The sequence below is a fragment of the Bradyrhizobium sp. BWA-3-5 genome (assembly GCF_032917985.1).
Taxonomy (GTDB): Bacteria; Pseudomonadota; Alphaproteobacteria; order Rhizobiales; family Xanthobacteraceae; genus Bradyrhizobium.
This window is the reverse complement of record NZ_CP136626.1, coordinates 1,227,145-1,282,311: the sequence shown is the minus strand read 5'-3', so window position 1 is coordinate 1,282,311 and position 55,167 is coordinate 1,227,145. Positions and strand designations below refer to the sequence as shown.

The 55,167-nt window shown below is 63.5% G+C and carries 58 protein-coding genes and 1 pseudogene (2 of these 59 cut by a window edge); 29 read left to right on the top strand and 30 right to left on the bottom strand.

Features of this window, described 5'->3' with window-relative positions:
• A protein-coding gene (locus RX331_RS06120) for a TldD/PmbA family protein (RefSeq protein WP_317255726.1) crosses the window boundary here: on the bottom strand, positions 1-18 show its 5' portion. 1,383 nt of this gene lie to the left of the window's left edge; only the first 18 of its 1,401 coding nucleotides appear in the window; its start codon is at positions 16-18; its stop codon lies beyond the left edge, outside the window.
• Positions 19-304: 286 nt separating this feature from the next.
• On the opposite strand from RX331_RS06120, the gene RX331_RS06115 reads away from it, so the two are divergent.
• The gene (locus RX331_RS06115; RefSeq protein WP_317255725.1) at positions 305-832 is read left to right on the top strand and encodes a DUF6101 family protein; all 528 of its coding nucleotides are present in this window, start codon (positions 305-307) and stop codon (positions 830-832) included.
• Positions 833-1,085: 253 nt separating this feature from the next.
• Here the strand turns inward: RX331_RS06115 and ubiA are convergent, their stop codons facing one another.
• Positions 1,086-2,015, bottom strand: a complete 930-nt coding sequence (gene ubiA, locus RX331_RS06110; protein WP_317255724.1) for a 4-hydroxybenzoate octaprenyltransferase — start codon at positions 2,013-2,015, stop codon at positions 1,086-1,088.
• Between the two features lie 10 nt (positions 2,016-2,025).
• Positions 2,026-2,670, bottom strand: coding sequence for a hypothetical protein (locus RX331_RS06105; protein WP_317255723.1), 645 nt, complete (start codon positions 2,668-2,670; stop codon positions 2,026-2,028).
• 205 nt (positions 2,671-2,875) lie between these two features.
• Here RX331_RS06105 and RX331_RS06100 point away from each other — a divergent pair, with 205 nt between their 5' ends.
• The 6 genes from RX331_RS06100 to RX331_RS06075 all read left to right on the top strand — a co-directional run bounded on the left by RX331_RS06100 (position 2,876) and on the right by RX331_RS06075 (position 8,874).
• Positions 2,876-3,619, top strand: a complete 744-nt coding sequence (locus tag RX331_RS06100) for a 16S rRNA (uracil(1498)-N(3))-methyltransferase (protein ID WP_317255722.1) — start codon at positions 2,876-2,878, stop codon at positions 3,617-3,619.
• A 180-nt stretch (positions 3,620-3,799) separates the two neighbouring features.
• Positions 3,800-4,972 (top strand): ATP phosphoribosyltransferase regulatory subunit, encoded by a 1,173-nt coding sequence (locus RX331_RS06095; RefSeq protein ID WP_317255721.1) that lies wholly within the window; start codon positions 3,800-3,802, stop codon positions 4,970-4,972.
• Positions 4,969-5,946: an ATP phosphoribosyltransferase gene (hisG, locus tag RX331_RS06090; protein WP_317255720.1), complete on the top strand. Its 978-nt coding sequence runs from the start codon at positions 4,969-4,971 to the stop codon at positions 5,944-5,946. Before RX331_RS06095 ends, hisG begins: the two co-directional genes overlap by 4 nt.
• A gap of 93 nt (positions 5,947-6,039) precedes the next feature.
• Positions 6,040-7,080: a glycosyltransferase family 2 protein gene (locus RX331_RS06085; RefSeq protein WP_317255719.1), complete on the top strand. Its 1,041-nt coding sequence runs from the start codon at positions 6,040-6,042 to the stop codon at positions 7,078-7,080.
• Positions 7,077-7,919, top strand: coding sequence for a ChbG/HpnK family deacetylase (locus RX331_RS06080; RefSeq protein ID WP_317255718.1), 843 nt, complete (start codon positions 7,077-7,079; stop codon positions 7,917-7,919). The genes RX331_RS06085 and RX331_RS06080 overlap by 4 nt, the downstream gene beginning before the upstream one ends.
• A gap of 127 nt (positions 7,920-8,046) precedes the next feature.
• Positions 8,047-8,874, top strand: coding sequence for a DUF2076 domain-containing protein (locus tag RX331_RS06075; protein WP_317255717.1), 828 nt, complete (start codon positions 8,047-8,049; stop codon positions 8,872-8,874).
• A 75-nt stretch (positions 8,875-8,949) separates the two neighbouring features.
• Here RX331_RS06075 and RX331_RS06070 read toward each other — a convergent pair whose 3' ends face one another.
• A complete protein-coding gene (locus RX331_RS06070) occupies positions 8,950-9,741 on the bottom strand; it encodes a L,D-transpeptidase (RefSeq protein ID WP_317255716.1) in 792 nt (263 codons plus the stop codon).
• Positions 9,742-10,039: 298 nt separating this feature from the next.
• Between RX331_RS06070 and RX331_RS06065 the strand changes: the two genes are divergently transcribed.
• On the top strand, positions 10,040-10,810 hold the full coding sequence (locus RX331_RS06065; protein WP_317255715.1) for a protein phosphatase CheZ: 771 nt from the start codon (positions 10,040-10,042) through the stop codon (positions 10,808-10,810).
• Between the two features lie 202 nt (positions 10,811-11,012).
• On the opposite strand, the gene RX331_RS06060 is transcribed toward RX331_RS06065, so the two are convergent.
• Complete coding sequence (locus RX331_RS06060; RefSeq protein ID WP_317255714.1) at positions 11,013-11,528, bottom strand: hypothetical protein; 516 nt, start codon at positions 11,526-11,528, stop codon at positions 11,013-11,015.
• 337 nt (positions 11,529-11,865) lie between these two features.
• Here RX331_RS06060 and groES point away from each other — a divergent pair, with 337 nt between their 5' ends.
• From groES to RX331_RS06040, 4 genes are all read left to right on the top strand, one after another.
• Complete coding sequence (groES, locus tag RX331_RS06055) at positions 11,866-12,162, top strand: co-chaperone GroES (RefSeq protein ID WP_212503068.1); 297 nt, start codon at positions 11,866-11,868, stop codon at positions 12,160-12,162.
• 248 nt (positions 12,163-12,410) lie between these two features.
• Complete coding sequence (gene groL / locus RX331_RS06050; RefSeq protein WP_317255713.1) at positions 12,411-14,057, top strand: chaperonin GroEL; 1,647 nt, start codon at positions 12,411-12,413, stop codon at positions 14,055-14,057.
• Positions 14,058-14,180: 123 nt separating this feature from the next.
• Positions 14,181-15,374, top strand: a complete 1,194-nt coding sequence (locus RX331_RS06045) for a hypothetical protein (protein ID WP_317255712.1) — start codon at positions 14,181-14,183, stop codon at positions 15,372-15,374.
• A gap of 110 nt (positions 15,375-15,484) precedes the next feature.
• Entirely contained in the window at positions 15,485-16,150 is a 666-nt protein-coding gene (locus RX331_RS06040; RefSeq protein ID WP_317255711.1) for a hypothetical protein, read from the top strand.
• Between the two features lie 13 nt (positions 16,151-16,163).
• Here RX331_RS06040 and RX331_RS06035 read toward each other — a convergent pair whose 3' ends face one another.
• Positions 16,164-16,583: an META domain-containing protein gene (locus RX331_RS06035; protein WP_410708132.1), complete on the bottom strand. Its 420-nt coding sequence runs from the start codon at positions 16,581-16,583 to the stop codon at positions 16,164-16,166.
• A gap of 258 nt (positions 16,584-16,841) precedes the next feature.
• On the opposite strand from RX331_RS06035, the gene RX331_RS06030 reads away from it, so the two are divergent.
• Together RX331_RS06030 and RX331_RS06025 are read left to right on the top strand one after the other, a co-directional pair.
• Positions 16,842-17,318, top strand: a complete 477-nt coding sequence (locus tag RX331_RS06030; protein WP_410708254.1) for a hypothetical protein — start codon at positions 16,842-16,844, stop codon at positions 17,316-17,318.
• A 240-nt stretch (positions 17,319-17,558) separates the two neighbouring features.
• Positions 17,559-19,013: an acetamidase/formamidase family protein gene (locus RX331_RS06025; protein WP_317258032.1), complete on the top strand. Its 1,455-nt coding sequence runs from the start codon at positions 17,559-17,561 to the stop codon at positions 19,011-19,013.
• A 58-nt stretch (positions 19,014-19,071) separates the two neighbouring features.
• Here RX331_RS06025 and RX331_RS06020 read toward each other — a convergent pair whose 3' ends face one another.
• Positions 19,072-20,736: an L-lactate permease gene (locus RX331_RS06020; protein WP_317258031.1), complete on the bottom strand. Its 1,665-nt coding sequence runs from the start codon at positions 20,734-20,736 to the stop codon at positions 19,072-19,074.
• Positions 20,737-21,038: 302 nt separating this feature from the next.
• Here RX331_RS06020 and RX331_RS06015 point away from each other — a divergent pair, with 302 nt between their 5' ends.
• Positions 21,039-22,778 carry an ABC transporter ATP-binding protein/permease gene (locus tag RX331_RS06015; RefSeq protein ID WP_317255709.1) on the top strand — a complete coding sequence of 580 codons (1,740 nt, stop codon included), beginning with the start codon at positions 21,039-21,041 and terminating at the stop codon, positions 22,776-22,778.
• A gap of 184 nt (positions 22,779-22,962) precedes the next feature.
• Here the strand turns inward: RX331_RS06015 and RX331_RS38690 are convergent.
• The 6 genes and pseudogenes from RX331_RS38690 to RX331_RS05990 form a co-directional block, all read right to left on the bottom strand.
• Positions 22,963-23,187, bottom strand: a pseudogene (locus RX331_RS38690) (HPP family protein); the annotation flags it as partial.
• Positions 23,188-23,364: 177 nt separating this feature from the next.
• Positions 23,365-24,393, bottom strand: coding sequence for a TorF family putative porin (locus RX331_RS06010; RefSeq protein ID WP_317255708.1), 1,029 nt, complete (start codon positions 24,391-24,393; stop codon positions 23,365-23,367).
• 405 nt (positions 24,394-24,798) lie between these two features.
• The gene (locus RX331_RS06005) at positions 24,799-25,176 is read right to left on the bottom strand and encodes a hypothetical protein (RefSeq protein ID WP_317255707.1); all 378 of its coding nucleotides are present in this window, start codon (positions 25,174-25,176) and stop codon (positions 24,799-24,801) included.
• A gap of 235 nt (positions 25,177-25,411) precedes the next feature.
• A complete protein-coding gene (glcF, locus tag RX331_RS06000; RefSeq protein WP_317255706.1) occupies positions 25,412-26,734 on the bottom strand; it encodes a glycolate oxidase subunit GlcF in 1,323 nt (440 codons plus the stop codon).
• Positions 26,731-27,969, bottom strand: a complete 1,239-nt coding sequence (locus RX331_RS05995; RefSeq protein WP_317255705.1) for an FAD-binding protein — start codon at positions 27,967-27,969, stop codon at positions 26,731-26,733. Before RX331_RS05995 ends, glcF begins: the two co-directional genes overlap by 4 nt.
• A 166-nt stretch (positions 27,970-28,135) precedes the next feature.
• On the bottom strand, positions 28,136-29,629 hold the full coding sequence (locus RX331_RS05990; protein WP_317255704.1) for an FAD-linked oxidase C-terminal domain-containing protein: 1,494 nt from the start codon (positions 29,627-29,629) through the stop codon (positions 28,136-28,138).
• A gap of 239 nt (positions 29,630-29,868) precedes the next feature.
• Between RX331_RS05990 and cycA the strand changes: the two genes are divergently transcribed.
• Positions 29,869-30,261 carry a cytochrome c-550 CycA gene (gene cycA / locus RX331_RS05985; RefSeq protein WP_317255703.1) on the top strand — a complete coding sequence of 131 codons (393 nt, stop codon included), beginning with the start codon at positions 29,869-29,871 and terminating at the stop codon, positions 30,259-30,261.
• A gap of 212 nt (positions 30,262-30,473) precedes the next feature.
• Here cycA and RX331_RS05980 read toward each other — a convergent pair whose 3' ends face one another.
• Together RX331_RS05980 and RX331_RS05975 are read right to left on the bottom strand one after the other, a co-directional pair.
• On the bottom strand, positions 30,474-30,767 hold the full coding sequence (locus RX331_RS05980; protein WP_225678402.1) for an antibiotic biosynthesis monooxygenase: 294 nt from the start codon (positions 30,765-30,767) through the stop codon (positions 30,474-30,476).
• 119 nt (positions 30,768-30,886) lie between these two features.
• On the bottom strand, positions 30,887-31,849 hold the full coding sequence (locus tag RX331_RS05975; protein ID WP_317255702.1) for an alpha/beta hydrolase: 963 nt from the start codon (positions 31,847-31,849) through the stop codon (positions 30,887-30,889).
• 265 nt (positions 31,850-32,114) lie between these two features.
• Here RX331_RS05975 and RX331_RS05970 point away from each other — a divergent pair, with 265 nt between their 5' ends.
• On the top strand, positions 32,115-32,294 hold the full coding sequence (locus RX331_RS05970) for a hypothetical protein (protein WP_317255701.1): 180 nt from the start codon (positions 32,115-32,117) through the stop codon (positions 32,292-32,294).
• Positions 32,295-32,393: 99 nt separating this feature from the next.
• On the opposite strand, the gene RX331_RS05965 is transcribed toward RX331_RS05970, so the two are convergent.
• From RX331_RS05965 to RX331_RS05945, 5 genes are all read right to left on the bottom strand, one after another.
• Complete coding sequence (locus RX331_RS05965) at positions 32,394-32,672, bottom strand: hypothetical protein (protein WP_317255700.1); 279 nt, start codon at positions 32,670-32,672, stop codon at positions 32,394-32,396.
• A gap of 99 nt (positions 32,673-32,771) precedes the next feature.
• A complete protein-coding gene (locus RX331_RS05960; RefSeq protein ID WP_317255699.1) occupies positions 32,772-33,431 on the bottom strand; it encodes a tetratricopeptide repeat protein in 660 nt (219 codons plus the stop codon).
• A gap of 102 nt (positions 33,432-33,533) precedes the next feature.
• The gene (gene ykgO / locus RX331_RS05955; RefSeq protein ID WP_002718645.1) at positions 33,534-33,659 is read right to left on the bottom strand and encodes a type B 50S ribosomal protein L36; all 126 of its coding nucleotides are present in this window, start codon (positions 33,657-33,659) and stop codon (positions 33,534-33,536) included.
• A 299-nt stretch (positions 33,660-33,958) separates the two neighbouring features.
• A complete protein-coding gene (locus tag RX331_RS05950) occupies positions 33,959-34,408 on the bottom strand; it encodes a MaoC family dehydratase (protein WP_317255698.1) in 450 nt (149 codons plus the stop codon).
• 14 nt (positions 34,409-34,422) lie between these two features.
• A complete protein-coding gene (locus RX331_RS05945; RefSeq protein ID WP_317255697.1) occupies positions 34,423-34,899 on the bottom strand; it encodes a MaoC family dehydratase in 477 nt (158 codons plus the stop codon).
• 107 nt (positions 34,900-35,006) lie between these two features.
• Between RX331_RS05945 and RX331_RS05940 the strand changes: the two genes are divergently transcribed.
• Genes RX331_RS05940 through RX331_RS05925 form a run of 4 tightly spaced genes read left to right on the top strand, consistent with a single transcriptional unit; the run spans position 35,007 to position 37,992 of the window.
• Positions 35,007-35,891 carry an amidohydrolase family protein gene (locus tag RX331_RS05940; RefSeq protein ID WP_317255696.1) on the top strand — a complete coding sequence of 295 codons (885 nt, stop codon included), beginning with the start codon at positions 35,007-35,009 and terminating at the stop codon, positions 35,889-35,891.
• A gap of 37 nt (positions 35,892-35,928) precedes the next feature.
• Positions 35,929-36,765 (top strand): dienelactone hydrolase family protein, encoded by an 837-nt coding sequence (locus RX331_RS05935; RefSeq protein ID WP_317255695.1) that lies wholly within the window; start codon positions 35,929-35,931, stop codon positions 36,763-36,765.
• Entirely contained in the window at positions 36,762-37,508 is a 747-nt protein-coding gene (locus RX331_RS05930; protein ID WP_317255694.1) for a haloacid dehalogenase type II, read from the top strand. The genes RX331_RS05935 and RX331_RS05930 overlap by 4 nt, the downstream gene beginning before the upstream one ends.
• 1 nt (position 37,509) lies before the next feature.
• Entirely contained in the window at positions 37,510-37,992 is a 483-nt protein-coding gene (locus tag RX331_RS05925) for a YbaK/EbsC family protein (RefSeq protein WP_317255693.1), read from the top strand.
• On the opposite strand, the gene RX331_RS05920 is transcribed toward RX331_RS05925, so the two are convergent.
• From RX331_RS05920 to RX331_RS05910, 3 genes are all read right to left on the bottom strand, one after another.
• Positions 37,989-38,351, bottom strand: a complete 363-nt coding sequence (locus tag RX331_RS05920; RefSeq protein ID WP_317255692.1) for a hypothetical protein — start codon at positions 38,349-38,351, stop codon at positions 37,989-37,991. The two genes, RX331_RS05925 and RX331_RS05920, sit on opposite strands and share 4 nt — an antisense overlap.
• A gap of 125 nt (positions 38,352-38,476) precedes the next feature.
• A complete protein-coding gene (locus RX331_RS05915) occupies positions 38,477-39,466 on the bottom strand; it encodes a tripartite tricarboxylate transporter substrate binding protein (RefSeq protein ID WP_317255691.1) in 990 nt (329 codons plus the stop codon).
• Positions 39,467-39,554: 88 nt separating this feature from the next.
• Positions 39,555-40,469: a LysR family transcriptional regulator gene (locus RX331_RS05910; RefSeq protein ID WP_317255690.1), complete on the bottom strand. Its 915-nt coding sequence runs from the start codon at positions 40,467-40,469 to the stop codon at positions 39,555-39,557.
• A gap of 116 nt (positions 40,470-40,585) precedes the next feature.
• Here RX331_RS05910 and RX331_RS05905 point away from each other — a divergent pair, with 116 nt between their 5' ends.
• The 4 genes from RX331_RS05905 (at position 40,586) to RX331_RS05890 (ending at position 43,865) form a co-directional block, all read left to right on the top strand.
• On the top strand, positions 40,586-41,338 hold the full coding sequence (locus RX331_RS05905; RefSeq protein WP_317255689.1) for an SDR family NAD(P)-dependent oxidoreductase: 753 nt from the start codon (positions 40,586-40,588) through the stop codon (positions 41,336-41,338).
• Positions 41,339-41,367: 29 nt separating this feature from the next.
• Positions 41,368-42,066, top strand: coding sequence for a pirin family protein (locus RX331_RS05900; RefSeq protein ID WP_317255688.1), 699 nt, complete (start codon positions 41,368-41,370; stop codon positions 42,064-42,066).
• A gap of 103 nt (positions 42,067-42,169) precedes the next feature.
• Positions 42,170-42,769 (top strand): NAD(P)H:quinone oxidoreductase, encoded by a 600-nt coding sequence (gene wrbA / locus RX331_RS05895; RefSeq protein WP_317255687.1) that lies wholly within the window; start codon positions 42,170-42,172, stop codon positions 42,767-42,769.
• Between the two features lie 148 nt (positions 42,770-42,917).
• Positions 42,918-43,865 (top strand): DUF5996 family protein, encoded by a 948-nt coding sequence (locus tag RX331_RS05890; protein WP_317255686.1) that lies wholly within the window; start codon positions 42,918-42,920, stop codon positions 43,863-43,865.
• Between the two features lie 89 nt (positions 43,866-43,954).
• On the opposite strand, the gene RX331_RS05885 is transcribed toward RX331_RS05890, so the two are convergent.
• The 3 genes from RX331_RS05885 to RX331_RS05875 all read right to left on the bottom strand — a co-directional run bounded on the left by RX331_RS05885 (position 43,955) and on the right by RX331_RS05875 (position 46,455).
• A complete protein-coding gene (locus tag RX331_RS05885) occupies positions 43,955-44,149 on the bottom strand; it encodes a hypothetical protein (RefSeq protein WP_317255685.1) in 195 nt (64 codons plus the stop codon).
• Positions 44,150-44,326: 177 nt separating this feature from the next.
• On the bottom strand, positions 44,327-45,511 hold the full coding sequence (locus RX331_RS05880; RefSeq protein WP_317255683.1) for a GNAT family N-acetyltransferase: 1,185 nt from the start codon (positions 45,509-45,511) through the stop codon (positions 44,327-44,329).
• 11 nt (positions 45,512-45,522) lie between these two features.
• Positions 45,523-46,455, bottom strand: coding sequence for a cupin-like domain-containing protein (locus RX331_RS05875; protein ID WP_317255682.1), 933 nt, complete (start codon positions 46,453-46,455; stop codon positions 45,523-45,525).
• Positions 46,456-46,688: 233 nt separating this feature from the next.
• Between RX331_RS05875 and RX331_RS05870 the strand changes: the two genes are divergently transcribed.
• A complete protein-coding gene (locus RX331_RS05870) occupies positions 46,689-47,804 on the top strand; it encodes a hypothetical protein (protein WP_317255681.1) in 1,116 nt (371 codons plus the stop codon).
• Positions 47,805-47,878: 74 nt separating this feature from the next.
• Here the strand turns inward: RX331_RS05870 and RX331_RS05865 are convergent, their stop codons facing one another.
• The 4 genes from RX331_RS05865 to RX331_RS05850 form a co-directional block, all read right to left on the bottom strand.
• Positions 47,879-49,192: an O-antigen ligase family protein gene (locus tag RX331_RS05865; RefSeq protein WP_317255680.1), complete on the bottom strand. Its 1,314-nt coding sequence runs from the start codon at positions 49,190-49,192 to the stop codon at positions 47,879-47,881.
• Positions 49,189-50,220 (bottom strand): glycosyltransferase family 2 protein, encoded by a 1,032-nt coding sequence (locus RX331_RS05860; protein WP_317258030.1) that lies wholly within the window; start codon positions 50,218-50,220, stop codon positions 49,189-49,191. Before RX331_RS05860 ends, RX331_RS05865 begins: the two co-directional genes overlap by 4 nt.
• Before the next feature lie 202 nt (positions 50,221-50,422).
• A complete protein-coding gene (locus RX331_RS05855; protein WP_317255679.1) occupies positions 50,423-51,406 on the bottom strand; it encodes a hypothetical protein in 984 nt (327 codons plus the stop codon).
• Complete coding sequence (locus RX331_RS05850; protein WP_317255678.1) at positions 51,393-51,656, bottom strand: hypothetical protein; 264 nt, start codon at positions 51,654-51,656, stop codon at positions 51,393-51,395. Before RX331_RS05850 ends, RX331_RS05855 begins: the two co-directional genes overlap by 14 nt.
• Positions 51,657-52,055: 399 nt before the next feature.
• Between RX331_RS05850 and RX331_RS05845 the strand changes: the two genes are divergently transcribed.
• From RX331_RS05845 to RX331_RS05835, 3 genes are all read left to right on the top strand, one after another.
• A complete protein-coding gene (locus RX331_RS05845; RefSeq protein WP_317255677.1) occupies positions 52,056-53,564 on the top strand; it encodes an oligosaccharide flippase family protein in 1,509 nt (502 codons plus the stop codon).
• Positions 53,565-53,632: 68 nt separating this feature from the next.
• Positions 53,633-54,775, top strand: a complete 1,143-nt coding sequence (locus RX331_RS05840; protein ID WP_317255676.1) for a hypothetical protein — start codon at positions 53,633-53,635, stop codon at positions 54,773-54,775.
• Positions 54,776-54,815: 40 nt separating this feature from the next.
• Positions 54,816-55,167: the 5' portion of a class I SAM-dependent methyltransferase gene (locus RX331_RS05835; protein ID WP_410708253.1), read on the top strand. 446 nt of this gene lie beyond the right edge of the window; only the first 352 of its 798 coding nucleotides appear in the window; its start codon is at positions 54,816-54,818; the stop codon falls past the right edge of the window.

The window sequence follows — 55,167 nt, the reverse complement described above, 5'->3', positions numbered from 1 at the left end:
GGATGGTGAAGAGTTCACAAACAAAATCCCTGACATTGAGGGGAGCGGGAACGCAAATCGACGAGGCCTTCAGATGTGCCTGATTCACAGGGATTTCAAGCATTTTGCGATGCCAAATGCCAAACAATTTCGGCATTTGCGCAAGGTCTCGTCAATCATGCGCGCCAAGGTCTTGTCAATCATGCGGGCAGATGGAGGGCGGGTGACGTCTCCTTAACCAGGCTTTTTAAGGCGAAACGGAAATCACTCGGCTAAGGTCTCGCGTATCGACCGGGAACATAATCCCGGCGGGGAGATGAAAGCCGTGAGGCGTCAAACAGCAACAAGCGGGATCAATCCCGCCGGGTCGAGCCGCGCAATGCGGCTCGACCCTCTTTCTCTGCCGCTCAGCTTCCATGCGCACGACACCCGCGCAGACGGTGGCGTGCGGAAAATCGAGCTTCATCGCGAACGCGTCGTGCTGCACCGGGCCGTGCTCGGCATGCGGATGGCGATCAACGTCCGCGTCAGCGACTTTCTCGGCGTTGCCTTGCGCGGCCTCGATGACGAGGCGCAGATGCTGGTGATGGCGCACCGCGACCCCGCGCTGAATATTCCGCTTTGTGTCAGCTCCGACCACGAGGAAATCGCCACTGCCTGGCAGATGTGGAGCGACATCCTCGCACTGCCGCTGCTGACGGAAGATGACGATCGCGAACCGGCTGCCCGCCGCCGCCGCCACAACGCGATCCGCGGCCGCCGCCCGAAATTTTTGATGCGCCGCCGGCTCGGCAATCTCGTCAACATCGAGACCGTTCACCGCGACGAACGCGAGATCATTGCGCGGGATTGAATTCTCCGCCGAATTTAGTCGCCATTGACGTAACACTCGACTGTCATCCCCGCGAAGGCGGGGATCCAGTACGCCGCAGCTTATCGTTTCGATCACTGGCGTCTCTGGAATACTGGATCCCCACCTGCGCGGGGATGACGACTGAATGTGAGGCGGCTGCGCGTCGGTGATGATGGCCGACGCCGCTCACCTCAGCGTGCTGGCTGATGGATGGTGGGCACATCGCATCGCTCCTCTTTGCGTACCTCAAGAGCTATGCGCGTATCACCGCATCAACCAATAGTCCGGCAAACAGCAATAGCCCGGCGTCGCGGTTCGACCGGAACAGGCGCAGGCACAGCGCGGGATTGCTGATATCCAATCGCCCGATCTGCCAGGCGAGATGCGCAGCGAACGCCACCAGCCCGATCCAGGCCGGCCAGCGCGCGCCGCCGAGCGCCAGGGCGGCGCCGATCAGCACCACCGCGAGCGGATAAAATATCGAAAGCGCAAGATGGGTGCGCTCGCCGAACAGGCGGGCGGTCGACTTGACGCCGATCAGCGCATCATCTTCGGCGTCCTGATGGGCGTAGATCGTGTCATAGCCGATCACCCAGGCTATCGAGCCGGCATAGAGCACCAGCGCGGTCAGGTCGATGCGCCCGAGCGTGACGGCAAATCCCATCAACGCGCCCCAGGAGAAGGCGAGGCCCAGCACGACCTGCGGCCACCAGGTGATGCGCTTCATGAACGGATAGATCGCGACGATGACGAGCGAGGCGATGCCGGTCAGTATCGCGAAGCGGTTGAACTGCAACAGCACGGCGAGGCCGATCAGCGCCTGCAGCACCAGGAAGGCGAAGGCCTGCGCCACGCTGACCTGCCCGGCCGGCAGCGGCCGCGATCGCGTGCGCTCGACCTTGGCGTCGAGGTCGCGGTCGGTGATGTCGTTCCAGGTGCAGCCGGCACCGCGCATGACGAAAGCGCCGATGAAGAACAGCACGATGACGAGCGGCAATGACGAGACGTCACGCGCGATGCCGGCGGCCAGCGCCGCTGACCACCAGCACGGCATCAACAACAGCCACGATCCGATCGGACGGTCGAAACGGGAAAGCCGCAGGTAAGGCCGCGACCAGGCCGGCGCGTGCGTGTCGACCCAGTTGCCTGTGGCGTCGGCAACGCGGGCGGTCACGTCGCTCATCGGAGCGGGGTCATCGCTGGAGAACGTTGCCGTTCAGCGTATCGAAGGTGCTGCCGCCCTTCTTGACCGTCTGCGCCTCCGGCATCGCCGCCGACGAGCCGAGCACTTCGCTGAGGCTGGGTCCGGCCGGGCCGCGCGCAGCGGCCTGCTGCGCCACGTTGCACACCTGGGTCTGCATCTTCTCGGTGTTCTTGTGGCCGTTCCGGAGCTGGTCGGCGATCTGCGGCGGAATTCCGCATTTGGCCGAGTTGGTCTCAACATATTTGATCATCTTCATTTCGGCGGCGCCGAAATTCTTGATCAGCTTGCAGGCCTCATCCGGCGGCGCCTTGCGGTCGCTCGCGGCCTTGATCAGCTTGCCGCGTTTTTCGGCTTCCTCGCGCAGCGGGACGAAGCCCTTCATGCAGGCGTCCGCTGCACCACTGGCCTGCGGCGGCGGCGCGCTGAATCCCTGGGAAACCGGGGCAGCGCCTTGCGAGGGGAACGGCGACGGCGCGCCGACCGTGGCGGATGGCGCGGCGCCATTCACCGGCGGAAACGGCGAGGCGCTCTGCTGGTTGGGCAACGGCGCCGGAAACGCACCTTGCGCAAACACATGGCCCGCGGAAACGATCATGGCGGCAGCGGTCAGCGGCGCAATCAGGCGGCGGATCATCAAGGGTTTTCTCCGGCGAGGTCCAGGCAAGCCCAACGTCTTCAAAAAACGAAGCAGATTTGCGGAGGGCTTTTTACGATTCCTGCCGCGCCTTAACAACCCATTGATTGGGGCGGGAGCGCGGCGCATGACCCCGGAAAGTTAAAAATAGCGCCCGGATTTGAGCGCCTTAGGCTAAAAGCGCCCAGGAAACGGAACTAAAGCCATGCCCGAGTTCGATTTTAGCGCCCCTCGCCTGTTCGTCGACGCCGCATTGCGCGAAGGCGAGAAGATCGCGCTGCAACGAAACCAGAGCAATTATCTCGGCAACGTGCTGCGGCTCGCTGCCGGCGACAACATCCTGGTGTTCAACGGCCGTGACGGCGAATGGCGGGCGGCGATCGAGGGCCGCAAGCGGGCAGATGGCCTGAGCATCATCGCGCAGACCCGGCCGCAGGACCGCCTGCCCGACGTCGCCTATGTCTTCGCACCGCTCAAACACGCCCGCCTCGACTACATGGTGCAGAAGGCGGTGGAGATGGGCGCCTCACGCCTGCAGCCGGTGCTGACGCGACACACCCAGGTCTCGCGGGTCAACAGCGAGCGGATGCGCGCCAATGTCATCGAGGCCGTCGAGCAGTGCGGCATTCTGAGCCTTGCCGAGGTCAATGAACCGATTGCGCTCGACCGCTTTCTCGACAAGCGCCAGACCACCCGGCTGCTGGTGTTCTGCGATGAGGCGAGCGATGTCGGAGCTCCCGTGCCGGCGCTGCAGGCGGCGCAGGCCGCCGCGGGGATCGACATATTGATCGGCCCGGAAGGCGGGTTTGCCGAGGAAGAACGGGCGCTATTGCTACGGCAGCCGAACACGCTGCGGCTGTCCCTCGGGCCCCGCATCCTGCGCGCCGACACCGCCGGCGTCGCCGCGCTGGCGCTCGTGCAGGCGGCGTTGGGGGATTGGCGGAGCTAGTGGGCGGAGCGACCGCCCGGGCGTCCGGGCCGGGCCACCCGCTATTAATTCAGTTGCCCGATCCCTGTCGAAACGCTGGCCGGGCCATGCTAAGGGCTGCGCCAGCGGGCCCCGGACTGCCGCGGGGAACCCGAAACTAACCGTTAAGAACCCCGGTTTTTCCGGATTTTGGACCCTGAAATGACCGCGACCGCCGCCTCCCCTGGTGCTGCCGGGTCCGCCGCCTGGGCGGACGCGCTGCTGTTGTCGTTTGCCCAAGGCGGCTACGTCCAGGCGCACCCGGCCATCCTGCAGCCGGCCGAGCCGTTCCTCGATCTTTCTGGCGAGGACATCCGCAAGAGCCTTTACCTGACCACGGACGCCTCGGGCGAGGAGCTGTGCCTGCGCCCCGACCTCACCATTCCGGTGGCGCGCGATTACCTGGCTTCGGCCAGTGCCGGGAAGCCTGCGGGCTTTTCCTACCTCGGGCCGGTGTTCCGCTATCGCGACGGCCGCCCCAGCGAATTTCTGCAGGCCGGCATCGAATCGTTCGGCCGGCAGGACCGCGCCGCGGCGGACGCCGAAATGCTGGCGCTGGCGCTGGAGGCGACCTCAGCCTTCGGCGTGAAAGATGTCGACGTCCGCACTGGCGACGTCGCGCTGTTCAATGCGCTCATCGACGCGCTCGACCTCTATCCGGTGTGGCGGCGGCGGCTGATCAAGGATTTCAACCGCAAGGTCAGCCTTACGGACGACATCGAGCGGCTGACGCTTTCGACCGCGCCCGGCCGCAACGAATATGAGGGCGTGCTGGCCGCGATCGCCGGCTCCGACCGCAAGGCGGCGCTGGCGCTCGTCACCGACCTGATGTCGATCGCCGGCACCACCAATGTCGGCGGACGCACGGTAGCCGAAATCGCCGACCGCTTCCTCGAACAATCGACGCTGAAGGCGGGCGCGTTGCCGCGCGATGCGCTCGACATCATCAAGCGCTTTCTCGCGATCTCCGGCGATCCCAACGAGTCGGTCCAGCAATTGCGCGCGCTGGCTTCCGACGCGAAGCTGGATCTTGACGCCGCAATTGATCAGCTCGAAAGCCGCATCGGCTTTATGGCCGCGCGCGGCGTCGATACCAGATCGACGCGGTTCTCCACCGCGTTCGGCCGCGGCCTTGATTATTACACCGGCTTCGAATTCGAGCTGCATGGCAAGGGTAAAGGCAACGGCGTCGAGCCACTGATGGGCGGTGGACGCTATGATGGGTTGATGACGCAGCTCGGCGCGCCCGCGCCGATCCCGGCGGTCGGCTTCTCGGTGTGGATCGAGGCGGTGACAGAGCTCGGCCAGTCCAGCGCCAAAGGGAGCGCCGCATGACCACTCCCTTCGTTCTCGCCGTTCCCTCCAAGGGCCGCTTGCAGGACAACGCCGAAGCGTTCTTCACGCGCGCCGGCCTCACGCTGGCCAAACCGCGCGGCGCACGCGACTATCGCGGCACCATTGCCGGCCTCGACAATGTCGAGATCGCCTATCTCTCGGCGGGCGAGATCGCCTCGCAGCTCGCGCGCGGCATGGTGCATCTCGGCGTCACCGGCGAGGATTTGTTGCGCGAAAGCATCGCGGACGCCGACAAGCGCGTGCTCTTGATCGACAATCTCGGCTTCGGCAGCGCCAATGTCGTGGTCGCGGTGCCGCAGGCCTGGATCGACGTCCGCACCATGGCCGACCTCGACGACGTCACCACCGGCTTCCGCGCCCAGCATAACCGGCGGATGCGAGTCGCGACCAAATACATCAACCTGACGCGCAGCTTCTTTGCTTCCCACGGCGTGGTCGATTACCGCATCATCGAGAGTGCCGGGGCGACCGAAGGCGCGCCGGCGGTAGGTACCGCCGAGCTGATCGTCGACATCACCACGACCGGGGCGACGCTCGCGGCCAACGGGCTGAAGGTACTCGACGACGGCGTGATCCTGCGCAGCCAGGCCAATCTCGTCGCCTCGCGCGACGCCGACTGGTCGACGGAGGCCAGAGAGACCGCGCGCGTCATCCTCGACCACATCGCAGCAAGGGCCCGCGCCGCCAAATTCCGCGAAGTCCGCACCCGCTTTGCCGGCTGCAACGACAAGCTGCTGGCCGATGCGCACAACCGCTTCGGCGTGATGGCGCCGTTCGGCGGGCCGTCCTCCTCAGGGATGCTCACGCTGCACTGCCCGCCGATGCACCTCTACGCCCTCGGCAGCTTTCTGCGCGAGCACGGCGCCGACACGGTCTCGATCGCCTCGCTGGATTACGTGCTCGACCGCGAAAACCCGTTGTTTGCCAGGCTCGAGGCCTTCTTGCAGCAATAAGGTTGCTTGCGGCAATAAGGCTGCCGTTTCGTTCATCGTTGCGACAGCCTCCAGCAGGTAGCATATACGGTTGGATAATCTGGGACCTGTTCGATGACGCTCGGCTCTGACGTTTCCCGCCTGACGACGACCGCAGCCAGCGCCGCGGCGAAAGGCCTGTCGATTGTCGTGCCCGTCTACAACGAGGCGGCGGGCCTGGCGATGCTGCACGAGCGGCTGACCGGCCTCGCCGACACGCTGATGACGCGCTACGGGCTGGCGACCGAGGTCGTCTATATCGACGACGGCAGCGCCGACAACACGCTGGCGATTGCGCGCACGCTCAAAGCCGACGGCCTCGACGTCCAGGTGGTGTCGCTGTCGCGCAATTTCGGCAAGGAAGCGGCGCTGATGGCCGGGCTCGACCACGCCCGCCGCGGCGCGGTGCTGTTCATGGACGGCGACGGCCAGCATCCGCCTGATATGATCGAGAAGCTGGTCTCGCACTGGATCGATGACGGCTACGACGTCGTCTATACCGCGAAGGCGCATCGTGACAATGAATCGGCGACGCGCCGGTTTGCAGTGCGTAGCTTCTACGCGCTGATCAACTGGGGCGCGCGGCAGAAGATCCCGGAGGATGCCGGCGACTTCCGCCTGCTGTCGCCGCGCGCGGCGACCGCGCTGCGCCAGCTTCCCGAGCGCAACCGCTTCTTCAAGGGCCTGTCGAACTGGATCGGCTTCCGCCAGATCCGCGTCGACTACGAGCCGGCGCCGCGCGCGCATGGCGTCACCACCTTCAGCCCGGGCCGGCTGATCGGCCTGTCGATCGAGGGACTGACGTCGTTCTCGGTGGCGCCGCTGCGCTTTGCCAGCCTGCTCGGCATCCTGCTCGCACTCAGCGCCTTCATCTTCGGCTTGACGATTCTCTGGGAGGTCTGGACCACCGGCAAGCAGGTGCCCGGCTATCCCTCGCTGATGATCGGCTTGATGACGATCGGCGGCGTGCAGCTCATCATGATCGGCATCGTCGGCGAATATATCGGCAAGATCCTCTCGGAATTGAAGGCGCGGCCGATCTACTTCGTCGCCGAGCACACCGAGAAGCGCGCCGACGGCGAGGCCGCGGCCAGCGAACGGACCGCCGCCGAATGAAGGACGACGCGCTGCGCCGGATCTGGCTATGCGCCGACGATTACGGGCTCGCCGAGGGCGTCAACCGTGCGACTCGCGACCTGATTGGCCGCGGCCGTCTCAATGCCACCTCTGTCATGGTGGTGGGCCCGGCGATCGGCCGCACTGAAGTCGCCGCCTTGCAGGAGGCTGCGGCGAAGAGCCCGCGCTGCGCCATCGGCCTGCACACGACGCTGACGGCGCCGTTTCGTCCGCTGACGATGCATTTCCGTCCGCTCGATGGCGGCCTGTTTCTGCCGTTTCCGAACCTGTTGCGATCGGGCGTGCTCCGGCGTCTCGATCCGGAAATGATCGAGGACGAAGTGCTGGCGCAGCTAGCGGCATTCAAGGAGCTGTTCGGCCGCGCGCCCGACTTCGTCGATGGCCACCAGCACGCGCAGCTGTTCCCGCAGGTGCGCGACGGCTTTCTCCGTGCCGTAAAGGACGCCGCGCCGGGCGCCTGGGTGCGTCAGGGCGGCCGCCGCCAGCCGCTCGCCAAGCGGCTCGGCGCGCCCAAGGCGCTGGTGCTCGACATGCTGAGCGCGCAATTTCGCAAACGCGCCGCCGATGCCGGCATCGCGTTCAACCCGGCGTTCGCCGGCGCCTATGATTTTTCGAGAGTGTCCGATTTCGGCGCGCTGATGGCCGAATTTCTGGAAGGGCTGCCGGATGGCGGGCTCGTGATGTGCCATCCTGGCTTTGTCGACGAGGCGCTGCAAAGCCTCGATCCCCTCACCACCCAGCGCGAGGCGGAACACGCCTATCTGGCCAGTGACCAATTCCCGACATTGCTGGCGGCGAATAAAGTTACATTGAGTTGACAAGGCGCGACAAATACGCCCGGCGTTTTGTCGCATACAAAAATTTAATCCGGCCGCCCACTACTTGCGACACAAAGCCCGCCCTACATCTTGCCGGCGCGTCGACGACGACGCGAGGGAGAGGGCCATGACACCGCAAGAACGCCAACTGATTGACGATCTTTTCGACCGGCTCGCCAAGCTGGAGAGCGCCAAGCGCGATCCCGAGGCGATGTCGGCGATCATGCAGGGGCTACGCACCGCCCCCAACGCGGTCTATGCACTCGTGCAAACGGCGCTGGTCCAGGACGAAGCGCTGAAGCGCGCCGACATGCGCATCCAGGAGCTGGAAGCGGCGGCGGGTCAGCAAGGCCAGCAGACCCAGGCCGGCGGCTTCCTCGATTCGATGCGCGACGCGATCTTTGGACAGAACCAGCCTCAAGGTTCGCACGGCTCGGTGCCTAATGTACGCGCACCCGATATCGGCGGCAGTCGGCCGGCCTGGAACACCGGGCAGGTGCTGCAGCAGACGCAAGGCGGCGCGCCGTATAACCAGCCGGCCTATGGCCAGCCTTACGGCGGGGCGCAGCAGCAGCCGTCGGCGTTCGGCGGTGGCGGCTCTTTCCTCGGAACGGCGGCGGCGGCTGCGGCCGGCGTGGTCGGCGGATCGATTCTGGCGAACAGCATCCGCTCGATGATGGGCGGGGGCGGCAACCACCAGGCGTTCGGCGACACGTCAAGCCGCGGCGGCGTCGAAGACCGCCGGCCGTGGGGCGACCAGTCCGGCGGCGACCTGGCGCGCGACGCCGGCATCAACGACATCGGCTCGTCGAGCCGGCGCGCCGATAGCGGCAGTGACAATGACTACGGCTCTCGGCAGGGCATGTTCGATTCGGCGTCGTATGATGATGACAACGATATGGATCACGATGGCGACGGCTTTGACGGCGATGGTGGCGACAGCGACTACGCGTAAAGCCCGCGAGAGTTGAAAATCAAAACGGCCGCCCCATCGGGGCGGCCGTTTCATTTCAAACCATATCAACGAAGATCAAATCACCACCACCCTGGCGCCGACACCGACGCGGCCGTAGAGATCGATCACGTCCTCGTTGCGCATCCGGATGCAGCCGCTTGAGACGTTGGTGCCGATGGTCCAGGGCTCGTTGGAGCCGTGGATGCGATAGAGCGAAGAGCCGAGATACATCGCGCGCGCACCGAGCGGATTGTCCGGGCCGCCTTCCATGTACCGCGGCAGGTCGGGACGACGCACCAGCATTTCCGGCGGCGGCGTCCAAGCCGGCCATTCCTTCTTCGCCGAGATCGTCTTGACGCCCGACCAGGTGAAGCCGGGGCGGCCGACGCCGACGCCGTAGCGCAGCGCCTTGCCGTCGCCCTGCACCAGGAACAAGAACTTGTTCGGGGTATCGATCACGATCGTCCCCGGGCTTTCCTTGCCGTGATATTCAACCACCTGCTTTTCGTATTTCGGATCGAGCCGGTGCTGCGCTGGATCGAGCACCTGCTCCTCGCGCTGCATCGACTGTTGCGGATCCATCGGCGGCAACAGTGTGCGCCGCCCACCATATTCCGGCATCTGCTGATAGATCTGTTCGCGCTGATAGCGGCCGCCCTGCGGCGGCGCATCGCCGAACAGGAATTCGATGAAGCCGCCGCCCATGTTGGAGCGCTCGGCGGCGGCTATGCGCACCGGCGGCGCGGGCTGCCGGGCATAGATTACGGTCGGCTCAGGTGACGATGAGGCGTCGATCGCTGTGGCCTCACCGGCAAAGCAAAGACAAGACGCGCCCGCGAGGAGCGCCAAAGAGATTTTTCCGGACATCGGCGTACTCTGTACTGTTCGACACTTACGGGATCGAGGGCAGCGGCGCGACAAAGGCCGCTGCATGCGAACAATACAAATCAAAACCTAATCGGTTTGGTAAACGTAACAGGCGTTTCGATTCACCATCCCCGGCAATGCGCGCGGATTTGCCTGCTAGCGTTTATTTTGCGTGAACGCGGCCTCGTCATGGTTAATCGTTGGTATGCGGCCGCCAACACGCGAGTTTCGCGCGTGAACCTCACGTTAAATCGCGTTGGTCTACAACACCTTCGAACTGGAAGGGGTGGGAAATCTCATGTCGGTCAATCGCAAACGTTTTCGTATTGAATCCATTTTGGGCGACGCGCCCCTTGTCATGCATGAAGAAGGCGGCGAGATCGGCCCGATGCACAAAGAGATCATGGCCGAGCTGCGCGCGATCCGCGCCCAGATGGCAAGCTTCGGCCATGCCGGCGCCCCCACCAGCGTACAGTCGGAAATCGCACGCGAGACCGCCGATGCGCACGCGCTGCTTGAAACCTATCGCGCCCAGATCGAGCAGTGCGAGAAGCTGAAGGTCGAGCTCGACCTGATCCACGACGCCATCAACCGCACCAAACGCGAAATCGCCACCCTGCACGGCAAGAGCTTCGACGGCCAGGAAATGGCCAAGGTCAACGGCGAACTCGGCGCCGTCGTCGGCGGCACCGAACAGGCCACCCAACAGATTCTGGAAGCCACCGAAGCGATCGACCAGGCGGCGACCGCGCTCTCCAAGAACATCTCGCCCGACCAGCAGAAGCTGCTCTCAGAAGAAATCCAGGAACGCGTCGTTTCGATCTTCGAGGCCTGCAACTTCCAGGACCTCACCGGTCAGCGCATCAGCAAGGTGATGACCACGATGAAGTTCATCGAGCAGCACATCTACACCATGATGGACATCTGGGGGGGCGTCGACGCGATCAAGGCCCATGCCATTCCGATCGTCGACACCCGCGAGGGCGATGCCAAGCTGCTCAACGGTCCGAAGCTCGACGGCGACGTCGGCCACGCCTCGCAGGATGACATCGACGCCATGTTCAATTGATCGGCTGGTTAACTTCAGCCCCAAAACAAAACGCCGGCAGTGATGCCGGCGTTTTTTGTTGGCCCTTCCTCACCTCCACCGTCATCGTCCGCGAAGGCGGACGATCCAGTATTCCAGAGACGTCAGTGATTCAGCGGAGAGGCCGCGGCGTACTGGATGCCCAGCCTTCGCCGGGCATGACGCCAAGGGGCGTAGCCTGACCTCACGCCCGCGGGGCGCAGCGGACATAGACCATATTGCCGTAGCGGACGGCGGCATCCTTGTCGATGAAGCGGGTGATCAGCACGCGGCCGTCGAACGAGATGATCTCGCGGTCCTGTTCCCCCCCGGCGGGACCGGGCGGGCCGATATAGTTCTTGCCGCCCGGCGAGCCCTTGAGGCGCAGCTCCTGCGGGGTGGCCTGGTCGGCCAGATGCATGACGACACCGCCGGAGGTGCCGGCGCCGATCACATAGGGCTGCTTGCACTGGCCGCGCGCCGCGGCCTCGGTGCGGGCGCGGTCGTTCGGGTTCTGGAACGAGGCGAGGCCCCAGCGGCCGACGATCTCGTCGGCGCGGATGGTCGCGGGCATTTCGGGCGCAACGCCGGGCTCGGCCTCGGGCGCCGGATTGGACGACAGCGACGGCAGGCTCATGCTGCCGCACGCCGCAAGCAACACCGCCAGCGCCGACGCGGCCGCCAGATTGGCAACCGTACGCGCATTACGTGAGCTGATCATTGCAATCCCCCGACAATTCCTTGGCCGCTCCCGTCAAGCAGCCAATCGTAAAAAGCCTGCCGGAGCAATGACGTCGGTTGAATTACGCCGCTGCACCGATTTTGTTTCTTTGGGAGCATCCTATACCGGCCTCAAGAAGGCCTTAACCCCCTTGTTTGCTTGACAGGAACAGCGCCAAGCCATATTTCCCGGCCCCACGTTTAGCACTCAAGCGCGAAGATTGCTAAGGGGCGTGCTGTCCCCGCCCGGGGCGGCTTCGAATACCCGGCATATCCGCCATTTTCAATGGCGCAGATCTGAAACCGAGCCTCCCAGAGGAACTTCAAGAGGAGACGTCATGGCCAAATCCAAATTCCGCCCACTGCACGATCGTGTCGTGGTCAAGCGCATCGATGCCGAAGAGAAGACCAAGGGCGGCATCATCATTCCCGATACCGCCAAGGAAAAGCCGTCGCAGGGCGAAGTTACCGCCGTCGGCCCGGGCGGCCGTGACGAAACCGGCAAGCTGATTCCGATCGATCTCAAGGTCGGCGACCGCGTGCTATTCGGCAAATGGTCGGGCACCGAGGTCAAGCTCGACGGCGAGGAACTCCTGATCATGAAGGAGTCCGACATCATGGGCGTGCTGACGTAAGCCGATCAATCCAAGCGGTCGCTGCCCAGTGACTTCTTCCCTTCTCCCCTTGTGGGAGAAGGTGGCGCGCTTTGGAGCGCACTTGCGCTCCTGAGCGCGCCGGATGAGGGGTCTGCATCCGCGGAGACAGACCCCTCACCCGTCCGCGATGCTTCGCATCGCGTCCACCCTCTCCCACAAGGGGAGAGGGGAAGAGTCCCGGCGGTGACCGCGACCAAGTATCCAATTCATTTCAGGAGTCCCACAACATGGCTGCCAAAGACGTTAAATTTTCCGGCGACGCCCGCGACCGCATGCTGCGCGGCGTCGACGTCCTCGCCAACGCGGTGAAGGTGACGCTCGGTCCGAAGGGCCGCAACGTCGTGATCGAGAAGAGTTTTGGCGCACCCCGCATCACCAAGGACGGCGTCACCGTCGCCAAGGAGATCGAGCTCGAGGACAAGTTCGAGAACATGGGCGCGCAGATGCTGCGCGAAGTCGCCTCCAAGACCAACGATACCGCCGGCGACGGCACCACCACCGCGACCGTGCTGGCGCAGGCGATCGTGCGCGAAGGCGGCAAGGCGGTCGCGGCCGGCATGAACCCGATGGACCTCAAGCGCGGCATCGACATCGCCGTACACGCCGTGGTCAAGGATCTCGAGAAGCGCGCCAAGCCGGTCGCGGCCTCGTCCGAAGTTGCCCAGGTCGGCACCATCTCGGCCAACGGCGACACCGCCATCGGCAAGATGATCGCGCAGGCGATGCAGAAGGTCGGCAATGAAGGCGTGATCACTGTCGAGGAGAACAAGTCGCTCGAGACCGAGGTCGACATCGTCGAGGGCATGAAGTTCGACCGCGGCTATCTGTCGCCCTACTTCATCACCAACGCCGAGAAGATGACCGCCGAGCTGGAAGACGTCTTCGTGCTGCTGCACGAGAAGAAGCTGTCCGGCCTGCAGGCGATGCTGCCGGTGCTGGAAGCCGTGGTGCAGTCCGGCCGTCCGCTCTTGATCATCGCCGAGGACGTCGAGGGCGAGGCGCTGGCGACGCTGGTCGTCAACCGCCTGCGCGGCGGTTTGAAGGTCGCCGCCGTCAAGGCGCCGGGCTTCGGCGACCGCCGCAAGGCCATGCTGGAAGACATCGCGATCCTGACCGGCGGTCAGCTGATCTCCGAGGAACTCGGCATGAAGCTCGAAAGCGTCACCATCAACATGCTGGGACGCGCCGGCAAGGTCGTGATCGACAAGGAGAACACGACCATCGTCAAGGGCGCCGGCAAGAAGAAGGACATCGAGGCCCGCGTCACCCAGATCAAGGCGCAGATCGAGGAGACCACCTCGGACTACGACCGCGAGAAGCTGCAGGAGCGGCTGGCCAAGCTCGCTGGCGGCGTTGCCGTGATCAAGGTCGGCGGCGCGACCGAAATCGAGGTCAAGGAGAAGAAGGACCGCGTCGAGGATGCCCTCAACGCGACCCGCGCGGCCGTGCAGGAAGGCATCGTGCCGGGCGGCGGCGTGGCGCTGCTGCGCGCCAAGAAGGCGGTCGGCCGCATCAACAACGACAATTCCGACGTCCAGGCCGGTATCAACATCGTGCTGAAGGCGCTGGAAGCCCCGGTGCGCCAGATCTCGGAAAACGCCGGCGTCGAAGGCTCGCTCGTGGTCGGCAAGATCCTCGAGAACAAGTCGGAGACGTTCGGCTTCGACGCCCAGACCGAGGAATATGTCGACATGGTCGACAAGGGCATCATCGACCCCGCCAAGGTGGTGCGCACCGCCCTGCAGGACGCCTCCTCCGTCGCCGGCCTTTTGGTGACAACCGAAGCCATGGTCGCCGAACTGCCGAAGGAGCCGGCGCCGGCGATGCCCGGCGGTGGCGGCGGCATGGGCGGAATGGGCGGCATGGGCTTCTGAGGCCCCCGCTCGTCCCCCCAGCCAGCAGATCGAAGGCCGCCTCCGGGCGGCCTTCTTTTTGGCTGAAGACATCGGGGTTTGCTGGTAGGACGTCTCCGATTTCATCGTTTCGGGAATTCTTGCATGCGCGCGCTCTGTCTTCTGCTGCTTGGTCTGGCGACGGCCTCTCCCGCCTTCGCCCAGATGAAACTTCCCTCGAAGACCGCGCCCGGCGCCGTGGAGACTCGCTATTTCACCGCGATCGATGGCCTGATGGACGGCAATGCCGACGTCGTGCTGAAGGAAACCCGCCAGGGCAAAACCGTCACCGCGGCGACTCTCGACGTCTGCTATCCCGTCGCCAAGGGTTCCGACCGCAAGGACCGCTTCGTCGCGAATCTCGCCGTGAGCGGCCAGAATCTGACCGGCACCACGCAGAGCCTTGGTGACAAGCAGCCGGTGACCATCAAGCTGACCCGCAGGCCGACCGGGGACACTTTCGAGTTCCGCGGCCAGATCACGGTCGGCCAGGCGGTCACCGAAGTCGCCTCGACGGACAATTCCGATCTCAGCGAGAAGGAATTTTTGGACAACCAGACCAGCGACGACGGCATCACGCCGGCGCCGAAGGATTTTACCGAGGTTTCACCGGAGGCGATCGGCGTGCGGATCAAGCTCGACGCAGCGCTGGATTTCCTCAAGAGCCTGAAGGGCGAGGCCGTCGAGGTCGGGCTCTCCAGCCTGTCGATCTCCTGCGATGCGCTGCGCGCCGGTGAGCAGACCATCAACCTGACGGCCGATCCGGAGCGGGCCGCTGCGCTGATCGCGAAGATCAAATCGATGCCCGGCGTGGTCGCGGCAGGATGGACCAGCGGCGCCATCGAGATGGACCGCACCATCCGCTTTGCCGCGAATGAATGGCGCGACGGCGACAAGATCAACAAGGACAAGATCGCATCCGCCATCTCCGGCGTCCTCGCCAAAACGCTTTCGGCCAAGCCGGCGGAGGCAAGCTGGAACGCCAACACCGGGAAAGCGAAACTGACGTTCAAGCGGCCGAGTCCGATCTATCCGCCGCTCGGCCTCACCGAAACGCTCGAGATCACCGCGCTGGTCTCGCCGGACAAGCCCGGCACCACCGACAGGCTGATGCTGTGGATCTCGAGCCCGGTGATCACGACTGCCGATGAGGGCACCGGCGCCAAATTGCATGTCTCGGAAGATTCCACCGGCGATGAGGAAGGCGGCGAGCCAAAGGACGACAATGGCGCGATCGACGCGCTGGCGAGGGAATTCAAGGGCCAGCGCTGGGACGCCGACAGGAGCGTGTGGAAGTAGCGCGCCAGAATTACCGCACGTCACGCAATTACCGTGCGCTCGCTGCAAAAATTAAGATTCGATTCAGCTTAGAGGAACATCATTGGCTAACCAAAATTTGGATTAAGCCGATGTACGAGCGTGAGCCGAGTACCGTTGAAAGCATCTTATCCGGGAATGTGGCTGGCGGGTTGGGGCCGGCGGCATTGCGGAATTTCCTGAACTCCGGTCGAGAGGATGTTCTGGTCGTGCGCGCGTCCTCGCGTGCCCGCGCGCGGAACATGCTGCTGGTCGCTGTCGCGCTCGCGGCCAGCTTTGGACTGGGATGGACCGGCGGCCTGAGCTGGCCCCAATTTGCCGGTGAATTCGGCCTCGAAACGGCCGCGCAGAATGAAGCGTCCTCGCCTCGGATGGCCGAAGCACGCCCCGGCAAGATCGAAAGCGGGCGAAAGTCTGCATCGGCAGCGGACTCGCCCGCCATTGTGGGCAGCATTTCCAAGCCACCTTTGCCGCGTCCCTCTGCGAGCGCGGTTTCCCAGGCCAATGTGAGCGCTACCGCGGCGCTCGCGTTGCGCCAGCCGGTGTTGGCCGCACCGCCGGAAACCCGGCCGACCACCATTCCCGGCTGGACTGTCGTCGATGTGCGCGACGGCACCGCCGTTCTCGAAGGTCCCGATGGCATCAAGATGGCCGCCCGCGGCGATGCCGTTCCCGGGCTCGGGCGGATCGAGTCCATCGTGCGCTGGGGCAACCGCTGGATCGTTGCCACCGCCAACGGATTGATCGCGACGCAGTAGCCGAGCGGTCGCGCTAATTCGTGTTGATGCGAAACCGCAGCGTTTTCGCGCCGATGAACGACACGAGATCGCCCTGCCGCTTCCAGGTGGCCGCGGCGCTCAAGGCCGCGATCAACTCGTCGTCCTGCTGCGCACGGTCCGGCGGACAAGGCCGGTTTTCCATCGCCCCCATGACGAAGATCACAGTGTTGCCGGCCACTGAAAACTGGCCCTTGCCGCCCTTGCACCAGAGCTCGAGCACGACCTCGCCGGCATCGCCGATGTCCAGATTGGGAATCCGCTTCGAGCCCGGCTGACGGTTTGCATCGAGCTGCATTTCGCTTCCGAACGGAAAGCCGTCGTCCTCGGCCAATGCCGGGCTGAACGGCAAGGCGGCTGCGATCAGCAACAGCGAAGCGGCGCCTGCGCGAGCCGTATGTAGCAATGAAACCATGTACCCTCTCGAAAAGACCAGACCTGCCGCGCCGCGCGCCGTTCTATTGGACAATGACGGGATTGGCTAGCGCGTCGATGCATCGATGGGGATCGCCGCGTGCTCTGGACTTGGGGCGATGCGGCCGTGTTGGCCGAAGCCTGGAACATCAGTAACATCTTCGGCTTCTTTGTTCGGGGGCATATTGAGCCGCCCAGCCGTTATCGGAGAAGGGTCCCAACCGCGGTGAAGCAGCGAACCGTCCTCGTCAATGACCGGATGCAGCGCGGCTATCGCTACGTTCTCGTGGCAGCCGCCGGCCGCAACTTCGACCCGGACTTCTGTCCAGATCTCACGCCGGCGGAAATGCTGCAGCTCGGCGTGTTCGGCGGCAAATACATGACCGATTGCAGGCGCGAGTTTCCGGCGAGCTGGTTTGCGCGGGCAAAGCTCTCGCCTGATAGCGCCGATCCCAAGGTGAACTTCTTCGGCGTCGCCGCCAGCCAGCCGCTTTCGGTGTGGCGCAAAAAAGGCTGGATTCACCCCGACGACCCGCGCGGCTGGTTTCAATGGTACTGCCGCTATTACCGCGGCCGGCGGTTGCCGGACGAGGATACCAGGCAGATCAAGCGCTGGGCCGCGATCCGCCGCCACATCAGCCAATTGCAGGCCAACTGCGAGCAAGGCGATATTTTCTGCCGCAAGCGGCAGCGGCAAGCGCTGCTGCACTGGGCCTATGACAGCCGGAAACTCTGACATGTCCTTGGGCCGTTGCCCGCGGGGATTTCGGCGGCGCCGCGACTCCAGCACCGGCGTCGCGAACCGATAGACGTCGCAACGGCGCGGCATTTCCCACGGGTTGGGCACACAAGGCTCAAGCAATAAGCAGAGAAGCTATTTTTCATTCACTCCACGATGCAGCAACGCTTTGACTGTCGCGATGAACTGCGATGGGATCAGCATGCCGGAATGCGCGTTCAAATCGAGGAGGATACGATGTGCGCGGGTGATGACAAGAACTGTCCGGAATTCGAGCTCCACCATCGCAAGTTCAAGGAAACGCTGGATCGCGAACGCCGATCGTTTCTAAGATCCAGCTTTGCCGCGGCCGGAGGCGCCGCCGCGATGACCGCGGGCGGCATTTCCCTGGTGACGCCGCAGATGGCGGCCGCAGCCGAAAAGAACCAGCCCGCCAAGCGCGCCTATCATCATTTGCCGGCAAATGCCGAAACGGTGCATTGGGGTTATTTCAGCAAGAAACTGAAACCACAGGTCGAGATCGATTCCGGCGACTTCATCACCATCGAGGCGCTGACTCACCATGCCAATGATGACGCCGAGCGCATGGTGAAGGGCGATCCCGGCGCCGAAAGCGTGTTCCTGTGGACCAAGGAAAAGAAGGGCGTCAACCGGCGCGGCGCCGGACCGATTGATGCCTCGCTGTTCGGGCGTGGCGCCGGCGAAGGCCTCGGCGTGCACATCTGCACGGGTCCGGTCTATGTGCGCGGCGCCCAGGAGGGCGACGTGATCGAACTGCGCATCATCGACGTCACGCCCCGGCCATGTGCCAATCCGCAATATCGCGGCAAGGCTTTCGGCAGCAACGCGGCGGCGTGGTGGGGCTTTCACTACAAGGACCTGTTGACCGAGCCCAAGCCGCGCGAAGTGATCACGATCTACGAGGTCGACGCATCAGGCGAACGCAACTGGGCGAAAGCCGTGTACAATTTCCAATGGACGCCGCAGACCGATCCTTCGGGTGTCGTGCACAAGACCATCGACTATCCCGGCGTTCCGGTCGATCACGCCACGATCAAGGAGAACCACGGCATCCTGAAGAATGTGCGCATTCCGATCCGCCCGCATTTCGGCGTCATTGGCCTGGCGCCAAAGGAAGCCGATATCGTCGATTCGATTCCGCCGAGCTATACCGGCGGCAACATCGACAATTGGCGGATCGGCAAGGGCGCCACGATGTATTATCCGGTCGCGGTCGAAGGCGGCCTGCTGTCGGTCGGCGACCCGCACGCTTCGCAAGGCGACTCCGAGCTGTGCGGCACCGCGATCGAAAGCTCGCTGAACGGCACCTTCCAGATCATCCTGCACAAGAAGGCCGATCTCGTCGGCACGGCGCTCGAAGCGCTCGATTATCCGATGCTGGAAACCCGGGACGAGTGGCTGGTGCACGGCTTCAGCTTCGCCAATTATCTCACCGAACTGGGAGACAAGGCGCAGTCGGACATCTACTCGAAATCGTCGGTCGACCTCGCTTTGCGCGATGCGTTCCGCAAGATGCGGAAGTTCCTGATGACGACCAAGAAGCTGACCGAAGACGAGGCAATCTCCCTGATTACCGTTGGCGTCGACTTCGGCATCACCCAGGTGGTCGATGGAAACTGGGGCGTCCATGCGGTGATCAAGAAGGATATCTTCGCCGGTGGCGAGACCTGATCAAATCCCGCACTGACAAATCCCCGCGGCTGGTGCCGCGGGGATTTTGGTAGCCGCGCTATTTCAACACCAGCATCGTGAACGGATAGACATAGGCCTGCAGCGTCACCAGCACGCCGACGAGGCACGCCAGCACGATGGAGTGCAGGAAGACGTAGCGCAGGATCGAGCCTTCATGGCCATACCAGTTGGTGGCGGTGGAGGCGACCACGATCGATTGCGCATCGATCATCTTGCCCATCACGCCGCCGGAGGAGTTCGCGGCGGCCATCAGCACCGGCGACAGGCCGAGCTGCTCGGACGTGATCCTCTGCAGATTGCCGAACAGCACGTTGGAAGCGGTATCCGATCCGGTCAGCGCCACGCCGAGCCAGCCGAGCAGCGTGCCGAAGAAGGGATAGAGCACGCCGGTCGCGGCAAAGGCGAGGCCGAGCGTGGCGTCGACGCCGGACAGCCGCGTCAGCGTGCCGATCGCCAGCATCGCCGAGATCGTGATCAGCGAGATCGCGCACAGCCTGATGGTGCGGCCGTATTCGGCGACCATCTTCATCGGCGAAAAGCCCATCAAGAGGCCGGAGATGATGGCGGCGAGCAGCATTCCGGTGCCGGTGAAGGACAGCCAGGTGAAGTCGAATACAGCCGCTTCCGGCGTCGGCTTGGCGGCGACCGGCGGCACCTTGTTGATCATGTTGTGCAGCTCGGGCACCTGGTATTTCCAGGCGAAGTTGGCGTTGGCCCAGCCCTTGAACGCGCCGGTGCCCCAGACCAGCATCACGACGCAGACGATGATCCATGGCAATAACGCGCTCCAGAGCTGTGGCTGGGTCAGCTTCGTTGTATCCAGCGGCTTGGCGGGCTGCATCGTGGCGGCCGATTCATCGTGGCCGCGCAGCTCCGGCGAGGTCCAGAGCTCGCTTGGCTGCCAAACTCGAAGAAACAGAATCAGGCAGCCCATCGAGATCAGCGACGCACCGATGTCGACGATCCACGGGTTGATGAAGTTCGAGATCAGGAATTGCGGGACGGCGAAGGAAACGCCGGTGACGAGAACAGCGGGCCAGATCGCGATCATGCCGCGCCAGCCGGCAAACGCCCAGATCAGCCAAAACGGCACGATCAGCGAGAAGAACGGCAATTGCCGGCCGACCATGGCGCCGAGCACGTAAGGATCGAGGCCGGTGACCGTTGCGAGGCCCTGGATGGGCGTGCCGAGCGCGCCATAGGCGACCGGCGCGGTGTTGGCGATCAGCGACAGGCCGGAAGCAGCGAGCGGCGAGAAGCCAAGCCCGATCAAAATGGCGCCGGTTATCGCCACCGGCGTGCCGAAACCTGATGCGCCCTCGAAGAAGGCGCCGAAGGCAAACGCGATCAGGAGCAGCTGCAGCCGGCGGTCGGTGGTGACGCCGCCGATCGCGCGCTGCAACAGCTCGAAGCGGCCGGTCTCCACCGTGATGCGATAGAGGAAGATGACGTTGAGCACAATCCAGCCGATCGGAAAGAAACCGACCACGACGCCGAGCAGCGAGGCGCGGATCGACATGCCCCAGGGCATGGTGAAGATGCCGATGGTGATGATGTTGGCGACAACAAGCGCGACGATGGCCGCCAGATGGGCCTTGACCTTGCCGCTGGCGATTAGCACCAGCAGCGTGACGACCGGCAAGGCGGCGGCGATCGTCGACAGCGCGGTGTTGCCGAGCGGATTATAGTGTTGGTCCCACATCATCGCGGTCCTCCCACATGTGTTTTTGGCGCGCCCGCGGACTCGTGGATGGCCGGACGCGGGCTTGAAGCGAAGTGCGGGAGCGGCCTTGCAAGCTGAGGCCTGGTTGCATTAATGCCAGCCAACGCTCACAACCGCGCGAAGTTCGATTGGCCCCGCCCCTCACGGTCGCAGCCATGCTAGTGTCTCACCGGCACCTGCGACAAGGCGCCGCAGACGGCTCATTCCATAACCTTCGTCGCAGGCCTTAATTCCTCTGTTTGTTCAAGGCCTTAAGCCCCATTTTCCGGAGACGGTGATCTGTGAACAATATCCGCCCGACGCTCGCCACGGTATGGCGCATCGCCGCCCCCTACTTCAGCTCCGAGGACAAATTGGCCGGCCGCGTGCTGCTCGCCGCGGTGATCGCCATTGAGCTTGCCATCGTCGGCATCAACGTCCTGATCAATCAGTGGAACCTGCGCTTCTACAACGCGCTGCAGGACCGAAACTGGGACTCGTTCGTCAGCGAGATCATCTATTTCAGCGTGCTCGCCGCTATCTTCATCGTGCTGGCGGTCTATCAGCTCTATCTCAATCAATGGCTGCAGATCCGCTGGCGGCAATGGATGACCAAGCAATATCTCGGTGAGTGGTTGCACCACGCCAATCACTACCGGATGCAGCTTCAGGGCGATGCCGCCGACAACCCGGACCAGCGCATGACCGACGACGTCAAGCTGTTCGTCGATCGCACGCTGAACATCGGCGTCGGTTTGCTGAGCTCGATCGTCACGCTCGCATCCTTTGTCACCATCCTGTGGGGCCTTTCGAACGACGCACCGCTGCATTTGTTCGGCCAGGAATATGCCATTCCCGGTTATCTCGTCTGGGGCGCGCTGATCTATTCGGTGCTCGGCACCGTGCTGACCCATCTGATTGGATGGCCGCTGGTCGGCATCGATTTCAGGCAGCAGCAATATGAAGCCGACTTCCGCTTCAACCTGGTGCGCGTGAGGGAAAATTCCGAACAGATCGCGCTCTTGCACGGCGAGCAAGCCGAGCGCGAGCGCCTCATGGTTCGCTTCGGACGCGTGGTGGAGAACTGGATCGCCATCATGAACCGGACCAAGAAGATCACGGCATTCACGGCGAGCTACAACCAGGCTTCCGTGATCTTCCCCTACGTGCTGGTGGCGCCGGCCTATTTCGCGAGCAAGATCCAGCTCGGCGGCATGATGCAGACCGCGTCGGCATTTTCGAACGTGCAGGGCGCGCTGTCGTTCTTCATCACCATCTACCGCCAGCTCGCGGAGTGGCAGGCCGTGGTCAACCGCCTCGACGGCTTCGAGGCGGGGATCGCCGCGGCACAAGAACTCGCCAGCCGCAGCGAACGCGTTCACGTCGTCAAGGCGGGGGATGGCACTATTGGCCTCAAGGAGCTGGCGCTGCGATTGCCGAGCGGCACGCCGCTGGTGAATGCGGACACGTTCAGTTTCCGCAAGGGGGAGCGCACACTGATGACCGGCCCCTCGGGCTCCGGCAAATCGACGCTGTTCCGCGCCATTGCTGGCATCTGGCCGTTCGGGAGCGGCTCGGTCACCGTACCGGCCGGAGCAAGGTTGATGATGCTGCCGCAGCGTCCGTATTTTCCGGTCGGATCGCTGCAGGGCGCCATCGAATATCCCGCCAAGGAGGGCGCGTTCAGCGCCGAGCAGATCTCCGACACGCTGCGCGCGGTGGGGCTGCCCAAGCTCGCCGAGCAGATCGGCGAGCACGGGCACTGGAATCGAACGCTCTCGCTCGGCGAACAGCAGCGGCTCGGCATCGCACGCGCGCTGTTGCATGCGCCGCAATATCTGTTCCTCGATGAAGCCACCGCTTCGCTCGATGAGCCCTCGGAAAAGGCGCTGTACCGCCTGATCGAGCAGAAACTGCCTGACACCACCATCGTCTCGATCGGTCACCGCTCGACGCTCGACGCCTTCCATCAGCGCAACGTTGCGCTGACGCGCGACGGCGACCGCTTCGTGCTCGAGGGCACCGAGGCGGCGGAAACGTAACCGCACAGCCGCTCAAAGCCAGCGCTGTGGCCAGCGCTGGCGGCGGACGGTGCGATGCCAGACGTATGAGAACGCCGTCAGCAGCAGCGCGCCGGCCAGCACCGGCGCGAGCAGGAAGGGGCAGATTGCCCGACACCACCAGCAGCGGATTGATGCCGGCCGGCGGGTGGAAGGTGCCGGTCACGTACATCGCCAAAATGGCGAGGCCGACGGCGGCGGCCGCGGCCCAGGCGTAAGGCCCGGTCAACTTCAGCACGGTAAGCCCGACCAGCGCCGACAGCACATGGCCCCCGATCAGCGCGCGCGGCTGTGCCGGCTCCACGTTCGGCGATCCGATCACCAGCACGATGGAGGTCGCGAACGGAATCACCGCCAGCGGGTAGTGCACGACCGACGAAAACAGCTCCATGACGCCGATGGCGATCGCGCCGCCGAGACCGGCGACCGCGCCCGCCACGGCACTGCGGTGGTCGTTGCGGGAGATCGCATTCCGTAAGGCGCGCCGCCAGTCCCGTTTCATCGGCATCGTCCAAAAGAAAAGGGCGGCAGATCGCTCTGCCGCCCCCTCGCCTTCCCCAGGAAGATCTTACTTCAGGTTGGTCATCGCGGTTAGGTCGGCCGACAGCTTGACGATACCGGCGGCGCCGCACCAGTTCGAACCGACGCCCGACGGATTGATCGGGGTCAGGAAGGTGCCCTGGTTGGTGCCGTTGATGTTGCCACGAGCCGAGAAGTCGCTGGTGAAGGCGTTGCAATCACCCTTCGACAGGTTGGTGTCGGAATAGCGGAAGTCCAGCGTGAACACCTTGTAGGTGAAGCCGATGCCGATGTTCCAAGTGTTGTAGTCGGCGTAGTTGATGCCGTTCGGGAAGACCGCGGTGCCGTAGAAGGAGTCCGAGGTGCCCAGCCACTGGCGGCCGAACTCACCCGACACGTACATGCCGATGCCGCTGGCGCCGAACCACGCGCTCGGGGCGATCGCCTTGCCGACGATCGAGGCGTAGGTACCCTCGGCGCCGCTGTTGAGGAAGCTCGGCGTATAGTAGATGTTGCCGCCCAGCGAGAAGTTGTCGTTGAAGGTGTAGTTCACCTTGCCGTAGACCTCGAAGAAGCTGACGTCCTTTTTCAGAACGTTGCCGTTTACCAGCGCGTTCTGCAGACATTCGGCGCTAAGCGGAACGCCGGCGGCATCGGTCGTCCCACCATTAAATGCGTTGACTGCGCCGTATTGGCAGGTGCCGCCCGGATACAGATAGCCCCAGGCGCCGACGTCGAAGGCAAAGGCGCCGATCGTGTAGCGGACACCGCCATAAGCGTCGACTTCAGCAGCCGCGCGGTTCGGGAACGAGATGCTCGCAGCGCCGAGGCCGACATAGAGCTGAAGATCCTTGGTGACGTTGAAACGCGGCTCGAAATAGGCGTTTACCGAAGGCTTGTGGTTGGACTGGGTGATGCCACGGAAGATGTAGTCGTTGGTGATCCCGGCGCCGAAGGCGATGTCCCAGGGATCGAAGGCCGGCGGCGGGGCCTTGACGGCCTTCACGTGCAGATCCGCAGCAAGAGCCGAACCCGATACCATTGCCAGCGCCGTTGCTAACAAAGCCAATTTCTTCATGACGATCCCCAATTACCCTTCTTGGCAGCCGGTCCCGGGCCCCCCAGGCAAACGATCAGCGACTGCGACCAAATGTCTTCGCAGCCACACACTGCGGCCGCGGTGCCATCCTCGTGAAGCAAAAAAGTCAAGCAGCAGCCGCCTTTTTAGGCATTCTGCCGTTTCCGGCGAATGTTCTCCGCGCGTGTTGCATTCTCACAACAATTTTGCCCGCTTTCCTACAGGGTCCTGCTGACATCCGACCCGGAAAGAGCAACACCGGCGGAGGGCCGAAAGGCGTCTTTTCGCGAATCAACCTGAACGTGAAACTGCGGCTACGGCCGCCGCCAGACCCGACGGAAGGGGCTAACGAAAAGGCCGCAGCGGTGGACGCTGCGGCCTGTCGAAAACGTTGGTGCGGGTGGCCTAAGTATGGTCGCTGCCGTTGGACGAGCCCGCCGACCAGGAAGGATTAGACGGCTCGGGGGACGCCCAGCTCGGCGCCGACGCAGCTTCGGCTTCCGGTTCGGGCGCCGCCGCGGCGGGCTCCATCGCCGGAGCAGCGGCGGGCTTGGCGGCGGCCTTGCGCTTCTTGGCCGCGCTCTTCTTGGCAGCCTTCTTCGGCGCGGCAGCCTTTGATTTCTTGGCGGCCTTCTTCGCAGCCTTCTTGGCGGATTTCTTTGCGCCCTTCTTCGCGGCCTTCTTGGCCGATTTCTTCGCAGCCTTCTTCGCCGACTTCTTCTTCGCGGCTACGGCCTTCTTGGCCTTTTTAGCCTTCTTGGCCTTCTTACTCTTCTTCGCCATCTGGTCCTCCTGTTGACGCTGTCCATGTCTGTCGAGCGCTTCGAGTAGTCTCTCCTGGAGAGTCCTGGGCCAGACCGGGGCGACACTTCTTCGAAGTGTCCTCCCGCTCCATCCCGTATCGAGACACGATCTCCAGGCGGACACTTTCGCGTCTATCCCGGTGAAGAGCCGAACCCCATCCGGCGCCCCCGGCGCAGGGCGGGCTCTTCCAGATCATGCCCTTTAGGCCGATCGATCAATTCAATCCTGTTAACGATCCAGGCTTTGGACCTCCCGTCGCCCAATCGAGAAGCTCAATCGTGTGCACCACAGGAACTGACGTACCGCTGGCAATCTGAACCATGCATCCAATATTGCCCGCAGCGATCATGTCCGGTTTGACTGTCGCAATATTGGCGACCTTTCGATCGCGCAATCTGCTCGCAATGTCAGGCTGGAGAATGTTGTAGGTCCCCGCCGAACCGCAACACAAATGGCTCTCGGGCACATCTTTCACCACGAATCCATTCTTGGAAAGCAATTCTTTCGGAAGCCCAGTGATTTTCTGCCCATGTTGCAACGAACATGCCGAGTGATAGGCCACCGTTACGTCGCCTTTCTGACTCGATGGCGCGAGCGTGAGGCCCGCGAGATACTCGGTGACATCCTTTGCCAGCGCGGAAATCTGCGCGGCGGAGGCAGCAAAGTCGCGGTCCTCGCGCAGCATGAAACCATAGTCCTTGATGACCGTGCCGCAGCCCGATGCGGTGATCAGGATGGCGTCGAGGCCGCCTTGTTCCACCTCCTTTTTCCACAGCGTGATGTTGGCGCGCGCCCGCGCCAGCGCGTCGGAATCCTGCCCGAGATGATGGGTGAGCGCGCCGCAGCATTGCTCGTCCTTGACCAGCACCACCTCGATGCCGTGGCGAGTCAAAAGGCTGATCGCAGCCTGGTTGATGCGCGGCGCCAGCACCTGCTGGGCGCAGCCCTGCAGCAGCGCGACCCGCCCGCGCCGCTCGCCTTGCGCCGGAAACACGCTGCCACCGGCGGGCCCCGGCGCGGGAAGGCTTCTCGGCGCGAGCGCCAGCATCGCCTTGATCCGCCTGAGCAGGCCGGGCGTCGCCGTATTCGGCGCCGGCAGCAGGGCCGCAAACGGGCGGGCAAGCCGCGCCATGATCATGCTGGCGCGAAACAGCTTTGGCCGCGGCAGCACCAGCGCCAGCACCGCGCGCAGGGCCCGCTCGAGAAGCGGCCGCGAATAGTCGCGCTCGATCCGGACCCGCGCCTGATCGACCAGGTGCATGTAGTGCACGCCGGACGGACAGGTCGTCATGCAGGCAAGGCAGGACAGGCAGCGGTCGATATGCTTGACCACCTCCGCCGTCGGCGGCTTGTCCTTTTCCAGCATTTCCTTGATCAGGTAGATCCGCCCGCGCGGGCTATCGAGCTCATCGCCGAGCAGCACATAGGTCGGACAGGTCGCGGTGCAGAACCCGCAATGCACACAGGCGCGCAGGATCTTGTCGGCCGCGGCGATATCGGGATCGGCGAGCTGGGTGAGGGAGAATTCCGTTTTCATGACGCTGCTACCCGCGCCATCCGGCCGCGGTTGAGGATGATCTTGGGATCGAAGCTGTTGCGCACGCGTTCACTCAAGGCGGCGATACCGGGGGCTTGCGGGTGGAAGACTTCGACCTTCCGTCTGACCTCGTCGGGCGCCCGGATCAGCGCGGCATGGCCGCCCGCCGCGCCGACCCGCGCGCGAACCAACGCGGCTTGCGCATCCGGCTTCGGCGGCAGCGCCGCCCAGATCAGGCCGCCGCCCCAATCGTAGATCACGTCGCCTTCGGACTCGCTCGCCAGAGTCTTGCCGAGCGCGCCGCCCGAAGCCGGCGGACAGACGATCCGCCATACCGGCCACAGCCCGCGCGCGCCGCTGGCGGCGAACGGCTCGGCGTCGCGGACCTCGGCCCAGACCGCCGCCGAGGCATCGTCCTGCAGCATCTCCACCGCACCGAACGCCGCGAGCGCCTTACCGAGCGAACCGGCACGGTCTGCTACCGAAGCCGCAATGCCTTCCAGCCGCAGCAGGGTCACCGCCCGACCGCCGGCCCCGAGGCGCGCCAGCGCGCCGGCTGCGGAACCGAACACCGAACTTGGCACATGCGCCGCGCCTGACACGTCATAGGGCGAGCCGAGCGCCGCGGTCATCGCCCGGTTCGCCGCGAGATCGTCGAGCCCGGCAAGCACCAGCGTGCGCTCGCTCTCGGGCTTCGGCATCACCTTCAGCGTGACTTCCGTCATGACCGCCAGCGTGCCCCATGAGCCCGTCAGGAGCTTGCAGAGATCGTAGCCGGTGACGTTCTTCACCACCTTGCCGCCGGCCTTGAAGCTGTCGCCGAAGCCGGACACCGCGTGCGCGCCGAGCAGATGATCGCGGGCGCCGCCGGCCCTGATGCGCCGCGGGCCGGCAAGCCCTGCTCCGATCATGCCGCCGATGGTGCCGTTGCCGGATAGGCCAAGCAGCACCGACGTATCCATCGGCTCGAAAGCGAATTGCTGGTTCTTGGAATCGATCAGCGACTGCACGTCGGCAAGCGGCGCGCCTGCCTGCACCGTGATGATCAATTCGTTCGGCTCGTAGGAGATGACGCCGTTCAGATCGGAGACATCCAGCACGGCATTGGTCGCCATCGGCTGGCCGATCGGCCGCTTGGTGCCATGGCCGATGATCTCAAGCGGCTGCTCGCCGGCAATCGCCGCGCGCACCACTTCTTCGACGTCCCTGGCGTCACGTACTTTCAGGGTGTCCACGGTATAACGCCTGTCCGTTCGGCGTCATCGTCCGCCTTGTGCGCATTGCGCACTGGGGCGGACGAGACAGTAACCGCTAGCGCCGAGGTCAAACGTCGACAGCGCGGAATACTGGATACCCCGCCTTCGTCGGGTATGACGACGGGAAATTGGAAGAAGCTCATCACTAAAACCTCGGCAAATCCGGAAACGCCAGCTTGCCGGCGTGGACGTGCATGCGGCCGAGTTCGGCGCAGCGGTGCAGCGTCGGGAACACCTTGCCGGGATTGAGCAGGCCCTGCGCGTCGAAGGCGCATTTCAGGCGCTGCTGCTGGTTGAGGTCGATTTCCGAGAACATCTCCGGCATCAAATCGCGCTTCTCGATACCGACGCCATGCTCGCCGGTCAGCACGCCGCCGAACTCGACGCAGGCGCGCAGGATGTCGGCGCCGAACGCTTCGGCGCGTTCGATCTCGCCTGGCTTGTTGGCGTCATAGAGGATCAGAGGATGCAGATTGCCGTCGCCGGCATGAAACACGTTGGCGACGCCAAGCTGATATTTTTCCGAGAGGTCGCGGATGCGCGCCAAGGCCTTCGGCAGCGCGCCGCGCGGAATCGTGCCGTCCATGCAGAGATAGTCGGGCGAGATCCGGCCCACCGCGGGAAACGCTGCCTTGCGCCCGGCCCAAAATAGATTGCGCTCGGTCTCGGAGGTCGAAATCTGGCAGGTGGTCGAGCCGCAGCCCTGCGCGATCGCCTCGACACGCTTGATCAGTTCATCGACCTCGACGCCGGGGCCATCGAGCTCGATGATCAGCAGCGCCTCGACGTCGAGCGGATAGCCGGCGTGCACAAAAGCTTCGGCGGCGTGGATTGCGGGCTTGTCCATCATCTCCATGCCGCCCGGAATGATGCCGGCGCCGATGATCCGCGCCACGCATTCACCGGCGGCCTCGACCTCGGCGAAGCCGACCATCAGCGCGCGCGCCGTCTCCGGCTTCTGCAGAATGCGCACGGTGATCTCGGTGATGACGCCGAGCAGCCCTTCCGAACCGGTGATGATGCCCATCAGGTCGTAGCCGGAATTTTCCGCCGCCTTGCCGCCGATGCACAGGATCTCGCCGGACATTAGCACGATCTCGCAGCCGAGCACGTTATTGGTGGTCATGCCGTATTTCAGGCAGTGCACGCCGCCGGAATTTTCAGCGACATTGCCGCCGATCGAGCAGGCGATCTGCGAGGACGGATCAGGCGCGTAGTAGAAGCCGGCATGCGCCACCGCCTGGCTGATGGCAAGGTTGGTGACGCCGGGCTCGGTCACCACGACGCGGTTGTCGAAATCGATCTCGCGGATACGCTTGAACTTGCCGAGGCCGAGCAGCACGCCATCGGCGATCGGCAGTGCGCCGCCGGACAGCGAGGTGCCTGAGCCGCGCGGCACCACCTTGATGCCTTGCTCATGACAGTACTTCAGAACCCGCGAGACCTGCTCGGTGGTGTCGGGCAGCACCACGACCATTGGCGGTTGCCGGTAGGCGGTAAGACCGTCCGATTCGTAGACCTGCATTTCGGCTGGCGTATCGATCACGCCCTCGCCCGGCACGATCGCGCGCAGGGCGGCCACGATTTCGCCGCGTCGGCTCAGAACCGCCTGATCCGCAGCCGGCATCATGATGGCCATACCTGTGCTCCAAGCCTCGTCTTCAAGGCGCGCCTTATCGATTTATCACGACAAATCAAGCACGTCTGACCTGTTTTGGATAGGCCACCATGGTTGGATACCGCACGGCTGCAAGTTCGCTCTCGGGCAAGTCCACGACCGTGAAACCTGTCAAGGTTTCGTGGCTTGTCCAATCGAAGCGGCCCGTGCCACAAGCAATGGCCCCCGACAAACCTCAGGGAAGAGACAAAGAGCATCCTATGAAGAAATTGACTTTGAGTGCGCTGGTTGCCCTCACCTCGATGACCGCAGCCTCCGCCGCAATGGCGCAGGACGCCGCCGCCGGCAAGACCTCGTTCAACAAGTGCCTGGCTTGCCACGCGATCGGCGAAGGCGCCAAGAACAAGGTCGGCCCGGAGCTCAACGGGCTCGACGGCCGCCACTCCGGCACCGCGCCGGGCTATAACTATTCGGATGCCAACAAGAATTCGGGCATCACCTGGGGCAAGGACGTCTTCCTCGAATACATCAAGGACCCCAAGGCGAAGATTCCCGGCACCAAGATGGTGTTCGCCGGCATCAAGAACGAGAAGGAAGCCAACGACCTCTGGGCCTATGTCTCCTCGTTCGACAAGGACGGCAAGCAGAAGTAAGGCTGCGTTTTCTTACCCTCCCCTGGATGGGCCCTGGAGGGGGAGGGTCGGCTCACATAGAGCGCAGCGAAATGTGAAGACGGGGGTGATCTCTCCACTCGGGTACTGTTGGGTGTGGAGGGACCGTCACCCCACCCCGCCGCTACGCGGCGACCCACGAGCGAGCTTTGCTCGTCTCGGGCCCCTCCAGGGGAGGGTGATCACCTGCTGCCTCAAGCCAGCGTGTGCACGATCACCGGGCCGGCGGTTGCGGTCGCGGGCCCGGTCAGCAGCGGCGCGAGATCGTGTTCGATCCATGCCAGCGCGCGCCGGTTGGATTCCTCGGCGGCGGCAAAATTGTTGAACAGGCTGATCGCGATCACGGTGTCGTCGGGCGCGTAGACCACGTAATAGCCCATGAAGCCTTCGACCCCGCTGATGACGGGTATCGCGCCTTCCTTGATCCTGCGTGTGATCTCTTCGGCCTTGCCGGCCTTGGCCTTGCCCTGACGAATGGCGGCATACATGGCGCTCTCCCTTGGGTCGGCTGCCCGATATCGCAACTGCCTTGACTTCATCCCTCGCGGAACGAGCAGCGGAATCCCGCGCGCTGTGATCGTATCGCATCCGAGGCGGACGCGCCGCCCTAATGTGCCGCAGCAGCCTCGACGCTCGGCAGCGCTGCGATCATCGCCTCGACTTCGGCCATGACGAGGTCGGGAACCGTCTGCTGGATCATGTGGCCGACACCGGGCAGCACGATCAGCTTCACATTCGGTGCCGCCGCCGCAAAGGGGCGCGAATGCCGGTCGGTCGACACCGTCTTGTCGGCATCGCCGGTGATGATGGTGACAGGCGCCTTGATCTCGGCATAACGCGGCGCCTGTTTGGCGACCGCCTGCTTCAGCGTCACCAGATCGCGCGCGTTGGCGATGAATTCGCGCGGCCGCAGCAACAGCGGCGTCGCGGTATTCCTGACAAAGCCATCCGGCATGGTCTGCGGCAGGAAGACGCCGCGACTGCCGGAATCCACCAGCAGCAGGCCGAGCGGCAGCGTGATGGTATAGGCGAATAGCGGGCCAATAACCGGCGTGGCGATCAGGCGGTTGTAGCGGCCGACGCCGCCGGGCCACGGGTAGGCGACCGGCGCCAGCATCACGAGGCCCGCCACGACTTGCGGATAATCCAGCGCGATACGCGCACCCAGGGCGCCGGACCAGGAATGCACTACAAAGATCGCGCTGGTCACGTCGATCTTGGACAGCGCCTCCTCCACCATGCGGGCCTGGATCTCGGGCGTGGAGTCCTCGAGCCGAGCACGGGTGCTCCAGCCGTGGCCGGGACGGTCGATCAGGATCACCCGGTGCTTGCGGCCGAGCAATTCTCCGGCCGGCTGCCGCATGACCTCGAGATTGGAACTCGCGCCGTGGAGCATCACAATCGGCGGTCCGGCGGCATCGCGCGCCCCGATATCGAGGACGTGGAGGGCGCCACCGGACACCTCGACCATCCGGCCCTGGGCGGGATGGGCTCGCTCGGCCAGAAAAACGCCAATTTGCGTGACCAGCGCCAGCACTGCCAGCGCCGTCACCACAATCACCACCACCATCGAGGATTTCCGGCTGATTTTACGCACCAGAGAGCTACGGAACTGGCCGGCGCGGGTTTCGGGGGTTGTCCACAGACGACATGCGCTGTGGATAGCGGGGTCATAATGATGTCATTGCCGTATTTGTACAGTGCCGCTGACACTTTCGCCATTTGTGCGCGTGCCTGATTAGGGGGTTAGTCGGGCACCTGCACTTTACCCAACATCCACAGCAACCGGGGCGCTCACTACAAGTTGTTCCAGGCGTATCATTGGAGGACTGCCCATGATTTCCGACGCAAGCGAAGCCGCCATCGACCAGATCGTAGCGAGTTGCGATGGCGACATCCGCGGCGCACTCAAGGCCCTGCTGCTGGTAAATGAGAAGCTGGAAGCCGAACTGGCGCAGTTCTACGCGGCGGTCGGCCTCGACGGTATGTCTCGCGGAAGTAACGCTCTACACTAGAGCATCGGCTCCAACTAGTCAGAGCCGAAGCTAAAGATTGTGACGCGTTTTCTTCACGCGAAGCGGTGTCTACTTCGCTCGAAAACCTTTGGACCAGCCTTATTCCTGCTTCTGTTCGTCCGGCGCTCCTGCGGGAGGTTCCGGAACGGCCGGGCATTGAGGAATGGTCGAACGTGCGCGCTTGGCGTCATCGTTCGATTGATACGGCCCGGTCCCGAACCAGATATTTCCACCGACCTGGGCGTTAATGACTGGATTGCTCGTGACAATCTCGCATTTGCCGGTGGCGCTGTTGCCGACCACCCAGTAGCCGCCTTGCGCCGAGGCGCAGCTTGCGCCCGCAACGATCATCGCGGCGGCCAGCAGCAATGGTTTCATGGCTCACTCCTGTCACGCAGTCAGCCAATCATAGCCCGTCAGCCGCGCGACGTTCCGACCCGACGTGCGCCGTCGAAAAACGCGGTTAACGGCGAAATATCAGATATCGCGGCCTTCGACCTTTTCGGTGAGGCTCTTGACGAGTTCCGGCACCTTCTCCAGGTGCGGATTGACGGCCAGCGCCTTGCGGAAGGCTTCCAGCGCGCGCTTCTCGTCGCCGATGTCCTGCATGATCATGCCGAGCCCGGCCATGGCGCCAAAATGCCGGGGTTCGCGGATCAGCACCTGCCGGATGTCCTCGAGCGAACGAGTGTAGTCGTTCTTCAGGTAATACAGCGTCGCCCGCCGGTTCCATGCCTCGGTATAGTCAGGGCGCAGCTTGATTACGGCATCGAGCAGCTTAAGCGCGACATCGGCCTTCTGCGCGTCCATCGCGGCCTTGGCGCGCAGCATCAAGAGCGCAGCCGTATCGCTCGGGGTTTTCATCCACAGCGCCCAGATCCGCGCCTCGACATGCTTGGCGCTGGCTTCATCCGGGGCGGCTTTGAGGGCGCCAAAGAGGAAATCCAACCCGCGGGTACGGTCGGCGCCGACTTGGGGAAGCTTGCTCGGCGCTTCCGGTAGTTTCTTCTGGGCTTTTGGCGGAGGAATGACCCGGGGGTCGTCCTGGGCGAACGCGGCGGCCGGCACGGCGGCGGCAATGACCGCGGCAAGCACCGCGATCCGGCAGTTACGGGGAAGCGGAAATCTCACAAGCATGGACCAAGTCTAGACGGGCAAAACCGCGCCGCAAAGCAGCACTTCGTCAAAGACCTGTGAAAAGTGAAATTGGGCCGGCGCGGCGGGGCCTCGCCCTTGCAATCAGCCTTGGCGGGCCTTGAAGCGCCGCTGCACCTTGTTGATCACGTAAACCCGGCCCTTGCGGCGGACCAGACGGTTGTTGCGATGACGCCCGCGCAGCGATTTCAAGGAGTTACGGACTTTCATGGGACGATCCTGATGCTTTGAAAGGCCGTGCTGGAGGCCCGTAGCTGAGCTAACCGAAAGTGGCAAAATGAGATTAAACCCGAAAAGCGGCTGGCCGCCCGGGATGGGGCGGTTTCTAAGCAGCGCGACCCCGAATGTCAATGCGGAAGGGCTGTTTTCGGGCCTTTCGCCCTGCCGGCCCCTCAGAAATAGCCGTCATTTCGGGGCGAATGCAAAGCATCGAACCCGAATCTTGAAATCCCGGGCCTGGTCCTTCGGACCATCCCGGAATGACGCCGCGGAAGCGGCCCAAGCTGGCGCTACTGGCAAAATAGGTCGCGCGGGAATTCGACCAGGGCCTCCCCGGTCGCGACCTTTTCGCCGGCTTGGTTCTTCACGACCACGTCGATCAACACCCAGCGGGATTTTTCGCTCACCTGCTTGGCCTTGATGATTCCGGAAGGCTGGATGGTGTCGCCGGGCTTGACCGGCTTGACCCAGCGCGTCTCCAGGCGGCGATGGATCGCGCCGGCCGGATAGGCCCAGTCGGTGATCATGCGCGAGATCAGCCCGAAATTGTTCATGCCGTGCATGATGATGCCGCCGAAATTAGTCTTGCCGAAACTCCCCTTCATGTAGTCGTCGTCGAGATGCAGCGGGTTGTAATCGAGCGAAGCATCGCAAAACAGGCGGATGGTTTCGCGGCTGACCGCGAAGGCGGTTCCATCGATGGCGTCGCCCGCCCTGAGCTCTTCGAACGTCGTCGTCATGGCGCCCTCCCCGCTCATATCGGCCGAATCGTCCAGCCGCGGCCGGAACAGATTACGTCGCCGTTCTGGTTGAAGAAGACATTGTCGTGCACCACGAACAGCCGTTCGCGCTTGATGAACTTGTCGAGCGCTCGGGCCTCAAGCGTGATGATGTCGCCCGGACGCGCCGGAATATTGTAGCTCCAGGACTGCCCGGCATTCACCGTGCCCGGCGAGCGCATCCAGTCGTCCGCCGGCGTACAGGAAAACATCAGCAAGATATGGATCGAAGGCGGCGCGATCACGCCGCCATAGCGGGTGGTCCTGGCATAGACCTCGTCGAAATAGAGCGGATGGGTTTCGCCGACCGACTTGCAGTACAACTCGATCGCCTCTTTTGTCAGCGTGTAAGGAATGGTCTTGCGCGGCTCGCCGGGAACGATGTCGTCCCAGACCTTTCTTAAGTTGGCATCCTTCCAGAAATCGGTCTCGAAAGCCTGCGCTGTTCCCATGCCGCACTCCCCTTATTTTCCGCCTTTTGCTCCTGCCGCCTTGCGGAATTTGTTATATAGTATAATCAATTTTCCAGACCCAAAAATCAAGCCGGCGGGAAACCAGGATGCCCAAGCTCAAGCTGCCCGATATCGAGAAAGTCACAGCCATCGACATCCACACCCATGCAGAGGAGCCCTGCGGCCTGCATGCCGACGACGGCTATGACGATTTCCAGGAGCGCATGGCGGAATATTTCAAGTCGCCGCACAAGCATCCGCCGACGGTGCCGGAGACCGCGGCCTATTACCGCGCCAAGAACATCGCGGCTGTGATCTTCCCTGTCGATGCTGAGCGCGAGACCGGTTTCCGCCGCTACAACAATTACGAGATGCTGGAAGTGGCGTCGGACCATCTCGACGTCCTGATCCCGTTCGTCTCGATCGATCCGCACAAAGGCAAGCTCGGCGTGCGCGAGGCGCGCAAGCTGATCGAGGAGTACGGCGTCCGCGGCTTCAAATTTCATCCCACCATGCAGGGCTTTTACGCCAACGATCGCATGGCCTATCCGCTCTATGAAGCGATCAACGAGGGCGGCGCGATCGCGCTATTTCACACCGGGCAGACCGGCGTCGGCTCAGGCATGCCCGGCGGCATGGGGATGCGACTGAAATATTCCAACCCGATGTACATGGACGACGTCGCGGCCGATTTCCCGGACCTCAAGATCATCCTGGCGCATCCCTCCTTCCCCTGGCAGGAAGAGGCGCTGTCAGTCGCGACCCACAAGCCGAACGTCTATATCGACCTCTCCGGCTGGTCGCCGAAATATTTCCCGCCGATTTTGGTCCGTTACATCAACTCGATTTTGCAGGACAAGATGCTGTTCGGCTCAGACTGGCCGGTGATCACGCCGGACCGCTGGCTCGCCGATTTTGCCAAGCTCGAGATCCGCGAAGATATCAGGCCGAAGGTGATGAAGGCCAACGCGCGGAAGATTTTGGGCATTTAAGGGCGTATCATCGGCGGCAAAGCTTGCGAGGTGGTCCATGACGAACTTCGCCGCAATTGCCGCCCTGATTGCCGTGCTGCTGGCCGGAAGCGTGAGTGCGGCGCTTGCGGGCGATGCGCCGCCACGCCTCGTCGAATTCGAAAGCCCGCTGGCGGGCCCGCAGGCGCTGCAGGGTTATTTGCGATTGCCCGACGGACCCGGTCCCTCGCCTGCGGTCGTGCTGATGCATGGCTGCGGCGGCGCCTGGCGCGGTATCGACGCCCGCTGGGGCAAGCTGCTCGCGGAATGGGGTTATGTCACGCTGGCCATCGACCGCTTCGGGACACGGGGCATCACGAGCGCCTGCACCGGCGGACTGCCGCCGTCGACGCTGCACGATGCCTATCGCGCACTGAACTTCCTTGCCGGACAATCGTCGGTCGACCCCAGCCGCGTGGCCGTCGTGGGATTTTCGCAAGGCGGCATGCTCGCCCTGCTGTCGGTCGAGCGCGGCGAGCTCGAACGAAGCTCAGAGCAAAAATTCCGCGCGGCCATCGGCTTCTATCCGCTCTGCGCGGGCATCAAGGGCGACATGACGGTGCCGACGCTGATCCTGATCGGCGAGCTCGACGACTGGGCGCCGGCAAAAGAGTGCCGCAACCTCGCCGAAGGCCGGGACGATTGGGGTATCTCGCGCGAGAAAGGCAAGGGAGTGCCGATCGAGATCACGGTCTATCCCGGTGCCCATCATGATTTCGACGTGCCGAACTTCGCTACACCAGTGAAGATGCTAGGCCATCACCTCGAATTCAACGAGGCGGCGCGGGATCGATCCGTCGATGCCTTGCGGAAATTCCTGCAGGCGACCATCGGTGACAGAGAGAAGCAGCCATGACCATCAATGCCGTCGTCTTCGATGCCTATGGCACGCTCTACGACGTCCAGTCGGTGGCTGACGTGACCGAGGACGCGTTCCCGGGCTATGGCGAGATCATCACCCAGGTCTGGCGCATCAAGCAGCTCGAATATAGCTGGCTACGCTCGCTGATGCGGCATTACCAGAATTTTGCCGTCGTGACGCGTGAGGCGCTGGCCTACACGCTGGCCAGCCTAGGGCTGGAGTATGACGATGCGACGTTCGTGCGCATCATCGAGAAATATCTGCATCTCGATCTCTATCCGGATGTGCTGACGGCGTTGATGACGATGAAGGATCGCAAGCTCGCGATCCTTTCAAATGGCAGCCCTGATATGCTTGACGCGTTGGTGAAGAACAGCGGGCTCGACCAGTTGCTCGATGCCGTCATCAGCGTCGATGCCAAAAAGATCTTCAAGCCCTCACCTGAAGCCTATGCGCTGATCGAGGAGGTGCTGCATGTGCCGCCTGCCGAGGTGCTGTTCATCTCCTCCAATCCCTGGGACGTCTGCGGCGCCAAGGCATTCGGGCTCAATGTCGCTTGGATCGAGCGGGTGACGCCCGAGGCAATGGCGCTGGCCTGTCTCGAAAGCGAGTCGCTGCCGCCCTTGACGTTTTTCAAGATATTGCGCACCCAGATGGACGAGCTCGGCGTGGCGGTGGACCATCGCATCCACGGCCTCGCCGAACTTCCCACGCTGGTGTCTGCCATAAGGTCCTGAAATGAGTCTTGCTTCCGTTCGCGCCTTCTTCGCCGAGAAGGCGCCCGATATCGCCGTGATTGAATCCGAGATGAGCTCTGCCACCGTCGCGCTGGCCGCCGAGGCCTATGGCGTCGAGCCGGCGCGGATCGCCAAGACGCTGTCCTTGCGCGTCGGCGATCGCGTGGTGCTGATCGTGGCCGCTGGCACCTCGCGGATGGACAACAAGAAGGTGAAGGCGCTGTTCGGCGGCAAGCCGAAGATGCTCGGGCTGGACGAGGTCGCTGACATCACCGGGCATGAAGTGGGCGGCGTCTGCCCATTCGGGCTGAAGACGCCGCTGCCGGTCTATTGCGACGTATCGCTGAAGGCGTTCGACATCGTGGTGCCGGCCGCGGGTTCGACCCACAGCGCGGTGAAGATCACGCCGCAGCGCATAGCGCAATTGACCGGCGCCGAATGGGTCGACGTCTGCGAGCTTAGGCCGGCGGAAGCGTCGGCCTAATCGTCTTCCTCGAAGTACGGACGCTGCTGCGGCGGCGCCGGCTGCATCTGCTGCGGCGCGCGACCGCGCGGCGTCTGTTGCACGCCACGCAGCGGCGGCCCGCGATAGGCCTGCTGCTGCTCGGCGCTCGATTCGAACACCGCGCGGCAATTGCTCGAAAGCTGCGGCGTGTTCTGCCGCAGACAGGCGACGATGCGGCTGACGTCCGGGATCCGGTCGCCGCAGAGCCGCCACACATCGGGCGTGCAGGCCATCTGCTGTTCCCAGGTTCCGCGGTATTCCTGCGACGATGCGGTGGAAATAGCGCCCATGCCGGCAATCGCAACGGCAAGGCTGAGGACAATCCGCTGCGTTTGCATGGATGACGTCCTTTCTCTTCGATTTCGAGTTGACGCGGAACACCGCGCGGTGGCGGCATTCATTCTGACGAGTGAATGCGGCCACGCGACGTTGGTGCGAACAAAAAAATGTGAAGCCGGGTTCCCTACTCGACCTTGCCGATCTTCTTCACCGCCGCAACCAGCCGTGCGCTATCCTCCGCAACGAATTTGGCAAACTCCGGCGCGTCGAGATAGGCGACCGGGCTACCGGCGGTCTCGTAGGTCTTGACCACTTCCGGCGCCTTCACCGCTTCCGCCATCGCCTCGCGCAGCCGCGTCATGATCGGCGCGGGCAGCGCGCTTTGCGCGAACAGTCCGGCCCAGATGTAGAACTCGACATCCTTATAGCCCAACTCCTTGAAGGTCGGCAGATCGGGAAAGCTCTTGATGCGCTCCGCGCCCCAATTGGCGAGCACGCGCATCTTGCCGGCATCGACCTGCTCCTTCAGCGTGCCCGGCGCTGAGGCCATCGCCTGCACCGTGCCGCTCAAGAGCGCGGTAAGCGCCGGCCCCGCGCCGCGGAACGGCACATGCAGCAGCTTGATGCCGGCGCTCGCGGCAAACATCTCCATCGCCACGTGCAGCGTGCCGTACGGACCGGACGAGCCGTAGGGAATCTGCCCGGGACGTTTTTTTGCATCGTCAACGAATTCCTGCAGCGTCTTCCATGGCGCGGATGCCGGCACTGCGAGCAAGGTCGGATCGGCGAGCACGCGCGCGATCGGTGCGAACTGCGAGACCTCATACGCCACCGGACGATCGAACAGCCGGTCGGCCTCGGGCAATACGGCGAGCGACGACAGCGTCATCAGCAGCGTATGGCCGTCAGGCTCGGCGCGCGCAGCCGCCGCATTGCCGACCGATCCGCCACCGCCGCCGGCGCGGTTGTCGACGATCACAGGCTTGCCGAGGATCCGCTCCAGCGCCTGCCCAACAGGCCGCGCCGCGAGATCGGCCTGCCCGCCCGGCGGAAACGGCACGATCATGGTGATGTTGCGCGAGGGGTATGGGGTTTGCGCTGACGCGGCGGTGGAGAGTGCGGTGTGCGCCAGCGGCAGCGCGGCGGCGGCTTTGAGGAGTTCGCGGCGATTCATAGGTAATCTCTCCCGGATTATTATCGTTATTGGAGACAGCCTAGCCGATACAGCGCATGTGGCGATAGCGCGCGGTGAAAAAGCGCGCCTAGCCCCTCCTTTTCTTCGCTTTCGCGAAATGCCTAGCCAAAAAATCCGCGAGCACCTCGACGCGGGCGGGGCGTGGGCCGCCGGGTGGGGTGACGAGATGGACGGCGCCTTCCGGCTGGTGCCAGCCCTTCAAGATCACCTCGACCGCGCCGGAGGCGACGGCGTCGCCGACGATGAAGTCCGGGAGGTCGGCAATGCCGAGGCCGGCGATCACGGACGGCAATAGCGCCTCGCCATTGTTGACGCGGAGCTGGCCTGCGGGGCGCACGCTTGCCTGCTCACCGGACGCATTGGTGTAGTGCCAGACGCCGGGCGTCGAGAGATAGGCGTACCCAAAGCACTTGTGCTGGGCGAGATGCATCGGATGCGTCGGCCGGCCGTAACGCTTCAAATAGGAAGCCGCCGCCACCGTATAGCGCGGCATACCGCACAGCCGACGCGCGATCAGGGATGAATCCGGCAGCCGCGCGATGCGGAGGCCGGCGTCGAACCCCTCGCCGATCAAGTCGACAGTGGCATCGCTCAAGTGAAGATCGATCGAGACGTCCGGATAGGCGGCAAGAAACTCTGGCAGGATTGGCGCCACCGCCTTGACGCCGAATGTCATGGGCACTGCGAGCCGCACCATGCCGCGCGGCGCCATCGATTGCGACAGCGCTTCGTTCTCGGCGTCCTCGCCGTCGGCGAGCAGGCGCGCGGCGCGCTCGGCGAGCCGCTGCCCGGCATCCGTGAGCGCGAGCCGCCGCGAGGTGCGATTGAACAGCCGCGCGCCGAGCCGCTGCTCCAGCCGGCTGACCGCCTTGGAGACAGTCGCCTTGGATAGCGCCAGTTCGCTCGCGGCGGAGGCAAACGACCGTAATTCCACGACTTTTGCAAAAATCGCCAGCGCCTCGAAATCAGGGAGTTTCGACATGCGGGTCGCCTTCAAGGCTCCTATTTGGAAACAATGAGTTTCAATAGTTTCTATTTCTATACCACGACTGACGGCATATCCAATGGCCATCGAAATTCAAGCGATGGAGAAATCCAATGACCAAGAAGCTCTCAGGCAAGGTAGCCCTCGTCACCGGCGGTTCGCGCGGCATCGGCGCGGCAAGCGCACGCGCTCTGGCGGAAGAAGGTGCCAACGTTGCGATCAGCTATGTCGCCTCCCCCGACAAGGCCGAAGCCGTCGTCGCCGAACTCAAAGCCAAGGGCGTCAATGCCCGCGCGTACAAGGCCGACCAGGCGTCGTCTGCTGACGTCGACCAGCTCGTCAAGAACGTCGCCAAGGATTTCGGCCGGCTCGACATCCTCGTCAACAATGCGGGCGTCGCGGTCGGTGGGCCGATCGATGATGCCAATGCCGACACCGCGGCACTTGCACGTCAGGAGGAAATCAACGTGCACGGCGTCGTCACCGCGATCCGCACTGCGTCGAAGCTGATGGGCGAAGGCGGCCGCATCGTCACGATCGGCTCGGGCATTGCCAGCCGCGCCTCGTTTCCGGGGCTTGCCGACTACGCGGCAACCAAGGCTGCGATCGTCGGCTACTCCAAGGGCGCCTCACGCGACCTCGGGCCGCGCGGCATCACAGTCAACGTGCTGCAGCCGGGATCGATCAACACCGACATGAACCCGGACGATGACCGCGAATTCGCCGACGCCCAGCGCAAGCAACATGCGCTGCAGCGCTTCGGCACCGCCGAGGAGATTGCCGCCGGCGTGGTCTTTCTCGCCAGCCCCGAAGCCTCCTTCGTGACCGGCACGGTGCTCAACGTCGACGGCGGCTTCGGCGCGTAATCCAACGATCCAAACGAAAGGAATATCCCATGATCGAACTCAGACCATTCAACCAACTCGGCGGCGCCGATCACGGCTGGCTGAAGGCGAAGCATCACTTCTCCTTCGGCAGCCATTACGACCCGAGCAATATGGGCCACGGCGCGCTGCGGGTGTGGAACGATGACGAGATCGCGCCGAACACCGGCTTTCCCGCCCATCCCCATGCCAACATGGAGATCATCACCTATGTCCGCGAAGGCGCGATCACGCACCAGGATTCGCTCGGCAACAAGGGCCGTACCGAGGCCGGCGATGTGCAGGTGATGAGCGCCGGAAGCGGCATCCGTCATTCCGAATACAATCTGGAGCCGTCGAAGACGAAGATTTTTCAGATCTGGATCGAGCCTGAGACGACGGGCGGCCAGCCGACCTGGGGCGCCAAGCCGTTTCCGAAAGCGGACCGCTCCGGCAAGCTCGTCACCATCGCGAGCGGCATCGCAGGCGATGAGGATGCACTGCCGATCCGTGCCGATGCGCGGGTGCTCGCCACCACGCTGAAGGCAGGCGAGAGTGCGAAGTATGAGCCGCGCCAGGCGCGTCATCTCTATCTGGTGCCGGCGGCCGGCAGCGTCGAGGTCAACGGCGTGCGTGTCAACGCCCGCGACGGCGCCGCGATCCGCGACGAGGCGAAGCTGACGATCACCGCGCTGGAAGACTCTGAACTGGTTCTGGTCGACGCGGCTTAGCGCCGACCTCACCCCACGGGAGGCGTCATGCCCGGCCTTGTGCCGGCCATGACGCCCTTTCTAAAAAACAACCGACATACTCAAGCCCCAAAGGAAAACCACTATGTCCAAAGTGCTCGTGCTCTATTACTCCGCCTATGGCCATATCGAGGCGATGGCGAATGCGGTTGCGCAAGGTGCGCGCGAAGCCGGCGCTACCGTCGATGTCAAGCGTGTGCCCGAGCTGGTGCCGGAAGCCGTCGCCAAGGCCTCGTATTACAAGCTCGACCAAGCCGCGCCGATCGCGAAAATCGAGGATCTCGCCAATTACGATGCGATCGTGATCGGCACCGGCACGCGCTTTGGCCGGATGGCTTCGCAGATGGCGAACTTCCTCGACCAGGCCGGCGGGCTCTGGGCCAAGGGCGCGTTGCACGGCAAGGTCGGCGGCGCCTTCACCGCGAGCGCGACCCAGCATGGCGGACAGGAAACCACGCTGTTCTCGATCATCACCAACCTGCTGCATTTCGGCATGACGGTTGTCGGGTTGAATTACGGCTTTGCCGGCCAGATGAAGCTCGACGAGGTCACCGGCGGTGCACCCTACGGCGCCACCACGATCACCGGCGGCGACGGCAGCCGCCAGCCGAGCGAGAACGAGCTCGCCGGCGCCCGCTATCAGGGCCGCGTGATCGCGGAGACCGCGAACAAGCTGCATGGGTGATGCGACAAGGGCGGCATTCTCTCTGGTGAATGCCGTCCCTTCGCTCTGTCTCAAAATTGCACGAAATCGTGACGCACGGCTTTTTAAAGACCAGATGAATTCGTGATAGGGCTTAGGCGGCCCGGATCGGAACGCTGAAGGCTCTCGCATGAGTAACGATTCGCAAGTTTCCTGGTCTGAATTGCCCAAAGCGGCGTGGCGCGACACCTGTGCGACGCTGCAGCTCTGGACCCAGATCGTCGGCAAAATTCGCCTGACCAAGTCGCCGTGGCTCAATCATTCCTGGCACGTGACGCTGTACGTCACGCCGCGCGGATTGACGACATCGCCGGTGCCTGACGGAACGCGAACGTTCCAGATCGATTTCGACTTCATCGATCATCGCTTGCGGATCTCAGCCAGCGACGGCGCGCAGCGGCACTTTGCGCTGCCGGGTCATTCCGTCGCAAGCTTCTATGCTGCCACGCTTGCCGGGCTCGGTGAGCTCGGCATTGCTGTTGCGATCGACGAGATGCCGAATGAATTACCCGATCCGATAAAATTTTCCGAGGATGTCGCGCACGCTTCCTATGATCCCGACGCCGTCGGGCGCTTCCTGCAAATCCTCGTCAACAGCGATCGCGTCTTCAAACAATTCCGCACCGGATTTCTCGGCAAGGCAAGTCCGGTGCATTTCTTCTGGGGCAGTTTCGATCTCGCGGTGACGCGTTTCTCCGGCCGGCCAGCGCCGCGTCATCCCGGCGGCGTGCCGCATTTGCCCGACGCGGTTGCGCATGAGGCCTATTCGCACGAGGTCAGCAGCGCCGGCTTCTGGCCGGGCGGCGGCGCGATCGATTATCCGGCGTACTATTCCTATGCCTATCCCGAGCCGCCGGATTTCCGGACCACGAGGGTGCGACCTGAGGCGGCCTTCTTCAGCGAAGCGCTAGGCGAGTTCATCCTGCCCTATGATGCCGTTCGCAACGCTGATAATCCCGACAAGGCGCTGCTCGATTTTCTGCAAAGCACCTATGAGGCCGCCGCAATATCAGGAAAGTGGCATCGCGCCGCGCTGGAGTGCGATCCTGGCCGGCCGGGTGTGGTGCGTCAGCTTTGAAGCTCTTTGCAACGCGGGCAGCGCGTGCCCACCATTCCCGTCCGAATTGCGATGGGAAGGTGGGCACGGCGCGCCCATTGCCCCCCAAGCTAGTGCCGCAGTTCGGGCTTCACGATGGTCTGGCGGACCTCGGCGCCGCAATCGGCGCATTCATAGGTGAAGTCGATCTTCGCCATGCTCCAATGCGGCTCGACGTCACGCACGTACATTTCAAGCCCCACACAACTCGGACAGATAATGAACCCCGGCTCGATATCGTCTTGGTGATGGATGTAGGCTGGCATGTCGGCTCTCCCCAAATGCACCCAAGAAGGCATTCACAAGTAAGCCCTAACCCGATGTCGAGCATACGCCTGCAGCGTGCAGGCAATCATGAACTCTCGCGAACACAGGGAGAACATCCCCACAATCCCGGCATATGTGACAGTTTTGCATCGCATTTGGAACTACAGCCCCATGCGTCAATTTTCTTCGCGCGACAATGCCTTACCGAACATGCGTCGGAACCTTGCATCGAGCTGCGGATGGTTTCGCAGCACACCCACCGCGTGGTCACGCAACGCAAAGGGCCATCCGCGCCAGCTCAATGCAACGCTGATGTCGAGCAGCGGCAAGGGCGTCACGCCGAAGCGGCGCTTGTAGGCGTAATTGCCGACGGAGAAATCGAACTCGCGCACGCCGTCCCTGTGCAGAGCGGCCATCGTGCGCTCGATGATCAGCCGGCCCGGCGAGCAGTTCGACCATTTCTCGCCGGCATTGCTGATGCGGATCATCACATAGCGTGAGCCGGTCCTGATTCCGAGCAGCGTTGCAACGACCTCGTCGCCCACCGTGAGCGCCGAGACCAGCACGTAACCATTGCCGACGCTGTTGCGAACGAGATTGCGGTAGAACGCCGCGCGGCTCGCATCATCGAGAACGTAGTTCATCCCGAGGCTACGCATCCGCGTGCCCTGCTGCGTCTCGGTCGTCGAGAGGATCTGCTGCGCTTGGTCAGCATCGGTAAGAAGCGCAAAGGACGCGGCGGGATTGCGCGTGAACACGCGCCAGCTCCGCTCCAGCTCCTTGCGCACGGACTTTTCCAGCGTGTAGCGCCAAGCGTCGTAATCCTCGCCCGTGGTGACGAGGTTGCCGTTGAGCGCGCACGAACCGGCGGTGTCGAGCAAGGCCAGCGGATTGGGTTTGCCGCCGAGCTCGACTGCTACCTTGCGAAAACGGACGAGATCAGCCGCGTCGGGGGTCCGGCGCAACGCCGACAGCAGGCTGTGCCAGAGCTCGCGCACCGCCGTCGCATCGCGTGGAGCGGCAGACCCAAGGAAAGGCGCGTTGTAGTCGGTCAGATCGAGATCGGCGAATTCGATGACGGCGATCCGGCCCTGCCGGCGTCGGATCAACGGCAGCAGCATCGCTGGCTCGCCGGTGGATGCATCCGTGACCACGGCGATCAGCGGCGCCACGCCCTCGGCGCCGGCGAAAGCCCTGTACCAGGCGTCATACCACTCCGGATGCTGGAACGGCGTCGATGGGCTTTCATCGCGCCACCGCGCAATGGCCTGCTTCCAGTCACCCAGCAGCTCGACACGAAATCCCGCCGCGCGGCTCACTGGCCGCGCCGACAGTCCCGCATTGGTCGCCAGCACCGACATCGCTGTTGCGGTTACGCCGCCTTGGGCAAATCGACGATCTTGCCGGGCTCGGCGGCATCGAGGCGGAAATCGATGGCGCGGCGGGCCTTGCGCTCGCGCTTGACCCAGGCGCTGTCGCGCACGAGCTTCTGCAGCACCTTCTTGGCGAAGAAGGACGGTCCCTTCGGCGCGCGGCTCTTCGGTGTATAGCCGAAGCGATGGCGGAGCAGGCCGTTGGCGAGATGAACGATCTGGGCCCGGCGGATGTCGTCGTTGCCGTAGGACACCGTCATGGAGATGTTGACGGTGCCGAGATTTTCGACACGGTGCGGCGCGTTCAGCGGCCAGTTCAGCATCTGGCCGGGCTCGAGGTCGAACACTTCTGCATGCGCCTCGTACCAGGGCGCGTAAGGCAGATCGACCTCGACGTCGAACAGCGCGATGTCCTCGAGATGCTCCGGCTTGATGAACGGCGCGGTGTTTGGATAGACGTAGACCCGCTTGCGCCCCGAGATCTGAATCAGTCCCTGCCCCGGCAGATCAGCATGGTAATAGACCTGCGCATCCGGCGAAGAGACCAGAATGCCTGCCTGATGGTTCGGCACGACGAAGCCCGGCACCTTGGCGGCGATCTCCTCGAACATCTTGTCGATCATCTTGCGGAAGCGGCTGTCGACCGCGCCGACGTCGCGCATGTTAAGCCAGAGGCCACCGCGGGAAATCGCTTCGATGACCTGACGTCCCGAGAGGGTGCCAATATCGCCCTCGCGCCAGAGGCGGCTCGAGCCCTTGGCTCCTGTTTTCACCAGGCTGTAATGCTCGCGCGGATAGTTCTCGATGAGCCGGGCCAGCTCGTCCATCGAGAAGGCAGGCGATTTGTGCATCTGGTGCTCGAGCCGGATCGGCTGATGGCTCCAAAGCTCGGAATGCGTCTCATCCCATGTGCTGAAGATCTTGCCCGTCATTGCCGCGCTCCTAAAGACTTTCATGGCCTGCCCTGCCGCCCATTCCGGCTGTCCCGAAATCGAAGGGTTGGTGCCATTGCGTTACCGTCCGCTGTCCCGTTATGAGACGGACGGACGCACTTCATGACCGGATTGGCAAGAACGATGCCGGGCGGACAAACCCGCTTACCGGAAGCTAATGTCTGGCAGCTATGGCTATCGCCGACCGTTTCTGGGAACCCACCGCCGCAACGATGACTGGAGAAACCCGATATCGGGCGCTGTTTCTCGGCGCGGGACCGCAGATGCATTGCGGCGTCGGCCAGTTCACCCGCCTGTTGCAGGAAACCATCGAGAAGCTGCAGCCCGGCGCCAGCTCGACGTTAACCCTGACGCGCAAGGAAGGCGCGCTCGGCGACATCTGGCGCGCAGTCGGGTCGGCGCAAAGCGTGATCTGCAACTTTCCGATCGTAGCCTGGAAGCGGGTGATGTTCACCCCGCTCGCGGCAATCGCGATCGCGCGGCTGCGCCGGCGCAAGGTCATTCTTGTTCAGCACGAGTGGAACGGGCTGCATTGGCTGCGCCGCATCACCTACATACCGGCACTGGTGCTTGCCGATGTCATCGTCATGTTCTCGCCGCTGGTGCGGAGCGAACTGGCGGCTGATCCCCTGCTCGGCTGGACCGCCAAGAAGATCGTGCTGGCGCCGCTGCCGCCGAACATCGAGGCCCCGATCGGCATACAGGATTCAAGCTTGCGGCATCGCCTCATCGCCGCGAAAGGCGACGGACGTCTGATCATCGGTCATTTCGGCTCGATCTACCCCGGCAAGCAGCCGACTGCGCTGCTCGAGATCGGCGCCATCCTGAAGCAACGCGGACTGAACCCGCTGCTCGTCTATATCGGCTCCTTCATCCGCGGCGTCGACAATGTCGAGGAAGAATTTTATGCCCGCGCCCGACAACTCGACCTTGCCGGGGATGTGATCGTCTCCGGCTTCGTCGGTGCCAGCCACGAGGTGTTTGGCCTGTTCAGCGAAATCGACGTGTTCTGCTATCCGCTCGATGAAGGATTGACCGCGCGTCGCTCCAGCGTTCTGACTTGCGTACAATCCGGCCATCCCCTGATCGTCGCCGGCCCCACGCTAAGGGAAGAGTTCGACCATCATCCGCGATTCAAGGAGCTGATCAACCGCGGCGCCATCGTGTTGGTCGAGCGCGGTGCGGACAACGAGGCCTTTGCGGACCGGATCGCCGCGGTGGTGAAGCGGCCGCCGATCGCGCTGCCGTTCGATTTCGACGGCTGGTGGAAGGATGTGGCCGAGGCGGTGTCAGCCGTCATTCCGGGGCGATGCCAAGCATCGAACTAGGGTGCGCAACTCCGCACCTGAGAATCTCGAGATTCCGGGTCTGGTCCTTCGGACCATCCCGGAATGACAGGCCACTAGTTTGCCGCCCGGAACCGCGCCAGATAGTGCAAGCCGAACACCGCCAGCAGGAACGTGAACCAGATCGGATCGGAGCGGTCGAGGAAGAAGCTCTCCATCGCCGACAGATAGAGCCCGAACAGCCAGATCCGCAGCAGCGCCATCGCCAGCGGGCCGTTGTTGCCGCCTTCGGTCGCCCGCTGAAAGTTTTTGAGCGGCAGGATCACCAGCACGAGGATGAGCAGCAGCAGCCCGGGCACGCCCATGCCAAGCGCCGTGTCGAGATAGCCATTGTGGCTGTGCGCAGCGAAGCCGGCCCACTCCTTGCCTTCCGGCAGGTGCTGAATAGCGCTGGAGCCCCAGAAGGACGCAAAGCCGTAGCCGGTGAGCAGCCGTGCATGCAGCGACTGCAGCGCAAAGGCCCAAATGTCGGTGCGGCCGGTGAAGGTCGAGTCGAACGGCAGCAGCTTGGAAATTCCCGCAAGGCCCTCGAACATGACGGCGCCGATGCTGAGCAGGTTCAATAGTAGCAGCGGCGTCAGCAGGATGATGGCGCGCAGCCAGAACGAGCGGACAAATCCTGTAATCGACGTCAGCAGCAGCACCGCAAAGCACAGCGTGAGCGAGCTCTTGCCGGCCGAGTAGAGCAGGAACAGCGAGGCGAGGGCGACGATCGCGCCCCCCGAAATCCAGAGGCCGGAGCTGACGACGTACACGCCGAGGAACAGCACCATCACCATGACGGCCGCGGCCATGTTCTTGTGGCCGAACGCGCCGCGCCAGTTGCCGGCAAGGCCCGGCTCCTGCGGATCGCTCGCCAGGTGGATCGAAAGATCCGGCGCCAGCAATATGCCGAGATAGCAGATCGCCAGCAATGCGAGCGCCGAGATCGCGAACCAGTGCATCAATTCATGCTGCGATTTCGGCAGCAGCATCATCGATGCAGTCACCGCGATGACGCAGATGGTGAGCGAAAGACGCTTGACCGACGTCGCCGGATCAAACGACAGCACGACCGTGATCAGGAGCCAGGCGCCGAACAGGACAAAGGCCGGCGACAGCAGCGTCGCCAGTCCCCTGGCGTCACTCCGTAGGGCAAGTGCCAGCGTCAAGAGGCTCAGGGCGCCGAACGTCGCGTAGGTCATCAGCTCGTTGCCGGCGCCGACATCGCCGATCTGCAGATCGCCGAGGCTTTCGAACGGATGCAGCGTGACCCAGCCGAGCAGCAGCGTTCCGATAAAGGTCGCAGCCCGAACGACATCCATTACCTGCTGCCGCTCTATTCCGGCGGCGATGGTGCGTAGTCCGGATACGGCGACGAGCTGGCTCATGAGACGATCTTCGAGGCCTTGTAGGGCTGCGGTTCGAGGCCGAATGCCGCGAGCGCGCTGCCGATCGCAACCGTCACCGGATGCATGGCAATGGTCCCCTTGCGCTCGGTGAGGACCGCGTGCACGGCGTAGACCAGCGACAACGGCAAGGCCGCCAGCAGCTTGGCGGTCAGCTTCGCCCGCAACCAGCGTGTCGGCGTTGCCTTGCGCTGAACGTGATAATTGATCGCGCCGATCCGCAGGCCCCGCGTCACCAGCCATCTCAGGCTGGTACGGCCCTGCGGCACGGTCTCGCTGATTGCGGCTTCCGCCACCCAGTGGAAGCGCATGCCGAGCCGTTTGCACCGGTAGAAGAAATCGGTATCGCCGCCGCCGAGGAAGTTGAAGCGGAGGTCGAATGCCGGGGTGCCCAGCTGCTCGAATACCGAGCGGCGGATCAGGCAGTTGCCGCAGCCATAGATCACCGGCACCGGACCCGAGGCCTCATAGGCCGGCGCAAAGGCCGGATGACGCCGCAGGCCGCGCTTCCGTTGCTCGTCGAATTCAGGAAAGACCGGCCCGCCGACGATGTCGGCGCCGGTCGCTTCCGCCGTCCGCAGCATCTGCTTTAGCCAGTCCTTTGAGGCGACCTCGTCATCGTCGAGCATCAAGAGGCTGGTCGCTGCCGGAAAGGTCTGCAGAGCCGTCTCGAACGCGGCGTTGATCGCGTAGCAATTGCCTTGGCGCGGCTCGATCACACACAGCCCTGTGAGCTTCCCCGACGTGAGGTACTCGGTGGCAACCGGAACGCTCTCGCTCCTCGAGGCGTCGTTCTCCACCATGACGACGGCGAAGCGGCGGCTGGTGCGCTGGCCGGCGAGCGATTCCAGCGTCCGACGCAGGTAATCGGGGCGGCGGAAACAGGGAATGCAAATGACTGTTTCGATGGCGGGATCGAGCGTCTTCGAGACCGCCACCAGCGCGCGGAGCGGCCGGACCGCCGGATCGGGCGTGTTATCAGGGTGGTCGCGGGTCGGAATCTCTGCCATGACGCCAAGGTCGTTCACGAATGTGTCTCATCGTCCCGAAACGGGATGACCCGCGTCATCCCGGGACATTTCCGTCTCGCTAAGGTCGTTCATTGCGGATGCGATCCGCTGCCGCGGATGTAACGCGCAGAGCGGTGCAATATCCGGTCCCGCGGCGGAGCGGGAAGCGAAGAACTCCCGCGACGGTTAACGGACGGGGTTATCAACGGCTGAACAGCTTGCGGAACAAAGCTTGCGAGTTCGGAAGCTGGCCGTTGTCGATCTGGGTCGGCCACGCGCCGTTGACGTCGAAGTATGCGGCGTAGGCGATGCTGCCTTCGTTGTTCATGAACCAGTCATGCATCTTCTGAATGAAGAAGGGATTGTCGCCGGCGTTGCCGACGCCCCATTCGGGGTAGCTCATCTTCTTGCCGTGCTGGCGCGCAAACTCGCGGTGCCATTCCAGGCCGAACGGCGCCTTGACGTAGAAAGAATTCCAGCGTTCCTCCGGCGTGCCTTCCTGCTTGAAGTCGTAGACGTCGAGGCCGATGTAATCGACGACGTCATCGCCGGGATAGCTAGCATCCGCGGGGCCATCCTGCGGCCCCCATCCCGGACACCAGTCGAATTTGAAATCTGTCGAATAGCGGCGGAATATTTCGACGACGCGGCGGAACGCCTTGATGTAGTCGGCCTCATATCCTTTGGCGAACCAGGCCATCTCCGCCAGGTTCATCTCCCAGCCGAGGCGGATGATCGCGTGCGGATGCGCCTGCGAAATCGCGCGGGCGGCGGCTTCAAACTCGGCATCGTGCAGTCCTTCGGCGACTTCGGCGAGCGGCGTGCCCTTCATGGTCAGCGGGATCGACCACACCACGTTGCGCGCAGGGTTCAGCTTCTTCCAGATGCCCGGAACCCAGTCGATTTTGAAAAACTCCTCCCATGTCGCCTGGCCGTAGAAGTCGACACCGAGCACCGAGGATGGCTTTTGCTTCAGCCATTTCTCCCATGTCTGCAGCGTACGCTCGCGTCCTACTGGCCCCCAATTGACGAAGGCGCCGGCGAATTTGGCCGGAGTGACGACGCCGCGCGAGGCGGCATTGCCGTCGACATGCGCCAGCAGAAGCACCGTCACGACAAAGGCGGCCACAAACAGCAGGAGCCGCAGGCCCAGCCTTTGGCGCCTTCTCGGATCAGTTCGAAACATCGCCCGCCCTCTCTTGCTTGAGGGCAAAGGCACCGGACGGCCTTCGTCCAACCTCGATCGCGCCTTCGGCCGTGAGATAGCCCGCATCGGCATGAAGCGGGAAGCCGCTGCGATGGCCGGTCCGCGCCGTCGCAAAAAGATACAGGCCGGACAGGGTAGCTGTATCAAAAAGATCTGGTGTCTCGCTGGGTGCTCCCAGCGAAAGGAAATTCCGTTGAAAATTTAACATCGGCAATCCATGCGTCGACACGGTGGACGACTCCGTCAATCGGCTCAGCAATATCGAGGCCGGCGCGGCGAACACGCCCCAACGTCGCGTTCGCGATGGTTACCGCCGCGCCGGAGCTGCCCTTGCGTGTCGCATATGCGGACAACGCGGACAGGCCGCATGTGCCGGAAGCGCTAGGCTTCACCACCAATCGGGAATGATCCGCAAGGCACTGCAGCAAAGCGACGGGTTAACCACGCCCACGCACCGCAAAAAGTGGCGCATCGGTTCGGCACCGATCTTGCTCCACTGGCCGCGCAGGAGGATTGCGTCGGTTAACGACCACCCTTCGGCGGATCGTCGAGATGAATAGTGCCTGTATCGTTAACCCTGAACCCATTGCCGGACCGCAGTTCCGCGTTTTCAAAGGCCGAAACATTAATGCTGAGCCAGACGGTCCATTATTCGGTTGCGAGCGTTGTATCGGCGGCCATCGGCCTGCTGAGCGCGGTCGTGTTCACGCGACTGCTCTCGCCGGACGAATATGGCGTCTATGTCGTCGGCCTGAGCACGGCGGGCATCGTCTCGGCGCTGCTGTTCACCTGGGTCCGCGTCTCCGCGCTGCGGTTCCAGTCGGAAGGCGGTACGGTCGATGTCCGAAAAACCATTTTCCTCGCCTATCTCATCTCCGCCCTCGCCGCGCCGGTCGCGCTTCTTGTGGCCACGCTGACCACGTCGGTTTCGTTCGAGCGCAATATCGCGGCGGTTTTCTTCGCGCTGGGGCTAGGCCTGTTCGAGCTCGGGCAGGAATTGCTGAAGGCGCGACTGCAGTCGCTCGCCTTCATGTCGGCGTCGATCATTCGCGCCTGCTTGGCGTTCGTGCTGTGCCTGGTCGCGGCGCTGTTCGGCGGCGGCGGGCTGTGCCAGCTCGCGATGGCCGCCCTCACCTATTTCATCACCACGGCGCTGTTTGCCAGCACGATCCTGCGGTCGCCGGTGGCCGGGCCGAAGATTTCCGATCTGCGGACGTTTGCCGGCTTCGGCATTCCGATCACGCTGTCCGGCATCGTGTTTGCGATCCATGCCGCGCTCGACCGCATGCTGGTGTTTCATTTCATGGGCGACCACGCCGCCGGCCAGTACGGCGCCTCTGCCGACCTCGTGCGGCAGATCATCCTGATTCCGGCGGTCAGCATCGCCTCCGCGACGATCCCGCTGGCGGTGCGCAGCTACGCCAATGGCGGCGCCGACGAAGCGCGGCCGCATCTGGAATTCAGCCTGGAAATCCTGCTTGCCGCGGTGCTGCCGGCCGTCGCCGGCGTGGCGCTGACGAGCAGCTATATCGCCGGCGTGATCCTGGGTACTGAGTTCCGGGAGACCGCCGCGCAGATCATGCCGATCCTGGCGTTCGCCTGGCTGTTCCAGTCGTTCTCGCAGTCCTACATCCACGCCAGCTTTCATCTCGCCAAGACGCCGTTCATGATGACGACGCAGAGCATCGCGATGCTGACCGCGAATTTGCTCGTCATGCCGCTGCTGCTTGCGCGATTTGGCCTGGTCGGCGCGGCGGCAAGCCTCGTCATCGTCGAGGGCTTCGGCGCCGCGTTCGGCTGGTACCTGACGCGCAAGGCGTTCCCGCTGCCCTTCAACGCCTTCCAGGCCGTGCGCATCGTCGTGGCGACCGCGATCATGGCGCTGGTGCTGACGTTGCTGAAGCCACTGCTGCCCATCGGCATCATCTCGTTCGGCATCCTCGCCGCCACCGGCTGCCTCGTCTACGTCGCGGCCGCTTTCGCATTCGATATCGCAGGTCTGCGGAAAGCCGTGATCGCTGAGAGCGCGCGCCGCAACTTCCGGCCGACTGGCCCCTCGAAGCACGAAAGCCCGCTTCCGGCCTCTCTCACGGCTCCCTCCACGGGGCTTCCCAGCATGTCGGTCAGAGAACCATGATGCGGCTCGCGAGCAAAAATCCAGCCGTCGCAGTCGACGATCGACATGTCATTTGTCGAACCAACCCGGTGTCGCTGTCTGATTTCACCGACAAGCGGCGCCAGCCGACGCGCCCGCCCGAATTCCGCGGCGAGAATTTCGACCGCGATTTCGACAGCAACACGCTGTTCTACGACGCGGTGCAGGTGGACAAATCGCGGGTTGCGCTGTTCGCGCCGCCGTTCTTCAACCTCACGCGCGACATCGCGACGACGACCTTCATCAGCGGCTCGGGAACGTGCAAGGCGCGGGCTCGGCACCTCGACCGCCATGCCCAATTGTGGCTGGACATTGCCGAGCATGCCGGCCCGATCCAGGCGCTCGGCGATCTCGGCAGCTTTACCTTTCCGGTTTCGCCAAACTATTCGCAAATATTCCGGGATCGTCGCGTCATCTTCACGATGTCGAAGGACAACCCGATCGAGTGGATCCTCGACTGGGTGCGGTTCAACCGCGACATTCACGGAGCGGATGCCGTTCTGATCTATGACAACGGCTCCAGCGCCTATGATGCCGCCACCTTGAGCGCGGCGCTCCGATCGGTTCCGGGCATCGACTGTTCGGTCGTGATGGAGTGGCCGTTCAAATACGGGCCGCAGGGAGCCAATAGCTGGGATCATTGGGATTCCGATTTCTGCCAGCTCGGCGCCTGGGAGCACGCGCGGTGGCGGTTCCTGCAGCATGCCCGCAGCGCAATGAACTCCGATATCGACGAGCTCGTGCTGTCGAAGACCGGGAAATCGGTATTCGAAGCCGCCGAACAATCGCGCACCGGGCTGGTGCGGTATCGCGGCCGCTGGATCATCGGTATCGATGATGGCGTTCGCGACGATATGCGCAAAGCCCCGCATCGGCACGCCGACTTCTCGATCCTGATGCCGCCGGACTACAAGATCTCGCAGTTCGGGCTGCGGCGCGACGCCAACGAATGCCTGCCGAAATGGACAGTGGTGCCGAGCCGATGCCCTGTTCATGCGCAATGGCACGTCCATTCGATCTTCTCGTGGTGGGCATCGTATTTCTGCACCAGGCAGTTCTCGTTCCGGCACTTTCGCGAGATCGGCAGCAACTGGAAATACCAGCGCACCCACCGCGTGCCGCTCGATCCGCAGGTTCACAGGGAAGACCGCGCATTGCTGGACGCTTTCCAGCGCGTCGATTGGGAAAACTAGAATGAACAGGGTAACCCCCACCTCGGAATGGATGACGTCGATGGAAGATGCCATCACGCTTGGCCGCACGCAGACCGCAGCCGCCGTGCCGGAGGCCGCGCAACATCCGCAGGCGCTGCTCGAGCTGGCTCATGGCGAAGCACGGCAGAGCCTGCTCACCGTCCATGGCATTCTCGAAGCGATTCTCCCCTCCGGGGAGCTCGCGATCTACGAGGCCGGCGGTGGCTCGACCAGCTTCCTGCCGATCAAGGTGTTGCATCGCGCCCACGTTACCGTGGTCGACATCGACGAGGACCAGATCCGCAACAACGATTACGCGCATCAGGCCATTCTCGGCGACATCCAGGTCCATCGCTTCAAGCCGAACAGCTTCGATCTGGTGATCTGCTACA

Excerpts from the sequence above, each read along its gene's own strand:
- ubiA (WP_317255724.1), bottom strand. The coding sequence starts at position 2,015 with ATGAGCGACGTGACCGCCCGCGTTGCCGACGCCACAGGCAACTGGGTC.
- RX331_RS06105 (WP_317255723.1), bottom strand. The coding sequence starts at position 2,670 with ATGATCCGCCGCCTGATTGCGCCGCTGACCGCTGCCGCCATGATCGTT.
- RX331_RS06100 (WP_317255722.1), top strand. The coding sequence starts at position 2,876 with ATGCCCGAGTTCGATTTTAGCGCCCCTCGCCTGTTCGTCGACGCCGCA.
- RX331_RS06095 (WP_317255721.1), top strand. The coding sequence starts at position 3,800 with ATGACCGCGACCGCCGCCTCCCCTGGTGCTGCCGGGTCCGCCGCCTGG.
- hisG (WP_317255720.1), top strand. The coding sequence starts at position 4,969 with ATGACCACTCCCTTCGTTCTCGCCGTTCCCTCCAAGGGCCGCTTGCAG.
- RX331_RS06085 (WP_317255719.1), top strand. The coding sequence starts at position 6,040 with ATGACGCTCGGCTCTGACGTTTCCCGCCTGACGACGACCGCAGCCAGC.
- RX331_RS06080 (WP_317255718.1), top strand. The coding sequence starts at position 7,077 with ATGAAGGACGACGCGCTGCGCCGGATCTGGCTATGCGCCGACGATTAC.
- RX331_RS06075 (WP_317255717.1), top strand. The coding sequence starts at position 8,047 with ATGACACCGCAAGAACGCCAACTGATTGACGATCTTTTCGACCGGCTC.
- RX331_RS06070 (WP_317255716.1), bottom strand. The coding sequence starts at position 9,741 with ATGTCCGGAAAAATCTCTTTGGCGCTCCTCGCGGGCGCGTCTTGTCTT.
- RX331_RS06065 (WP_317255715.1), top strand. The coding sequence starts at position 10,040 with ATGTCGGTCAATCGCAAACGTTTTCGTATTGAATCCATTTTGGGCGAC.
- RX331_RS06060 (WP_317255714.1), bottom strand. The coding sequence starts at position 11,528 with ATGATCAGCTCACGTAATGCGCGTACGGTTGCCAATCTGGCGGCCGCG.
- groES (WP_212503068.1), top strand. The coding sequence starts at position 11,866 with ATGGCCAAATCCAAATTCCGCCCACTGCACGATCGTGTCGTGGTCAAG.
- groL (WP_317255713.1), top strand. The coding sequence starts at position 12,411 with ATGGCTGCCAAAGACGTTAAATTTTCCGGCGACGCCCGCGACCGCATG.
- RX331_RS06045 (WP_317255712.1), top strand. The coding sequence starts at position 14,181 with ATGCGCGCGCTCTGTCTTCTGCTGCTTGGTCTGGCGACGGCCTCTCCC.
- RX331_RS06040 (WP_317255711.1), top strand. The coding sequence starts at position 15,485 with ATGTACGAGCGTGAGCCGAGTACCGTTGAAAGCATCTTATCCGGGAAT.
- RX331_RS06035 (WP_410708132.1), bottom strand. The coding sequence starts at position 16,583 with ATGGTTTCATTGCTACATACGGCTCGCGCAGGCGCCGCTTCGCTGTTG.
- RX331_RS06030 (WP_410708254.1), top strand. The coding sequence starts at position 16,842 with ATGCAGCGCGGCTATCGCTACGTTCTCGTGGCAGCCGCCGGCCGCAAC.
- RX331_RS06025 (WP_317258032.1), top strand. The coding sequence starts at position 17,559 with ATGTGCGCGGGTGATGACAAGAACTGTCCGGAATTCGAGCTCCACCAT.
- RX331_RS06020 (WP_317258031.1), bottom strand. The coding sequence starts at position 20,736 with ATGTGGGACCAACACTATAATCCGCTCGGCAACACCGCGCTGTCGACG.
- RX331_RS06010 (WP_317255708.1), bottom strand. The coding sequence starts at position 24,393 with ATGAAGAAATTGGCTTTGTTAGCAACGGCGCTGGCAATGGTATCGGGT.
- RX331_RS06005 (WP_317255707.1), bottom strand. The coding sequence starts at position 25,176 with ATGGCGAAGAAGAGTAAGAAGGCCAAGAAGGCTAAAAAGGCCAAGAAG.
- glcF (WP_317255706.1), bottom strand. The coding sequence starts at position 26,734 with ATGAAAACGGAATTCTCCCTCACCCAGCTCGCCGATCCCGATATCGCC.
- RX331_RS05990 (WP_317255704.1), bottom strand. The coding sequence starts at position 29,629 with ATGGCCATCATGATGCCGGCTGCGGATCAGGCGGTTCTGAGCCGACGC.
- cycA (WP_317255703.1), top strand. The coding sequence starts at position 29,869 with ATGAAGAAATTGACTTTGAGTGCGCTGGTTGCCCTCACCTCGATGACC.
- RX331_RS05980 (WP_225678402.1), bottom strand. The coding sequence starts at position 30,767 with ATGTATGCCGCCATTCGTCAGGGCAAGGCCAAGGCCGGCAAGGCCGAA.
- RX331_RS05975 (WP_317255702.1), bottom strand. The coding sequence starts at position 31,849 with ATGGTGGTGGTGATTGTGGTGACGGCGCTGGCAGTGCTGGCGCTGGTC.
- RX331_RS05970 (WP_317255701.1), top strand. The coding sequence starts at position 32,115 with ATGATTTCCGACGCAAGCGAAGCCGCCATCGACCAGATCGTAGCGAGT.
- RX331_RS05965 (WP_317255700.1), bottom strand. The coding sequence starts at position 32,672 with ATGAAACCATTGCTGCTGGCCGCCGCGATGATCGTTGCGGGCGCAAGC.
- RX331_RS05960 (WP_317255699.1), bottom strand. The coding sequence starts at position 33,431 with ATGCTTGTGAGATTTCCGCTTCCCCGTAACTGCCGGATCGCGGTGCTT.
- ykgO (WP_002718645.1), bottom strand. The coding sequence starts at position 33,659 with ATGAAAGTCCGTAACTCCTTGAAATCGCTGCGCGGGCGTCATCGCAAC.
- RX331_RS05950 (WP_317255698.1), bottom strand. The coding sequence starts at position 34,408 with ATGACGACGACGTTCGAAGAGCTCAGGGCGGGCGACGCCATCGATGGA.
- RX331_RS05945 (WP_317255697.1), bottom strand. The coding sequence starts at position 34,899 with ATGGGAACAGCGCAGGCTTTCGAGACCGATTTCTGGAAGGATGCCAAC.
- RX331_RS05940 (WP_317255696.1), top strand. The coding sequence starts at position 35,007 with ATGCCCAAGCTCAAGCTGCCCGATATCGAGAAAGTCACAGCCATCGAC.
- RX331_RS05935 (WP_317255695.1), top strand. The coding sequence starts at position 35,929 with ATGACGAACTTCGCCGCAATTGCCGCCCTGATTGCCGTGCTGCTGGCC.
- RX331_RS05930 (WP_317255694.1), top strand. The coding sequence starts at position 36,762 with ATGACCATCAATGCCGTCGTCTTCGATGCCTATGGCACGCTCTACGAC.
- RX331_RS05925 (WP_317255693.1), top strand. The coding sequence starts at position 37,510 with ATGAGTCTTGCTTCCGTTCGCGCCTTCTTCGCCGAGAAGGCGCCCGAT.
- RX331_RS05920 (WP_317255692.1), bottom strand. The coding sequence starts at position 38,351 with ATGCAAACGCAGCGGATTGTCCTCAGCCTTGCCGTTGCGATTGCCGGC.
- RX331_RS05915 (WP_317255691.1), bottom strand. The coding sequence starts at position 39,466 with ATGAATCGCCGCGAACTCCTCAAAGCCGCCGCCGCGCTGCCGCTGGCG.
- RX331_RS05910 (WP_317255690.1), bottom strand. The coding sequence starts at position 40,469 with ATGTCGAAACTCCCTGATTTCGAGGCGCTGGCGATTTTTGCAAAAGTC.
- RX331_RS05905 (WP_317255689.1), top strand. The coding sequence starts at position 40,586 with ATGACCAAGAAGCTCTCAGGCAAGGTAGCCCTCGTCACCGGCGGTTCG.
- RX331_RS05900 (WP_317255688.1), top strand. The coding sequence starts at position 41,368 with ATGATCGAACTCAGACCATTCAACCAACTCGGCGGCGCCGATCACGGC.
- wrbA (WP_317255687.1), top strand. The coding sequence starts at position 42,170 with ATGTCCAAAGTGCTCGTGCTCTATTACTCCGCCTATGGCCATATCGAG.
- RX331_RS05890 (WP_317255686.1), top strand. The coding sequence starts at position 42,918 with ATGAGTAACGATTCGCAAGTTTCCTGGTCTGAATTGCCCAAAGCGGCG.
- RX331_RS05885 (WP_317255685.1), bottom strand. The coding sequence starts at position 44,149 with ATGCCAGCCTACATCCATCACCAAGACGATATCGAGCCGGGGTTCATT.
- RX331_RS05880 (WP_317255683.1), bottom strand. The coding sequence starts at position 45,511 with ATGTCGGTGCTGGCGACCAATGCGGGACTGTCGGCGCGGCCAGTGAGC.
- RX331_RS05875 (WP_317255682.1), bottom strand. The coding sequence starts at position 46,455 with ATGACGGGCAAGATCTTCAGCACATGGGATGAGACGCATTCCGAGCTT.
- RX331_RS05870 (WP_317255681.1), top strand. The coding sequence starts at position 46,689 with ATGACTGGAGAAACCCGATATCGGGCGCTGTTTCTCGGCGCGGGACCG.
- RX331_RS05865 (WP_317255680.1), bottom strand. The coding sequence starts at position 49,192 with ATGAGCCAGCTCGTCGCCGTATCCGGACTACGCACCATCGCCGCCGGA.
- RX331_RS05860 (WP_317258030.1), bottom strand. The coding sequence starts at position 50,220 with ATGGCAGAGATTCCGACCCGCGACCACCCTGATAACACGCCCGATCCG.
- RX331_RS05855 (WP_317255679.1), bottom strand. The coding sequence starts at position 51,406 with ATGTTTCGAACTGATCCGAGAAGGCGCCAAAGGCTGGGCCTGCGGCTC.
- RX331_RS05845 (WP_317255677.1), top strand. The coding sequence starts at position 52,056 with ATGCTGAGCCAGACGGTCCATTATTCGGTTGCGAGCGTTGTATCGGCG.